Annotated in this window: 49 protein-coding genes (1 of these 49 cut by a window edge); 20 read left to right on the forward strand and 29 right to left on the reverse strand. The window is 34.6% G+C overall.

All coding sequences use genetic code 11. The features are described 5' to 3' along the window. Window positions 1-130 precede the first annotated feature (130 nt). The 10 genes from sucD to E0F89_RS13660 form a co-directional block, all read right to left on the reverse strand. Window positions 131-1,003 carry a succinate--CoA ligase subunit alpha gene (gene sucD, locus E0F89_RS13615; protein WP_035672307.1) on the reverse strand — a complete coding sequence of 291 codons (873 nt, stop codon included), beginning with the start codon at window positions 1,001-1,003 and terminating at the stop codon, window positions 131-133. Window positions 1,004-1,097: 94 nt separating this feature from the next. Beyond that, the gene (locus tag E0F89_RS13620) at window positions 1,098-1,460 is read right to left on the reverse strand and encodes a nuclear transport factor 2 family protein (protein WP_131910325.1); all 363 of its coding nucleotides are present in this window, start codon (window positions 1,458-1,460) and stop codon (window positions 1,098-1,100) included. A gap of 1 nt (window position 1,461) precedes the next feature. Beyond that, window positions 1,462-2,391 carry a UDP-3-O-(3-hydroxymyristoyl)glucosamine N-acyltransferase gene (locus E0F89_RS13625; RefSeq protein ID WP_131910326.1) on the reverse strand — a complete coding sequence of 310 codons (930 nt, stop codon included), beginning with the start codon at window positions 2,389-2,391 and terminating at the stop codon, window positions 1,462-1,464. A 69-nt stretch (window positions 2,392-2,460) separates the two neighbouring features. Next, entirely contained in the window at window positions 2,461-3,027 is a 567-nt protein-coding gene (efp, locus tag E0F89_RS13630) for an elongation factor P (RefSeq protein ID WP_131910327.1), read from the reverse strand. Between the two features lie 57 nt (window positions 3,028-3,084). Continuing rightward, window positions 3,085-3,870 (reverse strand): acyl-ACP--UDP-N-acetylglucosamine O-acyltransferase, encoded by a 786-nt coding sequence (lpxA, locus tag E0F89_RS13635; protein WP_131910328.1) that lies wholly within the window; start codon window positions 3,868-3,870, stop codon window positions 3,085-3,087. 70 nt (window positions 3,871-3,940) lie between these two features. Continuing rightward, window positions 3,941-5,329, reverse strand: coding sequence for a bifunctional UDP-3-O-[3-hydroxymyristoyl] N-acetylglucosamine deacetylase/3-hydroxyacyl-ACP dehydratase (locus tag E0F89_RS13640; RefSeq protein WP_131910384.1), 1,389 nt, complete (start codon window positions 5,327-5,329; stop codon window positions 3,941-3,943). Beyond that, complete coding sequence (gene lpxD / locus E0F89_RS13645; protein WP_131910329.1) at window positions 5,322-6,365, reverse strand: UDP-3-O-(3-hydroxymyristoyl)glucosamine N-acyltransferase; 1,044 nt, start codon at window positions 6,363-6,365, stop codon at window positions 5,322-5,324. The genes E0F89_RS13640 and lpxD overlap by 8 nt, the downstream gene beginning before the upstream one ends. A 131-nt stretch (window positions 6,366-6,496) precedes the next feature. After that, window positions 6,497-7,726, reverse strand: a complete 1,230-nt coding sequence (locus E0F89_RS13650; RefSeq protein ID WP_131910330.1) for an HD domain-containing protein — start codon at window positions 7,724-7,726, stop codon at window positions 6,497-6,499. A 107-nt stretch (window positions 7,727-7,833) separates the two neighbouring features. After that, complete coding sequence (locus E0F89_RS13655; protein ID WP_131910331.1) at window positions 7,834-8,118, reverse strand: toxin-antitoxin system YwqK family antitoxin; 285 nt, start codon at window positions 8,116-8,118, stop codon at window positions 7,834-7,836. Between the two features lie 370 nt (window positions 8,119-8,488). After that, on the reverse strand, window positions 8,489-8,890 hold the full coding sequence (locus tag E0F89_RS13660) for a hypothetical protein (protein ID WP_131910332.1): 402 nt from the start codon (window positions 8,888-8,890) through the stop codon (window positions 8,489-8,491). A 393-nt stretch (window positions 8,891-9,283) separates the two neighbouring features. On the opposite strand from E0F89_RS13660, the gene porX reads away from it, so the two are divergent. The 5 genes from porX to E0F89_RS13685 all read left to right on the forward strand — a co-directional run bounded on the left by porX (window position 9,284) and on the right by E0F89_RS13685 (window position 13,497). Then, entirely contained in the window at window positions 9,284-10,837 is a 1,554-nt protein-coding gene (gene porX / locus E0F89_RS13665; RefSeq protein ID WP_131910333.1) for a T9SS response regulator signal transducer PorX, read from the forward strand. A gap of 66 nt (window positions 10,838-10,903) precedes the next feature. Continuing rightward, window positions 10,904-11,311, forward strand: coding sequence for a tRNA (adenosine(37)-N6)-threonylcarbamoyltransferase complex ATPase subunit type 1 TsaE (tsaE, locus tag E0F89_RS13670; protein ID WP_131910334.1), 408 nt, complete (start codon window positions 10,904-10,906; stop codon window positions 11,309-11,311). A 7-nt stretch (window positions 11,312-11,318) separates the two neighbouring features. After that, window positions 11,319-11,822 carry a GNAT family N-acetyltransferase gene (locus tag E0F89_RS13675; RefSeq protein WP_131910335.1) on the forward strand — a complete coding sequence of 168 codons (504 nt, stop codon included), beginning with the start codon at window positions 11,319-11,321 and terminating at the stop codon, window positions 11,820-11,822. A gap of 64 nt (window positions 11,823-11,886) precedes the next feature. Continuing rightward, complete coding sequence (locus tag E0F89_RS13680) at window positions 11,887-13,086, forward strand: alanine dehydrogenase (RefSeq protein WP_165930034.1); 1,200 nt, start codon at window positions 11,887-11,889, stop codon at window positions 13,084-13,086. Window positions 13,087-13,122: 36 nt separating this feature from the next. Continuing rightward, window positions 13,123-13,497 carry a DUF4258 domain-containing protein gene (locus E0F89_RS13685; protein WP_131910336.1) on the forward strand — a complete coding sequence of 125 codons (375 nt, stop codon included), beginning with the start codon at window positions 13,123-13,125 and terminating at the stop codon, window positions 13,495-13,497. Window positions 13,498-13,703: 206 nt separating this feature from the next. Here the strand turns inward: E0F89_RS13685 and ung are convergent, their stop codons facing one another. Then, window positions 13,704-14,384, reverse strand: a complete 681-nt coding sequence (ung, locus tag E0F89_RS13690) for a uracil-DNA glycosylase (protein ID WP_131910337.1) — start codon at window positions 14,382-14,384, stop codon at window positions 13,704-13,706. Between the two features lie 145 nt (window positions 14,385-14,529). On the opposite strand from ung, the gene E0F89_RS13695 reads away from it, so the two are divergent. The 3 genes from E0F89_RS13695 (at window position 14,530) to E0F89_RS17475 (ending at window position 17,389) form a co-directional block, all read left to right on the forward strand. Then, complete coding sequence (locus E0F89_RS13695) at window positions 14,530-16,695, forward strand: endonuclease MutS2 (protein ID WP_131910338.1); 2,166 nt, start codon at window positions 14,530-14,532, stop codon at window positions 16,693-16,695. A 70-nt stretch (window positions 16,696-16,765) separates the two neighbouring features. Continuing rightward, complete coding sequence (locus E0F89_RS13700) at window positions 16,766-17,182, forward strand: thiol-disulfide oxidoreductase DCC family protein (protein WP_131910339.1); 417 nt, start codon at window positions 16,766-16,768, stop codon at window positions 17,180-17,182. 78 nt (window positions 17,183-17,260) lie between these two features. Continuing rightward, a complete protein-coding gene (locus E0F89_RS17475) occupies window positions 17,261-17,389 on the forward strand; it encodes a hypothetical protein (RefSeq protein ID WP_262709546.1) in 129 nt (42 codons plus the stop codon). Between the two features lie 65 nt (window positions 17,390-17,454). On the opposite strand, the gene ettA is transcribed toward E0F89_RS17475, so the two are convergent. From ettA to holA, 3 genes are all read right to left on the reverse strand, one after another. Continuing rightward, window positions 17,455-19,149, reverse strand: a complete 1,695-nt coding sequence (ettA, locus tag E0F89_RS13705; RefSeq protein ID WP_131910340.1) for an energy-dependent translational throttle protein EttA — start codon at window positions 19,147-19,149, stop codon at window positions 17,455-17,457. A gap of 65 nt (window positions 19,150-19,214) precedes the next feature. Beyond that, complete coding sequence (locus E0F89_RS13710; protein WP_131910341.1) at window positions 19,215-19,397, reverse strand: CAL67264 family membrane protein; 183 nt, start codon at window positions 19,395-19,397, stop codon at window positions 19,215-19,217. A gap of 78 nt (window positions 19,398-19,475) precedes the next feature. Next, window positions 19,476-20,480 carry a DNA polymerase III subunit delta gene (gene holA / locus E0F89_RS13715; RefSeq protein WP_131910342.1) on the reverse strand — a complete coding sequence of 335 codons (1,005 nt, stop codon included), beginning with the start codon at window positions 20,478-20,480 and terminating at the stop codon, window positions 19,476-19,478. A 91-nt stretch (window positions 20,481-20,571) separates the two neighbouring features. Between holA and E0F89_RS13720 the strand changes: the two genes are divergently transcribed. The 3 genes from E0F89_RS13720 to E0F89_RS13730 are packed head-to-tail and all read left to right on the forward strand — an operon-like array spanning window position 20,572 to window position 22,927. After that, complete coding sequence (locus E0F89_RS13720; protein ID WP_131910343.1) at window positions 20,572-21,027, forward strand: type I restriction enzyme HsdR N-terminal domain-containing protein; 456 nt, start codon at window positions 20,572-20,574, stop codon at window positions 21,025-21,027. A gap of 11 nt (window positions 21,028-21,038) precedes the next feature. Then, window positions 21,039-22,058 carry a glycosyltransferase family 2 protein gene (locus E0F89_RS13725; protein ID WP_165930036.1) on the forward strand — a complete coding sequence of 340 codons (1,020 nt, stop codon included), beginning with the start codon at window positions 21,039-21,041 and terminating at the stop codon, window positions 22,056-22,058. 35 nt (window positions 22,059-22,093) lie between these two features. Next, window positions 22,094-22,927 (forward strand): OmpA/MotB family protein, encoded by an 834-nt coding sequence (locus tag E0F89_RS13730; protein WP_131910345.1) that lies wholly within the window; start codon window positions 22,094-22,096, stop codon window positions 22,925-22,927. A 115-nt stretch (window positions 22,928-23,042) separates the two neighbouring features. Here the strand turns inward: E0F89_RS13730 and E0F89_RS13735 are convergent, their stop codons facing one another. The 3 genes from E0F89_RS13735 to E0F89_RS13745 form a co-directional block, all read right to left on the reverse strand. Continuing rightward, entirely contained in the window at window positions 23,043-23,663 is a 621-nt protein-coding gene (locus E0F89_RS13735; RefSeq protein ID WP_131910346.1) for an L-threonylcarbamoyladenylate synthase, read from the reverse strand. An 83-nt stretch (window positions 23,664-23,746) separates the two neighbouring features. After that, complete coding sequence (locus E0F89_RS13740; RefSeq protein WP_131910347.1) at window positions 23,747-26,083, reverse strand: ATP-dependent helicase; 2,337 nt, start codon at window positions 26,081-26,083, stop codon at window positions 23,747-23,749. A gap of 340 nt (window positions 26,084-26,423) precedes the next feature. Next, window positions 26,424-27,191 carry a sulfite exporter TauE/SafE family protein gene (locus tag E0F89_RS13745; protein ID WP_131910348.1) on the reverse strand — a complete coding sequence of 256 codons (768 nt, stop codon included), beginning with the start codon at window positions 27,189-27,191 and terminating at the stop codon, window positions 26,424-26,426. Between the two features lie 125 nt (window positions 27,192-27,316). Between E0F89_RS13745 and E0F89_RS13750 the strand changes: the two genes are divergently transcribed. Then, entirely contained in the window at window positions 27,317-27,838 is a 522-nt protein-coding gene (locus E0F89_RS13750) for a DUF7935 family protein (protein WP_131910349.1), read from the forward strand. Window positions 27,839-27,940: 102 nt separating this feature from the next. On the opposite strand, the gene E0F89_RS13755 is transcribed toward E0F89_RS13750, so the two are convergent. Both E0F89_RS13755 and E0F89_RS13760 read right to left on the reverse strand, forming a co-directional pair. Then, entirely contained in the window at window positions 27,941-30,004 is a 2,064-nt protein-coding gene (locus E0F89_RS13755; RefSeq protein ID WP_131910350.1) for a M1 family metallopeptidase, read from the reverse strand. After that, on the reverse strand, window positions 30,001-30,702 hold the full coding sequence (locus tag E0F89_RS13760; RefSeq protein ID WP_131910351.1) for a transposase: 702 nt from the start codon (window positions 30,700-30,702) through the stop codon (window positions 30,001-30,003). The genes E0F89_RS13755 and E0F89_RS13760 overlap by 4 nt, the downstream gene beginning before the upstream one ends. A 99-nt stretch (window positions 30,703-30,801) precedes the next feature. On the opposite strand from E0F89_RS13760, the gene E0F89_RS13765 reads away from it, so the two are divergent. Beyond that, window positions 30,802-31,539 carry a Dph6-related ATP pyrophosphatase gene (locus tag E0F89_RS13765; protein ID WP_131910386.1) on the forward strand — a complete coding sequence of 246 codons (738 nt, stop codon included), beginning with the start codon at window positions 30,802-30,804 and terminating at the stop codon, window positions 31,537-31,539. 410 nt (window positions 31,540-31,949) lie between these two features. On the opposite strand, the gene E0F89_RS13770 is transcribed toward E0F89_RS13765, so the two are convergent. Both E0F89_RS13770 and E0F89_RS13775 read right to left on the reverse strand, forming a co-directional pair. After that, entirely contained in the window at window positions 31,950-32,498 is a 549-nt protein-coding gene (locus E0F89_RS13770; RefSeq protein ID WP_131910352.1) for a DUF1697 domain-containing protein, read from the reverse strand. Window positions 32,499-32,623: 125 nt separating this feature from the next. Further along, window positions 32,624-34,537 carry an ORC-CDC6 family AAA ATPase gene (locus tag E0F89_RS13775; RefSeq protein WP_131910353.1) on the reverse strand — a complete coding sequence of 638 codons (1,914 nt, stop codon included), beginning with the start codon at window positions 34,535-34,537 and terminating at the stop codon, window positions 32,624-32,626. Between the two features lie 238 nt (window positions 34,538-34,775). Here E0F89_RS13775 and recG point away from each other — a divergent pair, with 238 nt between their 5' ends. The 6 genes from recG (at window position 34,776) to E0F89_RS13805 (ending at window position 44,834) form a co-directional block, all read left to right on the forward strand. Beyond that, window positions 34,776-36,881 (forward strand): ATP-dependent DNA helicase RecG, encoded by a 2,106-nt coding sequence (recG, locus tag E0F89_RS13780; protein WP_131910354.1) that lies wholly within the window; start codon window positions 34,776-34,778, stop codon window positions 36,879-36,881. A 437-nt stretch (window positions 36,882-37,318) separates the two neighbouring features. Further along, on the forward strand, window positions 37,319-38,377 hold the full coding sequence (locus tag E0F89_RS13785; RefSeq protein WP_131910355.1) for an efflux RND transporter periplasmic adaptor subunit: 1,059 nt from the start codon (window positions 37,319-37,321) through the stop codon (window positions 38,375-38,377). 81 nt (window positions 38,378-38,458) lie between these two features. Next, window positions 38,459-41,554, forward strand: a complete 3,096-nt coding sequence (locus tag E0F89_RS13790; protein WP_131910356.1) for an efflux RND transporter permease subunit — start codon at window positions 38,459-38,461, stop codon at window positions 41,552-41,554. A 76-nt stretch (window positions 41,555-41,630) separates the two neighbouring features. Then, window positions 41,631-42,944 (forward strand): TolC family protein, encoded by a 1,314-nt coding sequence (locus tag E0F89_RS13795; protein WP_131910357.1) that lies wholly within the window; start codon window positions 41,631-41,633, stop codon window positions 42,942-42,944. Between the two features lie 28 nt (window positions 42,945-42,972). Beyond that, on the forward strand, window positions 42,973-43,836 hold the full coding sequence (locus tag E0F89_RS13800) for a bestrophin family protein (protein ID WP_131910358.1): 864 nt from the start codon (window positions 42,973-42,975) through the stop codon (window positions 43,834-43,836). A gap of 74 nt (window positions 43,837-43,910) precedes the next feature. Further along, window positions 43,911-44,834 carry an AraC family transcriptional regulator gene (locus E0F89_RS13805; RefSeq protein WP_131910359.1) on the forward strand — a complete coding sequence of 308 codons (924 nt, stop codon included), beginning with the start codon at window positions 43,911-43,913 and terminating at the stop codon, window positions 44,832-44,834. Between the two features lie 3 nt (window positions 44,835-44,837). On the opposite strand, the gene E0F89_RS13810 is transcribed toward E0F89_RS13805, so the two are convergent. Both E0F89_RS13810 and E0F89_RS13815 read right to left on the reverse strand, forming a co-directional pair. Further along, window positions 44,838-45,212, reverse strand: a complete 375-nt coding sequence (locus E0F89_RS13810) for a DUF779 domain-containing protein (RefSeq protein ID WP_131910360.1) — start codon at window positions 45,210-45,212, stop codon at window positions 44,838-44,840. 76 nt (window positions 45,213-45,288) lie between these two features. Beyond that, the gene (locus E0F89_RS13815; RefSeq protein WP_131910361.1) at window positions 45,289-46,794 is read right to left on the reverse strand and encodes an aldehyde dehydrogenase family protein; all 1,506 of its coding nucleotides are present in this window, start codon (window positions 46,792-46,794) and stop codon (window positions 45,289-45,291) included. A gap of 295 nt (window positions 46,795-47,089) precedes the next feature. Between E0F89_RS13815 and pheT the strand changes: the two genes are divergently transcribed. Continuing rightward, on the forward strand, window positions 47,090-49,510 hold the full coding sequence (pheT, locus tag E0F89_RS13820) for a phenylalanine--tRNA ligase subunit beta (protein ID WP_131910362.1): 2,421 nt from the start codon (window positions 47,090-47,092) through the stop codon (window positions 49,508-49,510). A gap of 121 nt (window positions 49,511-49,631) precedes the next feature. Here pheT and E0F89_RS13825 read toward each other — a convergent pair whose 3' ends face one another. The 6 genes from E0F89_RS13825 to lon form a co-directional block, all read right to left on the reverse strand. Beyond that, window positions 49,632-50,186 carry a fasciclin domain-containing protein gene (locus tag E0F89_RS13825; RefSeq protein ID WP_131910363.1) on the reverse strand — a complete coding sequence of 185 codons (555 nt, stop codon included), beginning with the start codon at window positions 50,184-50,186 and terminating at the stop codon, window positions 49,632-49,634. A 352-nt stretch (window positions 50,187-50,538) separates the two neighbouring features. Beyond that, a complete protein-coding gene (rpsA, locus tag E0F89_RS13830; RefSeq protein ID WP_131910364.1) occupies window positions 50,539-52,317 on the reverse strand; it encodes a 30S ribosomal protein S1 in 1,779 nt (592 codons plus the stop codon). Between the two features lie 390 nt (window positions 52,318-52,707). Continuing rightward, window positions 52,708-54,084, reverse strand: a complete 1,377-nt coding sequence (locus E0F89_RS13835; RefSeq protein ID WP_131910365.1) for a nucleoside permease — start codon at window positions 54,082-54,084, stop codon at window positions 52,708-52,710. A gap of 73 nt (window positions 54,085-54,157) precedes the next feature. Then, window positions 54,158-54,853 (reverse strand): (d)CMP kinase, encoded by a 696-nt coding sequence (cmk, locus tag E0F89_RS13840; protein WP_131910366.1) that lies wholly within the window; start codon window positions 54,851-54,853, stop codon window positions 54,158-54,160. 37 nt (window positions 54,854-54,890) lie between these two features. Further along, complete coding sequence (gene porQ / locus E0F89_RS13845) at window positions 54,891-55,910, reverse strand: type IX secretion system protein PorQ (protein WP_131910367.1); 1,020 nt, start codon at window positions 55,908-55,910, stop codon at window positions 54,891-54,893. Between the two features lie 169 nt (window positions 55,911-56,079). Then, window positions 56,080-57,671, reverse strand: the 3' portion of a protein-coding gene (lon, locus tag E0F89_RS13850) for an endopeptidase La (RefSeq protein WP_131910368.1). It continues 859 nt past the right edge of the window; only the last 1,592 of its 2,451 coding nucleotides appear in the window; the start codon falls outside the window, past its right edge; its stop codon occupies window positions 56,080-56,082.

Raw genomic sequence — 57,671 nt, forward strand, 5'->3', positions numbered from 1 at the left:
GTTCTTATTATAATTGAATCTGCAAAAACAGAAGATTTAATAAAGTGCAAAGATATTTCTTTAATTCAATTAATAATAAAAAAGCCCCACAAATTGTGAGGCTTCCAGAAATATTTAATAAGAGTTTAGATTAACCTAAAACTTCTTTTACTTTTTTACCAATTTCAGCTGGAGAATCTACTACGTGTATTCCACATTCTCTCATGATTTGTTTTTTAGCTTCAGCAGTATCGTCAGATCCACCAACGATTGCACCTGCATGTCCCATTGTACGTCCTGGAGGAGCAGTAACTCCTGCGATGAAACCTACAACCGGTTTACGGTTACCATCAGCTTTAATCCAATGAGCAGCATCAGCTTCTAATTGTCCACCAATTTCACCTATCATTACGATACATTCTGTTTCTGGGTCATTCATCAGTAATTCAACCGCTTCTTTAGTAGTAGTTCCAATGATTGGGTCTCCACCAATACCAATTGCAGTAGTGATTCCTAATCCTTGTTTTACAACTTGATCAGCAGCTTCGTATGTTAATGTTCCAGATTTAGAAACAATACCAACAGTTCCTTTTTTGAAAACAAAGCCTGGCATAATACCAACTTTAGCTTCACCCGGAGTAATAATTCCAGGACAGTTTGGACCGATTAAACGTGCGTTTCTCTCTTTAACATAACTATTTGCTTTTATCATGTCAGCAACAGGAATTCCTTCAGTAATTGCAATAATTACTTTTATTCCGGCATCTGCAGCTTCCATAATTGCATCTGCAGCAAAAGCCGGCGGTACAAAAATGATAGTTGTATCAGCACCTGCTTGTTCTACAGCATCTTTTACAGTATTGAAAACTGGTCTGTCTAAGTGAGTTGTCCCACCTTTTCCAGGAGTTACACCACCAACAACGTTAGTACCGTACTCAATCATTTGAGAAGCATGGAAAGTTCCTTCGCTTCCTGTAAAACCTTGAACAATTATTTTGGAATCTTTATTAACTAAAACACTCATGATATATTTTTTATGTAGTTTTTAAAATCGTTATGCAAAAGTATAAAATACTAATCAGTAATCCGTATTCAGCATTCAGTTTTTTGACACTAAATTAGGATAATTGGCTCATTTGATAGCCTCGAAATAATTTATTGTCTTTTATTTCCCAAATAACTAAAAAATGCGCCAATAACATTTCTTCTCTGGGATTCTCGATCGTTTTCACAAAATGAGAATAACGAACAGAAATTAAATTATTTTCAGCAACAATATGGCTAATTCTTACTTTAGATCGCACATAAGCCGTGCTCAATTCGTTGGATAAATTTATCAGGGAATCATAATTGAGCTGTAAAAGTCCTTTACTGCTGTTCCATTCAACAATTATTTCAGGATGTAAAAAATCCTTCATAACTTCACTATCAAGTAAAGCATCTGATTTATAAAATTTCTGAACGATTTCTTTAGCAGACATATTATTTTAATTTAGTAAGGATTTCTGGAATCTTCTTGATATTAGCCAGTTGCTTCAATTTTTCTCTTGATTCTTCTACGGGAGTACCAAAATACGATTTTCCTCCTTCAACTGATTTTGTAACTCCGGTTTGACCAAGTATAACTGCCTTTGCTCCTATTGTTATCCCGCTGGTAGTTCCTACTTGTCCCCAAATAGTAACTTCGTCTTCAATGATTACACAACCCGCAATTCCGGTTTGTGAAGCTATCAAACATTTTTTTCCAATAACAGTGTCATGACCAACATGTACTTGATTGTCTATTTTTGTGCCTTCTCCTATAATGGTGTCACCGGAAACTCCTTTGTCAATAGTACAAAGAGCTCCTATGCCAACATTATTTTTGATGACCACTCTACCACCAGAAAGTAATTGATCGTATCCTTCAGGTCGTTTCTTATAATAAAATGCATCTGCACCCAGAATAGTTCCTGCATGAATGATTACATTATCTCCAATCACGGTATAATCATAAATCGAAACATTTGAATGAATCAAACAATTCTTTCCAATAACAACATGATTCCCGATAAATGCATTTGGCTGTATTACAGTTCCTTCACCTATCAATGCTGAAGTAGCTATTGATACATTCGAAAATTGAAAGGGCTTGAAATAGTTTGTCAATTTATTGAAATCTCTAAATGGATCTTCAGAAATTAACAATGCTTTTCCATCTGGACAAGCTACGTTTTTATTGATTAAAATAATAGTTGCTGCGGAATTTAATGCCTTGTCATAATATTTAGGATGATCCACAAAAACAATATCTCCAGTTTCAACAACGTGAATTTCATTCATTCCTGAAACAGGGAAATTAGCATCACCAACATATTCACAGTCGATGATACTTGCAATTTCTTCTAAAGTGTAAACTTTTTGGAATTTCATTTATTTAGTATTCAGTATTCAGTAATCAGTGTCCAGTATATTTGAATGCTAAACACTGATTACTGCAAACTATTCCTTAACTCTTTCCATGTAATTACCGGAAGTCGTATCTATTTTTATTTTGTCCCCTTCATTGATAAACAAAGGAACATTTACAGTTGCACCCGTTTCAACAGTTGCTGATTTTGTTGCATTTGTAGCAGTATTTCCTTTAATTCCTGGTTCAGCGTATGTAACTTCAAGAATTACAGATGCCGGCATATCTACTGATAGCGGTAAATCAGTTTCAGTGTTGATACTTACCATTACATTTTCTCCTTCTTTCAATAAATCCGGGGAATCAAGAATGTTTTTGTTTAAAGTAATTTGTTCGAAAGTTTCTGTATTCATGAAATGAAAATCATCGCCTTCAGGGTATAAAAACTGAAATTTATGATTTTCAACTCGAACTTCTTCGATTTTATGACCAGCTGAAAACGTATTGTCTAGGACTTTTCCGTTTGTCAAACTTCTTAATTTAGTTCTAACGAAAGCTGGACCTTTTCCTGGTTTTACGTGAAGAAATTCAATGATTTTGTAAATATCGTTGTTGTATTTGATACACAATCCGTTTTTAATATCTGATGTTGATGCCATTATATTTTTTATTTTTTTATTACTATTTTTATTATCTGCTAACTGAAATCACTTTATTCAGTAATTCCCAGAATATCCTTTCATTACTCCTCTTGATGAATTTCGAATAAAATCAATGATTTCATCTCTTTCCGGTGTCGCTTCCATTTCAGCTTCAATTATACCCAAGGCTTGCGTTGTATTGTAATTTTTTTGATACAAAATTCTATAAATATCTTGGATTTCTCTGATTTTATCAGTTGTAAACCCACGTCTTCTTAATCCAACAGAATTAATCCCAACATATGATAAAGGCTCTTTTGCTGCTTTTGTGTAAGGAGGGACATCTTTTCTGACTAATGAACCGCCAGATATCATCGCATGATCTCCAATTTGAATAAACTGATGTACTGCTGCCAACCCACCAATTACTGCAAATTTACCGACAGTAACATGTCCTGCAAGCGCAACTCCGTTAACAATAATCGCATTGTCACCGATGTGACAATCGTGTGCAATATGTGCCGTTGCCATTACCAGACAATTGTTGCCTAAAGTTGTTTGCCCGGATGCAATGGTACCTCTGTTTATGGTTACGCATTCTCTAATGGTACAATTGTCACCAATTATTGCCAAAGAATCTTCTCCTCCAAATTTCAAATCCTGAGGAACTGCCGATATTACTGCGCCAGGGAATATATTACAATTTTTTCCAATTCTCGCACCCTCCATTATCGTAACATTCGAACCAATCCAAGTTCCATCTTCAATAATTACATTATTGTGAATGGTTGTAAATGGCTCGATGACAACATTTTTGGCTATTTTGGCGCCTGGATGAACATAGGCTAGTGGTTGATTCATATTCGTATTTTAATCGTTTAAATGTTTATTCGATTAACCGAACAATCGGTTAATCAGATCAACAAAAAAATTACTGTTTTTTTGCAATTTGCGCCATTAATTCCGCTTCAGCAACGAGTTTTCCATTTGCGTAAGCATTTGCTTGCATGTGGCAAATTCCTCTTCTGATAGGCGTTATTAAATCACATTTAAAAATTAAAGTATCTCCTGGCAACACTTTATGTTTGAATTTGACATTATCAATTTTCATAAAATAAGTCAAATAATTTTCAGGATCCGGAACAGTACTCAATACCAAGATTCCTCCCGTTTGAGCCATCGCTTCCACAATTAATACACCTGGCATCACTGGAGCTTCGGGAAAATGACCTACGAAGAAATTTTCATTCATCGTAACATTTTTCATTCCCACAACATGGGTTTCAGACATTTCAATAATTCTGTCAATCAATAAAAACGGTGGTCTGTGAGGAAGAACTGCCATGATTTTATGAATATCCATCAAAGGCTCTTGGTTCAAATCATAAACAGGGACGTAATTTCTTTGTTCTATTTTTATGATTTTCGCCATTTTTTTGGCAAACTGAGTATTCACGAAATGTCCCGGTTTATTGGCAATTACTTTTCCTTGAATTCTTGTGCCAATTAAAGCTAAATCACCCACCACATCAAGCAGTTTGTGTCTTGCCGCTTCATTTGGATAATGCAACGTAAGGTTGTCTAAAATTCCATTAGGTTTAACCGTAATTTCATCTTTTCCAAAAGCAATTTTTAAATGCTCCATCGTAGAAGCTGAAATTTCTTTATCTACATAAACAATAGCATTGTTCAAATCGCCTCCTTTTATCAATCCATTTTCTAAAAGAGATTCCAATTCGTGTAAAAAGCTAAAGGTTCTGGACTCTGATATTTCAGTTTTGAAATCAGCAATACTTTTCATATTTGCATTCTGAGTTCCTAAAATTTTAGTACCAAAATCAACCATAGCAGTTACACAGTAATGATCACTTGGCATCACTAAAATTTCACTTCCGGATGCTTCATCGGTAAAAGAAATAACTTCTTTAACCACATAAACGTTCCTTTTCGCATTTTGCTCTTCGAATCCAGCGTTTTCAAGCGCTTGAACAAAATATTTAGAAGAACCATCCATAATAGGAAGCTCTGAAGCATTTAGTTCAATTATTACATTATCTAAATCACAACCAGTCAGCGCAGCCAAAACATGCTCCGGAGTTTGAATTTTAACACCAAGCTTTTCTAAATTGGTTCCTCTCTGCGTATTTACTACATAATTGGCATCTGCTTCAATAATAGGTTGTCCTTCCAGATCGACTCGAACAAAAGTAAAACCGTTATTCACTGGAGCAGGTTTAAAAGTCATTTTTACCTCTTTACCGGTGTGTAGTCCAACTCCAGTTAGCGAGATTTCTGTTTTTATAGTCTTCTGTTTAACCATTGTATCCATTTTTTTGGTTTAGTATTTGTTTTTTTAATTCTTCTATTTCTGCAACAATTTTAGGCAAGTTCTTAAAATGAACATACGATTTACTAAAATCATTGTATCCAAATGTAGGGCTTCCTTGTAAGATTTCATCATCCTTTATATTTCTGCCTACACCAGATTGCGCCTGAATTCTAACATTATTTCCAATGGTTAAATGTCCCGAAATTCCAACTTGGCCGCCAATCATTCCGTTTTGTCCAATTTTAGTCGAACCAGCAACTCCCGTTTGTGCAGCGATTACGGTATTTTCCCCTATTTCAACATTATGGGCAATCTGAATTTGATTGTCCAGCTTTACTCCTTTTCTGATGATGGTAGAACCCATCGTAGCCCTGTCAATTGTGGTACAAGAACCTATATCTACATTATCTTCGATAATTACATTTCCTATTTGTGGAATCTTGGTATACGTTCCGTCTGGATTTGGTGCAAAACCAAAACCATCAGCGCCGATAATAGCTCCAGAATGTATTGTACAATTATTCCCAATTTCCGTCTCTGAATAGATTTTTGCGCCAGCGAATAATATCACATTATCCCCAATAATCACATTGTCGCCAACGAAACAATTGGGATATATCTTTACATTTTCGCCCAGAACTACATTCTGTCCTACATAACTAAAGCTACCAAGGTATAAATTATCTCCGTATTTTACGCTTTGTGAAAGAAAAGAAGGCTGTTCGATGCCACTTTTATTCAACTTCACCTGATTGTAAAACTCTAATAATTTAGAAAATGCGGCATACGCATCCTTTACTTTTATTAATGTTGTAGTCAGTGGTGATTCTGGCTCAAAAGTTTCATTAACAATTGTTACAGAAGCTTTTGTCGAATATATAAAATTAAGATATTTAGGATTTGATAAAAAAGTAAGTGAACCCTCAGCACCTTCCTCGATTTTTGACAATCTAAAAACTTCAGCCATGGGATTCCCGACAACTTCTCCTTCTAAAATCCCTGCTATTTGTTCTGCTGTAAATTTCATCTTATCGGATTGTATTTTTAAAAGGTATAAGATGGAACTTGTTGTGTAAAGTTCTCTTTAAATTAAAAAAAAAGGGGTTGGCTCGTTTCATTGCGACAAAAATATAAAAAAATAGATTTTAAATGGTATTTTTATAACAGTTGTTTTGGGAAACAAATGTAATATTTGGTCACCAATTTAGATAATGATTTTAAATTAAGCTGATCCGAAGATTCAACTACGTCCTCAATCGTACCGTCTTTTTTCAAAATATGTATAGGTTCCGCTTCTTTACTGTATGCCTGATTTTTGATTTTGCCTTTAAAAATAAAATAATTTGTATCCGCTACCGAAATGTTGTTTTCCAATGAAAAGCGTTCTTTCAAGGGTTGTAATTCCTCAAATAACACCTTTTCACTGGTCAGTTTTATTTTTAATAAATCACGATTTACAATCATTTTACTTAAAGAAGATAAAATAAAATCATCCTGTTTTTGCCATGCTTTCAAAGCTCCGATAATATCAAAATCATCTAACTGACCAAATAAATCCAAGGTTTGAGCATCAAAACTAGCTAATGTTATTTTGTTTTGCATAAAAAACAAAAGCGGTTTACTGCAAGGTAAATCTATCCCTTTCAGCGTTAACTCTTTCGCGCGTTTTAAGATTTTCATCAAAATCAATTCCGCCACTAAACTCGTTTTGTGCAAATAAACCTGCCAGTACATCAATCGACGAGACATCAAAAATTTCTCTACTGAATAAATCCCTTTTTCTTCAATGACCAGAGAATCATCAACCACATTCATCATTTGAATCAGTCGCTCTGAATTGACATTCCCCTCAGCAACGCCCGAGTAAAAACTGTCTCTTTTCAAGTAATCCATCCGATCCATATCCAATTGACTGGAAATCAGTTGCAACATAAATTTCCTGTGGTATTCTCCCTTAAAAATTTGAATTGCGAGATTCAACTGACCGTTGAACTCCACATTGAGTTGGTTCATAAATAATAACGAAATTTCTTCATGATGGACATCCTCCACAATGCTTTTTTCCATAGCATGCGAAAAAGGCCCATGACCAATATCATGCAGTAAAATAGCAATATATAGCGCATTTTCCTCCTCTGGTGAAATTAGAACACCTTTGAATCTCAAAACATCAACTGCTTCCTGCATCAAATGCATGCAGCCTAAAGCGTGATGAAATCTGGTGTGATTCGCGCCCGGATATACTAAATAGGACAGACCCATTTGTGAAATTCGGCGCAAACGTTGAAAATAAGGATGCTGGACTAAATCGTAGATTAAGGCATTTGGAATCGTAATAAACCCATAAATGGGATCATTGAATATTTTTAGCTTATTGATTTGACTCACTTTAACATTATTTTTTGGACAACAAATATATGGAAATTAGAGTTTATAATTACCGCCGATGGTATAGCACATATTGCTAAAAATAAAATGTATAGTTCAATGAATTTTTATTTTTTGTTTTTAATGATTTTATCGTTTTCAAAAGTCTCTTGATATTCCACTTCGTCGTTTTTATTATACCTGATAAATGACCCGTTTTTGGTGCTGTTTTTGAAATTTCCGATTTGCCAAAGTTGCCCGGTTTCCCGATAAAAGATCCACTCGCCCTCCATCAAGCCATTGATAAAAGTGCCTTTTGCTTTCACTTTTCCGTTTTTGAAAAAGTAAGTCAATTGCTCTCCAATTAATTCATGGGCGATTTGGCCGTTTGCGTAGTGTTTTTTGTCTAACATTTGAATTAAGTTTTTAATTTGACAGTTGTTCCAAATTTAATTATACAAATCCTAAAGATTTATTTTACGCAGCGAAACTTATAAAATAAATACCAGATTTCACCCCAAACCTATATTTTATGCTCATTTATAATATTCTACTATTGTTTACAGGTATGAGTTATAAGCTGGAACCAGCGGGACCAATAATCTTTTGAAATTAATTAAATTCAATACGGACAGTTCTTGCTAATGAACGGAATTGGGCTTGAAATCGGACTGATCAAACGTTGTTTTAGTATTTAATAAAAATCAGTATAAAAAAAACTGTTCGAAATTTACTTTTCGGACAGCCATTTTTCATGCAAAAATTTATAAAGAATTAAATACATTATGGCATTGAGATTAAAATTGTATTTGATTTCCGTTGATTGTAATTTCCAGATGTAATATCAATTTTGATGTTTGTTTTATCTTCGTACACTTTTTCAATATTTATATTGATTAAATCCTCCAATAACTGTAATTTACAAATTGGAAGTTCTCCAAATTCGCACTTTGATATATACATATTATTTGAAACTTCACCTGATTCTTTATTTTTCGCACTTCCTGCTAGGTTCTTAATAATAACTATTTTGACGATATTATCAGTTAACGTGTATGTTTTGAAAGCGGTTATATTTCCAATTAAATTATTTATTTCAAAATTGTTTACTCTTTTTGCTTCAAATTTTTGAGATGTACAACTTAAAGTTGCCATAATAAATAATACTAAAATTAGTTTTTTCATGACTATTTTTTTGTGACTAATAAATTTGGAAAAATAAAAGAATACCAAATATATAATAAATTCATTACAAATAGTAGAATCCGATTAAGTTATCAGACAACTTTTCATCTCAAACTAAGTTATAAACCCTAATTATTCTCGTAACTGCGTGAGGGATAGAAGCGGCATCCCGCGCTTTTTAGCGTGGATACAGCGTAAAGCCCGACCCGGACGGAGTTTACGGAGGATGGGTCACACCCAAAAACAAAACTAAACCAAAACTAAGACGGATTTCAGTTTTATAAAATGTAGCGCAAATGTGTAAAAATTATCATAATATTAGCAGCTAACCGTTATAAAAAGGAGTAAATTGGCAGTTGATTTAGTACTTTTGAATACTAGTTTATACAACCTATGGATAAAATAAAAATACTTTGGGTGGATGATGAAATCGACCTTCTGAAACCACATATATTATTTCTGGAAAAGAAAAATTACGAGGTGACAACCTGCAATAACGGACGTGATGCAATTGATATTTTTGACGAAAATAATTTTGATATTGTTTTTTTGGATGAAAATATGCCCGGAATGAGCGGCTTGGAAACGCTGTCCGAAATGAAGGAGAAAAAATCCTCAGTTCCGATGATTATGATTACCAAAAGCGAGGAAGAATATATCATGGAGGAAGCTATCGGTTCAAAAATTGCCGATTATTTGATCAAACCAGTAAATCCGCATCAAATTTTGTTAAGCCTGAAGAAAAATCTGGATCATTCCCGATTGATTTCGCAAAAAACAACTTTGGATTATCAGAAGGAATTTCGAAAAATCACCCAGGAAATGGCGATGGTAAATTCTTATGAAGACTGGATTGAATTGTACAAAAAATTGATTTTTTGGGAACTTGAATTGGAAAATATCAACGATCAAAGTATGGTCGAAATTCTGGAATCCCAAAAAACAGAAGCCAATTCGCAGTTTGGAAAATTTATAGAACGCAATTATGAAGATTGGTTTAAGCCAAAAGCGGATAAGCCTATTCAATCACATACTTTGTTTCGGGAATTAGTGGTTCCCGAAATTGTAAAAAAAGACAAGCCAATTTTATTTGTAGTGATCGATAATTTGCGTTACGATCAATGGAAAACCTTTGAAAGTGTTGTAGTAAATTATTACAAATTGGAAAAGGAAGTGCCCTATTACGCCATTTTACCAACCGCAACTCAGTATGCCCGAAATGCTATTTTTTCCGGTTTGACGCCGCTTGAAATGGAAAAGCAGTTTCCGCAGTATTGGAAAAACGATCCCGAGGAAGGAGGGAAAAACTTGTACGAAGCGGAGTTTTTATCGGCACAATTAAAGCGATTAGGATTAAATATCAAAGAAGATTATTTTAAGATAACCAATTTAGCAGGAGGAAAAAAGTTAGTAGATAATTTTAAGACTTTGAAAAATAATGATTTAGTGACCGTTGTTTACAATTTTGTAGACATGCTTTCGCATGCAAAAACGGAGATGGATGTTGTGAAAGAGCTTGCCTCTGATGATAAAGCGTATCGCTCGCTTACATTGAGTTGGTTTAAAAACTCTCCTCTTTTGGAGATTATTCAACAGGCACAAAAATTAGGTTTCAAATTAATTTTGACGACGGATCACGGAACCATAAACGTAAAAAATCCTTCGAAAGTTGTTGGTGATAAAAACACTAGCTTGAATTTACGTTACAAAACCGGACGCAGTTTGACCTACGAACAAAAAGATGTTTATGCTGTGAAAGAACCAAAAAATATAGGTTTACCAACAATAAATATGAGCAGTTCTTATATTTTTGCAAAAAATGATTTGTTTTTGGCTTATGTAAACAATTTCAATCATTATGTGAGTTATTATAAAAACACGTATCAGCACGGAGGAATTTCGTTGGAAGAAATGATTATTCCGTTTTTAATTTTTAACCCCAAATAGGAAATTTTCAGTCTCAGTTTTCGGTTTTCGGACGAGAACTTTTAAATTTAAAACAAATAAAAAAGAATGAATAGCATTTTTTCTATCGACCAGCTCGAAGAAGTAGCCAAACAAATTCTAGCCCAAAATCCCAAAAAAGTGATTCTTTTTCACGGAGAAATGGGCGTTGGTAAAACAACTTTAATAAAGCAATTGTGCAAATCGCTTGGCGTAACCGGTGCAACAAGCAGTCCAACCTTTTCTTTAGTTAATGAATACGAAGCCGATGACAATCAATTAGTTTATCACTTTGATTTTTACAGATTAAATGATGAAGTGGAAGCCCTGGACATGGGTATTGATGATTATTTGTATTCCGGCAATTGGTGTTTTATTGAATGGGCGGAGAAGATTCCAAATTTGATTCCACAAACCCATTCTGTTATCACTATTACGCTGCTTGATGATGGAAAACGTTCTTTACAATTAAGTTAAACGAATCATGAATTTAGAAAAGATTGTAGAAATTGTCCCATTTTCGGCTGATTTATCAGCCCCGATAAAAACCTTGAATCTGGAATGGCTTAAACAATATTTCAGAGTAGAGCCTAAAGACGAAATTGTTTTATCAAATCCAAAAGAGGAAATTATTGACAAAGGCGGAATGATTTTTTATGCAAAATATGACAGTAAGATTGTTGGCACCGTTTCGTTAATAAAAATAGACAGTACAACATTTGAATTGAGTAAGATGGCCGTAACTGATGGTGTGCAAGGAATGGGAATTGGCCAAAAACTGTTGCTTCACTGCTTTGCAGTTGCCGAGGCAAAAGGAATTGAAAAACTTATTTTATATTCGAATACAAGGCTGCTTTCTGCCATTCATTTATATAAAAAGTTTGGTTTTTTAGAAATACCTTTGGAGGATGGTGTTTATGAAAGAGCCGATATAAAAATGGAAAAAGTCATCAGCGCTTCTCAAATAAGATCTTCGATTGTGCATTAGGCTTTTAAACACGCTTTTTTTAAAACTTTTTACGTAAATTGTCCGCTTAAACTTTACAGCACTAATGTCAATAACAATAACCCCATTTACTAAACAGCAGTTGTTACCTCAAGAAGAAAAGCTTGAAATAACAAGACAAAAAAGTGAACTTTTTATTGGTATCCCAAAAGAAACCAGTTTTCAAGAACGTCGAATTTGTCTGACTCCTGATGCCGTAAATTCATTAACCTTTCATGGTCATCGTGTAATGATTGAATCAGGAGCGGGTTTGAGTTCCAGTTATACTGATAAAGAATATTCTGATGCCGGTGCCGAAGTTACCAAGGACACCAAAAAGGTATTAAGTTGTCCAATGATCCTGAAGGTTGAGCCAGCAACATTAGCAGAAATTGCAATGATGAATCCGCAAACGATTTTGCTGTCCGCAATTCAGTTGAAAACCAGAAAAAAAGCATATTTCGAGGCTTTGACCAAAAAGAAGATTATCGCACTGGCTTTTGAATACATTAAGGATGAAGATGGTACATACCCTGCTGTTAAATCCTTGAGCGAAATTGCCGGAACCGCATCGATTTTGATTGCTGCTGAATTAATGATTACCAATGAATCTGGAAAAGGATTACTGTTTGGGAATATTACAGGCGTTCCGCCAACCGATGTAGTCATTTTGGGCGCAGGAACCGTCGGCGAATTTGCTGCTAAAACTGCTATAGGTTTAGGTGCCAGTGTCAAAGTTTTCGATAACTCCATTACCAAACTCCGCCGTTTACAGAATAATTTGAACCAACGAATTTTCACTTCCACAATACAGCCAAAATCTTTGCTAAAAGCCCTAAGGCGATGTGATGTGGCCATTGGGGCAATGCGAGGAAAAGATCGTTGTCCTGTAATTGTTACCGAGACAATGGTGGAACACATGAAGCACGGAGCCGTAATCGTTGATGTCAGTATTGATACCGGTGGTTGTTTTGAAACTTCTGAAGTAACTTCACATGAAAAACCTACCTTCGTCAAAAACAATGTGGTGCATTATTGTGTACCCAACATTCCTTCCAGATATTCTAAAACGGCTTCGCTTTCCATAAGTAACATTATATCGCCTTACCTGATGAAAATTGCCGAAGATGGCGGTATCGAAAGCGCTATCCGTTGTGATAAAGGACTGAAAAATGGCGTTTACATGTACCACGGAATCCTTACAAATAGTTCTATCGGCGAATGGTTTGATCTACCTTATAACGACATCAATTTAATTGTTTTTTAAGAAAACTTTCTTCTACCTTTGCAAAAAATTTAATTCATGAAGTTTATACATCGTTTTGCCTATTATTTGGTAGGTTTAGTAATAGGACTGTTTTTTGTAGCGTTAGTTTTTAGTGGTAAAGACACCCGCTGTAACTATTTTCCAAATGCAAGAGTTTTAAATGATTTAAGAAACAAACCATTTTATTATTCCGATAAAGCTTCTGTGATTTTAGCTGAAAAATGGATTGACACCGCCGATATTAAAAATACATTACAATATGGTGATGTAGATTTTGACCAAAGTAATATCGAACTAAAAAAAGGAAAACTGTACATCATTGAAGGTAAAACGATCAAAAACCAAGAGGTTACTCTAAAAGTAATTAATTATTCGGACAAAGCTGTCCTTGAAGATATTATAAAAAGGTAATATTTTTTAATAGTGCTATTTCTTTTCGAATAGTTATAAAATCAGTATTTTTATTTGGGCGTGACCCTTCGTAAAAACTTCGGGTCGTGCTGTACGTTCCCTCTTTTTTTTTAAAAGGCTGAAACGCCTCTCAAAAAAAGAGCTCCACTGCCATCACTCACGCAGAAAATCTGCAAATAAAGTATTTACATTTTTATACAAAATATTTAATCTTTTGAAATCCAATTGATTAATTGTAATCCATTTTGTTTTAAATACGCATTCGTTTTGCTGAAATGTTTATTGCCAAACCATTTTCCTTGATTGGCACTCATAGGCGAAGGATGCCCGGATTCTAAAACCAGATGTTTTGTTCGATCTATTTTGAGTCCTTTTTTATGGGCGAAATTCCCCCAAAGCAAGAAAACAACATGCTCTTTTTCTTCGGAAATTTTTTGGATTACAGTATCAGTGAGAATACTCCATTTCAAGTGTTTATGACTATTTGGACTGTCTTCTCTTACGGTCAACGAGGCATTCAACAATAAAACACCTTGCTTTGCCCAAGCTTCTAAATTCCCGGAAGGAGGCATAAAAATAGTCCCTAAATCATCACCCATTTCACGAAAAATATTGCGTAACGATGGCGGAATTCGCACTCCATCATTCACTGAGAAACACAAACCATTGGCTTCGCCTTTCCCATGATACGGATCCTGACCAATAACAACCACTTTTACGTCTTTGAAATTGCAATAATTAAATGCAGCAAAAACCAATTCTTTCGGAGGATAACAACTGTGATTTTTATACTCCTCATCAACAGTTTCCATTAAATCTGGAAAATAAGGTTTCTTGATTTCGTCTGATATAATGGACTGCCAAGAGGGATTGAGATTCATTTGCATACTTAAATATTAGAAAGCAAAGATACAAAGAGATTCTTTTTTAGAATTCAAAAAAGGATAATAAACATTCATTAAATCTTTGTGAAAATCAGTTAAATACTCTTAATTATTAGCTATTTTTGTCTTGAAATCCATTATACTATAAATGATATCCATCACCGAAAAAACATTACAAGATTTACAATTTCCAACTGTTCTAGAAACCATTTCGACCATCTGCAATACTGATATTGGAAAACAAAAAGCCTTTGAAATAACCCCATTTAAAGATAAGGAAACACTGATGCAAGCATTAATGCAAACATCTGAATATGTTTCGTCTTTCCAAAATAACAATGCTATTCCCAATCATGGTTTTGATGCCATTACTCATGAGATAAAATTCCTGGCTATTGAGGACAGTTTCCTGGAAGTAGGTAGTTTTCGGAAGATTGCCACTATTTCTTCAACAGTAAATTTCCTTTTGACTTTTTTAAGAAAATTTGAGGATTATTATCCAAATTTAAATGCAAGGGCCAATCAAGTTGAATTGACCAAAGAAATCATTGCGATGGTCGATGAAGTAGTCGATAAATATGGCGAAATTAAAGACAATGCATCACCAGATTTATTGAATATACGACGTAGCATGAATGCTGTTCGCGGAAAAGTTAATCAAAGTTTTGGAACCGCATTGACGCAATACAATTCGCTGGGATATTTAGACGATATCAAAGAAAGTTTTGTTCAAAACAGACGCGTTTTAGCAGTTTTAGCGATGTACCGTCGCAAAGTAAAAGGATCTATTTTAGGCAGTTCCAAAACAGGAAGCATTGCCTACATTGAACCCGAAGCTACCTTACAATATTCGCGGGAATTAAGCAATTTAGAATACGAAGAAAAAGAAGAAATCACCCGTATATTAAAACAATTATCCAATTATATTCGTCCTTTTTTACCGCTTTTAATCAAATACCAAGATTTTCTAAGTGATATTGATGTCATTGCCGCAAAGGCAAAGTATGCCAATAAAATCAATGGAATTTTACCAACCATTACTGAAAACCGCCGACTTTATTTCAGAGATGCGTATCATCCTATTTTGTTTTTAAACAACAAACTAAAAAACGAAATTACACATCCGCAAACTATTGAATTAAGTCAGGAAAGTAGAATCATTGTGATTTCAGGTCCTAACGCGGGAGGGAAAACCATTTCGTTAAAAACCGTTGGATTACTCCAATTAATGCTGCAATCCGGGATGCTGATTCCAGTACACGAACGCAGTGAAACCTTTCTTTTTGATAGGATTTTAACGGATATTGGGGACAATCAATCTATTGAAAATCATCTAAGTACATACAGTTACCGATTAAAGAACATGAACTACTTTTTAAAGAAGTGCAATAAAAAAACCATGTTCTTAATTGATGAATTTGGTACCGGTTCTGATCCAGAATTAGGAGGCGCCTTGGCTGAAATTTTCTTAGAAGAATTCTACCACCGGGAAGCTTTCGGGATTATTACAACGCATTATTCAAACCTAAAAATTCTGGCTAACGAATTGCCATTTGCCACTAATGCCAATATGCTTTTTGATGAAAAAACATTAGAGCCTTTGTATAAATTAGTTTTAGGACAAGCGGGAAGCTCATTTACGTTTGAAGTCGCATTGAAAAACGGAATTCCTTTTAGCTTAATTAATCGGGCGAAAAAGAAAATTGAAGTTGGAAAAGTACGTTTCGATAAAACGATTGCTACTCTCCAAAAAGAGCGTTCTAAAATGGAAAAAACTTCACAAACACTAAAGGAAGAGGAAACCAAAGCACGCGAGGAAGGAAAGAAAATGGAAACCATTAATGTAAAAATCAAACAAAAACTGGAAAGCTATCAGGAATTATATGACAGTAACCAGAAAACGATTTACATTGGACAAAAAATTGAAGACATCTCAGAGAAATATTTCAACAATAAGAACAAGAAGGAACTGCTTGGAGAATTTTTGAAAATCATTGAAATCGAAAATTCAAAACGCAAAAAAGCGACAACCAAAGAGTCGAAAGCACTGATAGAAAAGAAAAAAGAAGTTATTCAGGAAGTGACTGTTCAGGTGGAGGAAATCAGAAAAGAAAAGAAAGAGAAGAAATTGAAAGTCGTGGTTGAAAAACCAAAACCAGTTCTAAAATTAGGAGATCGCGTGCGAATGTTTGATGGAAAAGCTGTGGGAACGATTGATTCTATTGAAAAAAATAAAGCTACGGTAAACTACGGAGTATTCACTTCGAAAGTAAGTTTGGAAGCGCTGGAGTTTGTGGAAGCGGGGAAGAAGTAAGGAGTGTTCAGACGAAAATAAATTTCAACTCCGTTAATAATTTTAAATGTTGAATTTTAAATTTTAAATTATGCTCAATATTCCTAAAGATAAAAAAATAATCCTCTTTGATGGCGTTTGTAATCTGTGTGATTCAGCAATACAAATGATTATTAAACATGACGCAAAAGATATTTTCCGATTCGTTGCTTTGCAATCTGATTTAGGTCAAAAAATTATCCAACACTTGGGAATTGATACACAAAAAACAGATAGTATTATTTTGTATCAGCCCGGTTTTGCTTATTATTACAAATCAGAAGCTGCTTTAGAAATTGCTAAAAATTTAGGAGGAATATTTCATTTTGCCTCAATATTTTCAATATTACCCACTTCTTTTAATAACCATATTTACGATTATATCGCTAAGAACCGCTACAAATGGTATGGAAAAAAAGAAGCTTGTCTGATTCCTACTAAAGAAATTCAAGCTAAGTTTTTAGAATAAAATAATAATCATGATAATTATCATACCTTTTATTTTGCAAGAAGTATAAATTTGGACAATCTTAAAACTTAATTAATTATGAAAGACACTACACTTTTTTCTTGGGATAACGGAACTTTTATAATGGTTGTTGTATTCGGGTTAGTAATCATAGGACTGGTTGCCGCAGTTTTTATTATGATGAATTCTGATAAAAAAATCAAATAACAGCACAAAAAAAGAGGATATCCAAATGGACATCCTCTTGCTGATTTTAGTTTTAGTCAGAAAGATTAACTTCTAATCAACTTTCTGTATTTCAAACGTTTTGGAGTTAAATCACCACCCAGACGTTTTTTCTTGTTCTCTTCATAATCAGAAAAACCGCCTTCAAAATAATATACTTCAGAGTTTCCTTCGAAAGCTAAAATGTGTGTACAAATTCTGTCCAGGAACCATCTATCGTGAGAAATAACTACCGCACAACCCGCAAAACTTTCCAATCCTTCTTCTAAAGCACGAAGTGTATTAATATCTAAATCATTCGTAGGCTCATCCAGCAAAAGTACGTTTCCTTCTTCTTTTAAAGTCATCGCAAGGTGCAAACGGTTACGTTCTCCTCCGGAAAGCATAGAAACTTTCTTGTTTTGTTCTCCTCCACCAAAATTAAATCGGGATAAATAAGCTCTTGAATTTACTTGCTTTCCGCCCATCATGATCAATTCCTGACCGTCAGCGAAGTTTTCCCAAATTGATTTGTCCGGATTTATGTTGGAGTGTGCTTGATCTACATAAGCGATTTTTACAGTGTCTCCAATTAAGAACTCACCTGAATCTGGCTTTTCTTCGCCCATTATCATTTTGAAAATTGTTGATTTACCAGCACCGTTTGGTCCAATAATCCCAACAATTCCTGCTTGCGGTAACGTGAAATTTAAATTATCATACAACAATTTATCCCCAAAAGCTTTAGCAACATTTTTGGCTTCAATTACATTTGTTCCTAAACGCGGACCATTTGGAATATAAATTTCCAGATTTTCATCCAATTGTTTTTGGTCTTCATTAAGTAATTTATCGTAGTTCTGCAAACGCGCTTTTTGTTTCGTTTGACGACCTTTGGCACCTTGACGAACCCAGTCCAACTCACGTTCTAAATTCTTTCTTCGCTTAGAAGCTGTTTTCTCTTCTAATGCCATACGGCTTGATTTTTGATCCAACCAAGAAGAATAATTCCCTTTCCAAGGAATACCTTCTCCTCTATCCAATTCTAAAATCCAACCGGCAACATTATCCAAGAAATATCTATCGTGCGTTACTGCAATTACAGTTCCGGCGTATTGCGCTAAATGTTGTTCTAACCAAAGAACACTTTCAGCATCCAAGTGATTCGTAGGCTCATCCAAAAGCAATACGTCAGGTTGTTGCAACAACAAACGACATAAAGCTACACGACGACGCTCACCACCAGATAAATTCTTAATTGGTGTATCGCCTTCCGGAGTACGCAGAGCATCCATGGCAATTTCCAGTTTGGTATCAATTTCCCAAGCGCCCAACGCATCAATTTTATCTTGTAAAAGCGCTTGACGATCCATCAATTGCTCCATTTTATCAGCATTTTCATAGACTTCCGGCAAACCAAAACTGTCGTTGATTTTATTGAATTCATCCAGAACTGCCATTGTTTCAGCAACTCCCTCTCTTACAATTTCGATAACTGTTTTGCTATCATCTAAAATAGGTTCTTGTTCTAAATACCCTACTGTATAACCCGGCGCAAACACTACATCTCCTTGGTAGTTTTTGTCAACACCGGCAATAATTTTCAATAAGGAGGATTTTCCAGAACCATTTAAACCCAAAATACCAATTTTAGCTCCATAAAAGAAACTTAAATAGATGTTTTTAAGTACTGGTTTATCTGCTCCTTGATACGTTTTACTCAATTTTGACATTGAGAATATTACTTTTTTATCGTCTGCCATTTTATATAGATTTTCAGATTATTATACTTTTAGATAATTAGTTATTATCTATTTTTTTTAATTTATTACAGTCTTCCTTTAAGTGAACTAAATACCCAAGCATTCGCTAAGAATCCAACACCGACGGCGGCAAAACCCCATCCTGAAACATCACTATACCGGAAAGCGCCTAATCCTATTAAGAGTAGTCCCATCAGAATCATTATTAAAGTTGCCCATCCTAAAATAGTGTTTTTATTCATTGCCATAATTGTGGTGATTTGTTTTTTTAATAACCCGATTACAAACCCTCGGAACGGGATTGCAAATATCGGAATTTTTGTCCTTTAATTAAATATTTTATAAAGCATTTCTCGTAACAAATCAGATTGAGATAAGGCATTGGCTCCCACACCTTTGCTTTTTACGTCAATATCTCGTAAAGCTCCCACAATTTGACTTACTTTTTTCATTGGATAATTCTTCAGTGCCACATCGTATTCTTTCATGAAAAAAGGATTTACACCTAAAACCGCTGCCACATTTTTGGGGTTTTTATCTTTCAAACCATGGTATTTTAATAATTGAATAAAGAAACCAAAAACCAAACTTGTAGTCACGACCATTGGATTATCTTTTGGATTTTGCGCGAAATTATCGGCAATGGTATAGGCTTTTAATTGATTTCGTTCTCCAAGTGCTTTCCGCAATTCAAAGACATTAAAATCTTTACTAAAACCTATGTTTTCTTCAATATGTTTTGGAGTAATGGTACTGTTTGGCGGTAATATAATTTGTAGCTTTTCGAGTTCATTGTTAATTTTACTCAAATCAGTTCCCAGGAATTCCACCAGCATTGCCGTTGCTTTAGGCTCAATTGCATATTTTTTGCCTGCCAAAACACGTTTAATCCACTCTCCTACTTGGTTTTCATACAGTTTTTTACTTTCGTAAACAACACCGTTTTTGGCCAATAACTTCGTTACTTTTTTACGTTTATCCAACGTTTTGTATTTATAGCAAAAAACTAAAACGGTTGTAGGCATTGGATTATCGGCATAACTTTCGATTTTATCTATTGTTCTGATTAAATCTTGGGCTTCTTTTACAATGACCACTTGACGCTCTGCCATCATCGGATACCGTTTGGCGGTCGAAATAATATCTTCTACAGTCACATCTCTTCCGTACAAAACCGTCTGATTAAAACCTTTTTCCTCTTCAGACAAGACTTTTTCCTCAATATAATCCGATAATTTATCAATATAATACGGTTCTTCACCCATCAAAAAATAAATGGGTTTTATGTTGCCACTTTTTATATCATTTACAATTTTTATAACCTCGTCCATTCCTTTTAGTTTAAAGTTTGACGTTTAAAGTTTGTTGCTTCAAATGAAACTTTAAACTTTAAATTTTAAACTTATTTAATACTTTTGCTTTATGCAAAAACTCAATTTTCAACTTTATAACTTTCGGTTCAAAAATAGCGAAAATAAAGTCTCCATTTTTGATGCAATCAGGAAAAAATTTATCATTCTTACTCCTGAAGAATGGGTTAGACAGCATGTTGTCCAATTTTTATTGGAAGAAAAAAAATATCCACACTCCTTAATTAATGTCGAAAAAGTACTAAAAGTCAACGGCTTGCGCAAAAGATACGATGTCGTGGTTTTCAATCCGGATGGTTCTATTTTCATTTTGGTAGAATGCAAAGCACCCGAAATAAAAATTGCACAAGCAACCTTTGACCAAATTGCCCGTTATAACATGACTATGAAAGCTAATTTCTTGATGGTAACTAATGGTTTGAATCATTACTTTTGCCAAATGGATTTTGAAAATGAAAAATATCAATTTCTGAAAGAATTACCGGATTACAAACTAAATCGTCTATAAAACAAAGCTTCATAATGAGAATAGCAGTTGTCATACTTAATTGGAATGGAATATTATTACTGGAAAAATTTTTGCCGTCGGTTGTACAATTTTCTCCAGAAGCTACAATTTATGTTGCTGACAATGCTTCGACTGATGATTCTATTTCCTATATCAAAGCTTTTTTTCCATCGGTTACAATTATTAAAAATAACAGTAATCTTGGTTTTGCAAGTGGTTACAATGAAGCATTAAAACAAGTTAATGCTGATATTTATGCTTTAGTGAATTCTGATATAGAAGTAACAGAGCATTGGTTGAAACCCATTCTTGAAACTTTCGAAAATGAACCAAAAACGGCGATTATCCAACCTAAGATATTAGATTATAAACGAAAAGAATTCTTTGAATATGCTGGTGCCGCCGGGGGATTTATTGATGAATATGGTTATCCTTTTTGTCGGGGTCGTATTTTCGATACTTTAGAAAAAGATAATGGACAATACAATGACTCACGAGAGATTTTCTGGGCATCAGGAGCTTGCTTTTTTATCCGAAGTTCAGTTTACAATGAATTAAATGGTTTTGACGATGATTTTTTTGCTCATCAGGAAGAAATTGATTTATGCTGGCGTGCCTATAATAAAGGCTATAAAATAAAATACAATTCTGAATCGGTAGTTTATCATGTAGGCGGAGCCACTTTAGAACAAGGCCATCCGATGAAAACGTATTTAAATTTCAGAAATTCCTTGTTGATGCTGACTAAAAACCTTCCGAAAGAAAAATTATATTCGATACTTTTCGGCAGAATGATATTGGACGGAATTGCGGCAATACAATTTTTAACACAAGGAAAGTTCAGTCATTTTTGGGCAATATTGAAAGCTCATGGTGCTTTTTACAGACTTTTTATCACTAATTACAAGAAAAGAGGGCAATTTCAAAATAAAAAGTACTATGAAATTAGAAGCATCGTTTTTTTATATTTCATTAAAAAAATCAGATTATTTAACGCTATTTTTGACTCTAAACTAAATATTAAAAACTAAATTTGTAATTCACGTTTAATTAAAGTAAAAAATTTATGAGAAAAATCGTAATTGCCTTATCAGTAATGGCACTTTTAACTTCATGTGTTTCTAAAAAGAAATACACTCAATTAGAAGCTAGAAACAAAGAAACCCAAGATTTACTAAACACAGCAACTGTAAAATTAAATTCTTGTTTAGAAGAAAAAGCGGGACTTTCTGCTACTGTAGCTGGTTTGAAAGAGCAAAATCAAGGTTTAATCAGTACCTCTAAGGACATGACAATCTTGTCTACTAAAGGAGCTCAAAATATCGAAAAAGCTTTAGAATCCATTAAAGAGAAAGATTTAAAAATAAGCAGAATGCAAGATGCTTTAACTAAAAAAGACAGTGTAACACTGGCATTAGTGACAAGCTTGAAAAGTTCTGTAGGAATATCTGATCCGGATATCGAAATAAATGTTGAAAAAGGAGTAGTTTTCATTTCTATTGCTGATAAGTTATTATTCAAAAGCGGAAGCTACGATGTGACGGACAGAGCTAAAATGGTTTTGGCAAAAGTCGCTAAAGTAGTGAACGACAAACCGGATTTTGAATGTATGGTCGAAGGTCATACTGATAACGTTCCTTACAATGGTTCTGGTGTTTTATTAGACAACTGGGATTTAAGTGTGAAACGTTCCACTTCTATCATCCGCGTATTAACGAATCAATTGGGTGTTAAACCAGAGCAGTTAATCGCAGCGGGAAGAAGTTCTTATATTCCTTTAGTTGCAAATGATTCTGCTGAAAACAGATCTCGTAACAGAAGAACTCGTATTGTAGTTTTACCTAAAATTGATCAGTTCTATGAAATGATTGAAAAAGAAATGAAAAAACAAAGACCATAAAAAGTGATTGTTTTTTAGATTGCATAAACAAAAACGTCCCGATATTCGGGACGTTTTTTTATGTTTATTATTGAACACTAATTCCAGCTCATCGGGAATTGACGCTGCACACTTCCTATAGAATATCTATACTCCCTTTTCCTTCTCTAACTACAATTGGCTCATCACCTGATAAATCAATTATTGTAGATCCTATATTATCACCGTAACCTCCATCAATAACCAAATCAACCAAATTTTGCCATTTCTCAAAAATAAGTTCCGGATCAGTGGTGTATTCTATCACATCATCTTCATCATGAATTGACGTAGAAACAATAGGATTCCCAAGTAACTTAACAATTTCTAAAGCGATCGTGTTATCAGGAACCCTGATTCCAACAGTCGTTTTCTTTTTGAATTCCTTTGGTAAGTTATTATTTCCCGGTAAAATAAAAGTATACGGTCCCGGCAAAGCTCTTTTTAAGATTTTAAAAGTTGATGTGTCTATTTGCCTAACATAATCAGAGATATTACTCAAATCATGGCAAACAAAAGAAAAATTAGCTTTATCAAGCTTCACTCCTTTGATCTTTGCAATGCGTTCCAACGCTTTGGTATTGGTAATATCACAACCCAAACCGTATACTGTATCCGTTGGATAAATCACTAAACCACCTTCTTTTAAAACCTTAACCACTTTAGCGATTGCAGCTTCATTAGGTTTGTCTTCGTATATTTTTATAAATTGAGCCATTTTTTTTTGTTTAAAGTTTTAGGTTTAAAGTTTCAGGTTCTGCAATCTTGCGACAACGTTGAACCTGAAACTTTAAACTTTTTTTATCCAATAATATCCAATTTCGCAAAACGCAAAAGCAATTTTTTTATTCCGCCAACTTCAAATTTGATTTCGGCTTTTTTGTCTGCTCCCACTCCTTCAAGGTTTAAAACTTCACCTTTTCCAAAACGTTCGTGCATCACTATATTACCGGCAACCAGTTTGTTATCAAATAAGTTAGCACTTCCTGTAGCGACATTATTGCTAACAGGCTTCAATTTACGAATATTTATCTCTGCTTTTGGTTCATTATCTGAACTATATTTTGTCGGAGGAGTTCCATTAGCTGGTTTTGCAAGACGCAATTTGGATTTATCCACATCTCCAAAAATATCACTATCAATCATTGGCTTGTATCTGTAATTATTTTCAGGAGGTGTCATATATTCCAAATACTGACTGTCGATTTCCTCAATAAAACGGGATGGTTCGCTATCGGTCAATTTTCCCCAACGGTAGCGTGATTGTGCATACGTCAAATAGGCTTGGTGCTCAGCACGGGTTAAAGCCACATAAAACAAGCGGCGTTCTTCTTCGAGTTCACTTCTGGTGCTCATACTCATGGCGCTTGGAAACAAATCTTCTTCCATTCCTACCACAAAAACATGTGGAAACTCCAATCCTTTTGCCAAGTGAATGGTCATCAATGCCACACGATCTTCATCACTGGTATCTTTGTCTAAATCGGTTGCCAGAGCCACATCCTCCATAAATTCAGATAAGGCGCCACGGGCTCCATCTACTTCTTTTTGGCCGTCCGTGAAATCCTTAATACCGTTTAATAACTCCTCAATATTCTGAATTTTAGCCATTCCTTCCGGAGTAGCATCTTTCTTTAATTCCTGAATTAATCCTGTTTTTTTGGCAACATGATCAGCAAGATAAAACGCATCCTGATTTTCATTTATAGCCTGAAAACTCTGAATCATCGTAACAAAATCGAGTAGTTTTTGCTTAGTTCCCGAATTCAGTTTTAAATCAATTCGTTCTATGTTTTGCATTACTTCAAAAATCGAACGCTTGTAGTGATTGGCGGCAATAGTCAGTTTTTCGATCGTTGTATTCCCGATTCCACGTGCCGGATAATTAATCACCCGTACCAACGCTTCTTCATCTTTTGGATTAATAACCAATCGCAAATAACACAAAACATCTTTCACTTCTTTTCTTTGGTAAAAAGACAGTCCACCATAAATTCGGTACGGAATATCTCTTTTTCTCAGCGCATCTTCCATCGCACGGGATTGCGCATTGGTACGATACAAAATAGCAAAAGCACCATTAGGCAACTGATTCTGCATTTTTTGTTCCCAAATGGTACTTGCCACAAATCGGCCTTCTTCATTATCTGTTAAACTGCGGTGGACTTTTATCTTTGGACCAAAATCATTCGCAGTCCAAACTATTTTGTCCAGTTTTACTTTATTTTTATCAATAATCGTGTTTGCCGCTTCAACAATATTCTTTGTAGAACGATAATTTTGTTCCAGTCTAAAGGTTTTCACTCCTTCATAATCTTTCTGGAAATTTAGGATATTATTGATATTAGCACCACGAAAGGCATAGATACTTTGCGCATCATCACCAACCACACAAATATTCTGAAATTTATCAGATAAAGCCCGCACGATTAAATACTGAGAGTGATTAGTATCTTGGTACTCATCTACCAATATATAGCGAAAACGGTTTTGATATTTGGCCAGAACTTCCGGAAAACGTGTCAATAATTCATTGGTTTTTAATAATAAATCATCAAAATCCATTGCCCCTGATTTGAAACAGCGGTCGACATAATTTTGATAAATTTCACCCATTCGAGGCTTTTTAGACATCGCGTCCGCTTCTTGTATCTCCGGATTATTGAAATAGGCTTTTACGGTAATTAAACTGTTTTTGAAATTTGAAATACGGCTTAAAACCTGTTTTGGTTTGTACACATCGCGGTCCAACTGCATTTCTTTGATAATTCCGGAAATGGCTCGCAACGAATCCTGAGAATCATATATAGTAAAGTTGGAAGGATACCCAAGATGTTCGGCTTCCGAGCGTAAAATTCGGGCAAAAACCGAGTGAAATGTTCCCATCCAAAGATTTTTTGCCTCACCGGCACCTACGATATCCGAGATTCGTTTTTTCATTTCTCGGGCAGCCTTGTTGGTAAATGTAAGAGATAAGATACTGAACGCATCGATACCCTGACTCATCAAATAAGCAATTCTAATGGTCAACACCCTCGTTTTACCGGAACCAGCACCCGCAATAATTATCATGGGTCCGTCTTTTTGGAGAACGGGTTCGCGTTGGGCTTCATTAAGTTGATCGATATATTTGTGCATGGAAATTTTTGAATTATTGTATGCAAAAATAAGCATTAAAGATGTAAAATTATACTTTTATATGAAGCTAAAAAACCATTCTTTATTTGTTGAACCAAATGAGAAATATCAGTTCGTTTATGCACTTTTTTTAGCACTATATTCTATTATAAACAGTCCTTAATTTTAAACCTATAAGTCATTTAAATTAAAGAAACTGATTTTTCAAAAAATTGATATTAGTGCGAATATATGTTAAATCGCTCTTTGTAAAGTTGTGTTTTGTCAAAATGAAGTATTGGTTTTTCTTGTCTTAATTCAAATTAAAAACTGATATGACTTATATGTTTAACACCTGTATTCATTTAAAAAACACATCGTACGCAAAACGGATTAAAGTCCCTACAACCACAACCAAAAAGAAAATCCGAATAAAACTATTTCCTTTATTAATGGCCAGTTTTGCACCAATCCAACCGCCCAAAGCATTGCTGGCAGCCATTGGCAAGGCAATTGCCCAAATGATTTTTCCTTTTAAAATAAACAAACAAATAGAACCGAAATTTGTCGCCAGATTCACCATTTTAGCATTTGCGGAAGCGTGCAAAAAATCGAAACCCATAATGGCAATAAATGCCACGACCAAAAAACTTCCTGTTCCCGGTCCGATAAATCCATCGTATAAACCAACTACAAAACTGATTCCAATCGCATTCCATATTTGGGTTCTCGGAGAATGATTTTTTTCAATGTGTTGTCCAAAATTTTTCTTAGCATAGGTATAAATCACTAAAAACGAAAGAACGACCAACAATAACGGTTTCATGAAATCATTGCTCACATAAGTCAATAAAGTGGAACCCAAAAATGCCGAAGGAAATGCCAAAAGCATCATAATCGACAATAGTTTCCAATTCATATCCACTTTTTTCAGATACTGGTATGCTGCAAAGGAAGTGCCGCTAAAAGCAGGAACTTTCAAGGTTCCAATTACGGTTGCAACTGGTAAAGTAGGTAATAAAATCAGTCCCATAGGTGTTTGTATTAATCCGCCACCGCCCACAATTGCATCAATAAATCCTGCAGCAAAGGCCGCTAAACAAAGTAAAACTAAAACGTACGTTTCCATTATATTAATTTAAATATTCCTGTTACGGTAGACAAAAATACTATTCGGATCGGTTTATTGCTATTAAATAGATATAGATTTGTACTCGAAAAAGTATATTTTTGCTTTTAAAATTTTACATCAAAATGGAATCAATAAAAATCATAGAAATTCTGGCGTACACGATACCTTCATTAATCACCGGTGGAGTTGCCTATTACTTATTTAACGCTTATTTCAATGACCAACAAAATACAAGACGCTGGTTGTTACAAAAAGACGCCCAAAAAGACGCTTTACCTATACGCTTGCAAGCTTATGAGCGCATGGCATTGTATCTGGAACGAATTAATCCCACCAAATTATTAATTCGTATTGCACCAATTTCTAATGATAAAAACGATTATGAAAATCTTATTATTTCACAAATCGAGCAGGAATTTGAACACAATTTAGCCCAACAAATATACATGTCAGACGAATGTTGGACGATTATTGTCACGGCAAAAAACAGTACCATTCAAATGATTCGTAAAGCAAATATTAGCGATCGTGTAAACAGTGCTGATAAACTACGGGAAGTAATTTTGAATGATTTAATGGAAAAACAATCTCCAAGTAATGCTGCTTTGGCTTACATCAAAAACGAAGTGAGTCAAATGTGGTAAACTTATGACGTTAAAAAAAAACTAAAATTCACTAATTTCATCAGGGATAATCTTTTAAAATTAGTGAATTAGCGGTTATTAAATCCTCGCTAAAATCAATTCTTACTCTTTCAATAGTCGATTCAATTGAAATTGCTCGGCTTCATTTAATTCCAAAACTATTCTTTCCAAAGAAACTCTCATTTCTGGATTTTTTAATAATTTTCGAATATTATCTCTCCCAAATTTCGAGAATTGCCACATATGATGTGTAGTTGCATTAACCAAATTTCCCAAAACAACATCATTTATTATTTTGAAAGCAAGCAATTTCTCCAAAGCATTTTGACGTGTATTCGCTTCGTAATCGATTGATGAATACTGTATTAATTCGGTTTCCAAAGCTCGTTTATCGATAGCATAAGCTGGCGTTGACAAGGCCAATGTGAGCCACAATGTTCGTAAATTATAATCATTAAAACCCATCCAGGTTTTTGATTTATCCAAATATTGAATGCGTTGTTCCGGAAAATTACTCCATAAATTATACAGCGCAATTTCTTGTGTTTGATACGATTTATCCCCTAATAAAGTTTCATATTGCGTTCTGAAACTCTCTGGAATTTCATTCAATGATGCAGCAACCGTTTGGCGCAATTGCACATTTTTAGTTTCTAAAGCTAAAATAAAAAGACTCTTTTTATCCTCCCATTTTTCATTTTTCACTTGATTCAGAATCGTTTCTTTTACCGAAAAATAAACATCAGATTGCATTGTTTTTTCCAAAAAATCTCTTTTCTCTAACAACGGTTTGTTTTTTAATTTATCAACTTCAAATAGGATCTGAATCGATTTATTATTAAGTAATAAACTATTGGCTTGTTGCGTATTGAAAACGGTAGTCTCAAGCCATACTTTACTAAAATTAGCCAAATCATATCTTGATATTTTCCTGATTTCAGCAAAGAAATCCTCAGTATTCACATTCTGAAATGCATGTTTTTTCAAATACTTTTTCACCGCTTTTTTAAATGCCTTATCTCCTATTTCTTCATGTAAAACAAAAAGTGCCCAAGCTCCTTTTTGGTAAAAAGTCAACGAACTGGCTTTAGCATTCAAAACAGGAATGGTATCCGTTCGGGAAGCAAATTTTAATTGTGATGCCGACTCATTTAATTTGGAATAAAAATAATCTTCTCCATAGATTTCCTTTTCGGCCAGCAACGCATAATAGGTAGCAAAACCTTCCTGCAACCAATGGTGTTTTCCGCTTTCGGCAGTGACTAAATTTCCAAACCACTGATGCGCTAATTCATGTGCATTTACATTTGTGTAACTTCTGTCCTCAAAACCTGTGGAATCGACCACATAACGCGTGTTGAAAAGCGTTGCTGATGTATTTTCCATTCCGGCGTACAAGAAATCCCGAACGGGCACTTGTTTATAAATACCCCAAGGATACTTTACTCCTATTTCTTTTTCTAAAAAATCAAACATCGTTTTAGAACCGCGATACGTTGGGTCAAATTTGGTAACGTCTTTTGGTTCCAAATACATTTCTAATGGAATTCCCGACTTTGATTTATGGATGTTTTTTTCAAATTTTCCGATGGCAAGCATCAATAAATAGGAACTCATTGGTTTTTGCATTTGATATTGCCAAAGCGAAAGTCCATCAAGTCCTGATTTAAATTTCAAAATTCCATTTGAAATTACCTGATACTCGTTATTGCATACAATATTCAAATTAAAAACCACTTTTTCATTCACATCATCAAAGCTCGGAAACCAATGGCTGGTGTATTTTCCTTGTCCTTGTGTCCAAATTTGTACATTATCATTTGCTTCTGAACCAACGAAATAAATAGTTTGTTTTGGCTTTGCCAAATACTGAAAAGTCAGATTATTTTTTCCTTTTTTAAACGGAAAAATAATTTGCAATTGTTTTTGTGTATTGTTATAATTAACCGATTTTCCGTTCAATTTCAAATTAGAAAATTCCATATTTTGAGCATCAATTTTAATGGTATCAATGGATTTCAAAACGTCAAAATCATAATCAACATCTCCAGAAACTGATTTTTCAATTGGATTTACGGTAATTTTTCCGAGAACCGATTTAAAATTAACAAATTGGGTTTGTTGGGCAAACGTGAACGTGGAAATAAAAAAGAATAGATATTTCATTCTGAACTTGAATTTATGGAATCTGTATTCCAATTTTTTGGATTATTTTTTATGTAGTGATATATGGTATCGAATGAATTATAATTTCGGACGATATGATCGTGATAATTTGATTGCCAAATGGTATTTATCATTGGTTGTTCCGTTTCTTTGGTAGAGACGCACTGCAGTGCGTCTCTACGTCGTGCGTCTTTACGTCGTGCGTCATTACTATTAATTAATGTATTAATTTGTTTGGTGGTAACCGATTTAAAAATTGCAACAAACGATGATATGGAATTCGGTTTCCGGGAGAATTTTTGTGGTTTTGATTCCGAATGGGAATCAGATTCCAATTGTAGAGACGCACTGGGTAAAGACGCACTGGGTAGAGACGCACTGGGTAGAGACGCACTGCAGTGCGTCTCTACAGACGGGATAGAATTATCATTTTTTATTTCAACCAACAAATGAATATGATTGGGCATAACAACCCAATTATGGAAAAACCAACGTTCCCTAATTACAATTGATTTCAATAATTCCGTTTCAATGATTTTCCCATTATCGTTTAGTGTCATTTTATCATCAGCAATAGTTCCAAAAATACACTCTCTATTTTGAGCCACTAACGTAATGAAATAGATAGCTTCACTGGAATAATCCCAATTTTTTAATCTATTCGATTCGGTTTGATATCTATTTTTAAATAAGGGCATTTAAAATGATTATGCATGATTTTCAAAGTTACAAAGGTTTCCCAAACTAATCCATCTAATTTTGTAAGTTTACCTCCAATAATTCAGAAGATAATTACTTTGAAAAAGAAAGCCTTATTTAACTGGAGCAGCGGCAAAGATTCTGCGCTAGCCTTATATAAAACCCTCCAAAATCCTGAAATTGAAATTGCCTGCTTGTTAACCAGCGTAAACAAGCAATATCAGCGTGTTTCTATGCATGGTGTTAGAGTGGAATTATTGCAGCAGCAAGCAGAATGCATCAGATTACCACTTGAAATCATGCAAATTCCCGAAATGCCAACCATGGAAGTATATGAAAACGTTGTGCGTGAAACATTGGCCAAACTAAAAAGCCAAGGCATAACACATTCTATTTTTGGCGATATTTTTCTCGAAGATTTACGTAAATACCGTGAAGATAAATTGACCGAAATAGGTTTCGAAGGCGTTTTCCCGCTCTGGAAAATTCCAACTCACGAACTTATTCAGGAATTTATCAGTTTAGGTTTTAAAACGATTGTGGTTTGCGTCAATGAGCGTTTCTTGGATAAAAGCTTTGTGGGTCGTTTGATTGACCAGGATTTCATCAATGACTTACCTGAAAATGTTGATGTTTGCGGCGAAAATGGTGAATTTCATACCTTCACTTTTGATGGACCCATTTTTTCAAAACCAATTGATTTTCAAATTGGTGAAATTGTGTACCGAAAATATGAAAAACCAGAAAAACGAGGCTTCTCCGATACCGCTTGCGATACAAGTGTTTCTGATGCTTTTGATTTTGGGTTTTGGTATTGTGATTTGGTTGAAAAATAATGGATTTAAAGGTTAGAAAATACGCCGTTTTAAGATCGAGTTAATTAATATGTTTAAAATAGAAAAAGAGCATCAAAAGTTTTTTCAACTTATGAGTACTCCTTATCAAAAGTGCTTTATAACCCTAAAATTAACCAAAACTAAACCTTATTAAAATGTTTTTATAAGTACTTATAATTAACTTTTTAACTAAAATCGTAAAATAGTATGTTCCCTTATTTACACAAAGATATTTTAGATTATTCTTCTTGCAAAAGGTTGCGTCAAGTCATAAATGTTTTTTTCTATGTGAAAATAGATTCTGAAACATCCTTATTTCGACTCTAAAAAAATACCGCTAATTCGCAAATTTCAAATGGATGATAACATTTAAAAATTAGCGAATTAGCGGTTGAACTAGACTTAAAGTCTTATTCTCTTTCCTCGTACATTTTTAGCAATTGCGTCACTGTATTCCAATTTCGGATTGTTGCGATAACATTCAGTTTCTTCTCAATATATTTTTGGTCGAATCTGGTCTTTCCGGCGCCAACAGCATATTTTATAAAAATTCTGTTGCCATCAATACTGGCTTCATCCGGTTTGAATTGGCTAATTTTCAAATCGTTCATACTGGTACTTTGCAACGTGGTCGAAATAAAAGCCACATATAGCTTCTTAGTATCAATATCTTTTTCCTTCAAGAAAGGATTGTTCTTGAAACACGCTTCTAAATCAGCGGAACCAATCACCACAACAGGCACTTCATGACCAAAAGCCTTGAAAATTTCCTGCTTTATTTTGAAACCAACAGCCGCAGGATTTTCCTCCTCAGTATCCACAAAAACATTCCCTGATTGAATATACGTTTGCACATTTTGAAAACCAATGGCTTCCAAAGTCGTTTTTAGCGCCTCCATTTTTATCATACTGTGACCGGAAACATTGATACCGCGGAGTAATGCTAGATGAGTTGTCATTTTTTAAGCTTTTTATTTTTGCGAAGATATTGTGTTTTGTTCTAATTTAGGAAGTTTATTGAAATGCAATTTTATATCTGAGTAATAATTTTGAAATTATACTATTTACAGTTTATTATTTTTTACTAATCTATAGAATAATAATAGTTTTTTTCTCTTTGATCGATATTTAGTAATCCTTTTTTAAATAACACTTTAGAACTCCACAGTGAAACTTTTTGTATTGTACAACCCACAGCATCAGCAATTTCTCTTGCATTCATTGCTTCATCAATAGATAATGAAGATATTTGACCCAGTATTTTAATTTCAACTTCTGCATAATTTCCTTCTGTTTTTGGAATTTCAAGATGAATTATTTCAATCAATAATTCATCATCATCAAAACATCTTTTTACTTTAAATTTAACAACTTCATTTTCATCATAAATTTTATTGCATTTTGGACATCTATAACTTTTTGATTTTTCTTTAGTAAAATATGGATCAAAGGCATTTAATACATTGTCATAGATAAATCTAATTGCTGTATATTCATCTTTTTCTTCTGCATACTTTATATTGTATTCATTACAAATATCATAATCAATGCTATATAAATTATAACTTCCTCCATATTTTGACGCTATGTTTTCTGCTAAAAAATGAAGATGGAAATTTTCACATAAGATATTTAAATAATCTTTCCTTAAAGGGTCAATTAATAAATGACTAGATGGTCTATCAGGATGTTTATTTTTCTCGCTGACTGCTTTTGCAATAATTGCATTCCACATATCCATATAAAATCCTGATAATAATTTTCGTTTTATACTCCCTTGAAATTGACGTTGGTAAGTTTTTCTAGCTGAAGAAATACCATAATTTAATTCAGATAATCCAATTCTATTATCATTTGTTTGAGCTTGAATAAAAGAATGCTGAAGAATCATACCAATAGTGCGAGGTACTCCAATTGCTTCTTTTGTAATTCTTGAAAATGCTTGATCTTTATTACCTTTAAAAAGTTCTGTAATTGATATTTCTGGACAAAAAATACTAATTCTTTTAGCAATTAATAATTCTACGAATTCTTGCATTTTCTTAACTGCCGCCATAGCACCACCGTATCTTTCAACATATTCATTAAAATCTAACGGTATTGGAAAAATATCTCTGCCAACAATTATTTTATCTCCAAAATCGTATCTATCAGTAATAACACCTACTTTAAAAAACATCCCCATTCTGGAACCCAATAATGTCTTTAATAAACCGGAAAATTTTTGTTGAGAAATTTCGGATAAGTCAGAATACTCATCAATAAAAATATAGATATTATCAATTTTAGCCTTTTTCTTAATGTCATTTATTTTATTTAAAAAATCTAGAACATTAATTCCTCTTAATTGTGAATAAGATTTTCCCTCTTCTATATCTAAACTAGAGGATAATTTGCCATTAACTTCTATATCAGTTAACGATAATTTAGAAGATACTCCAGATTGTTCAGAAGTTTTACTTGAACTTGATATTGAAGTTTTTGATTCATTTCTTAAAGCAATTCCTTCTACAAGAACTTTTTCGATATAATCTAGATCATCTAATGCTGGATTTTCTTTTTTGAAAATTAATAGATAATTATCGTCGAACATAAGTTCTAATTGTTTTTTTAAAGATTCTATTATTTGTCTAACAAAATGAACTTCTATTAAATGTAGATTATCAGCGGAATCAAATAGTTCATTACAAGTACTTAAATCAATATATATTGGTAAGATTTTTTCATCATTAAAAATACTTTTTTTATTTTTTAATTTTGGTGATATTGTCTTTAAGCATTCATAATATCCACGTAATAAATTTGTCGTTTTTCCTGTTCCTCTTCGTCCAGAAATAAAATTATCTTGTTTTTGAAGTATACTTTGTAAGATACCAAAGTAATCAACAAAATATCCTTCTAGATTTTCTAATTCGTTAATTTTATCAAGTGTTATATAGTCGGCTCTTAAAATTGAGTTGAATGCATTTCCAAGATTTTGTATTTGTTTTGTCGTCATTTTCTCTTTTAATATTACCTGTTTAAAAAAAATAATTTGCTAAATAATAAATAGCATGATTAGTTCCTCAAATATACATATTTTCCTACTCCATTTCCAAACAATCGCATTTCCAGATTTCCAAACAAAAAACTATCTTCGCTCCATCAAATTAAAAATCCGTTTTAATCCGCGTTTTGTTATCTCGAGCGAAGTCGAGAAAAGCAAATCCGTGTTATCCGTGTCCAATAAAATCTAAATGCAAAACCTCCTACTTACTCCAATTGAATACCTCAAAGGCGTTGGTCCCAATCGGGGCGAATTGCTCCGTAAGGAATTGGGGATTTATAAGTATGTGGATTTGGTTAATTTTTTTCCAAACAGATACATTGACAGGACAAGGTATTACAAGATTAACGAACTGCAAAACAACATTGCCGAGGTTCAGATTATCGGTAAAATAATTAACATCAAAACCGTTGAGTTTGGCAGAAACCAAAAACGTTTGGTGGCGACTTTTGTCGATGATACAGGCCAAATGGAACTCGTTTGGTTTCAGGGTCACAAATGGATTCGGGAGAGTTTAAAACTCAATGAAATCTGTGTGATTTTTGGCAAATGCACCTCTTTTGGAAGTACTTTTAACATGGCGCATCCTGAAATTGAGTTGTTGAGCGAGCATGAAAAAAGCTTGCGCTCAGCCATGCAACCCGTATATCCTTCGACAGAAACCTTGACCAATCGAGGAATTTCAAACCGGGTGATTAATAAACTGATGCAACAATTGTTTCTGGAAACACAAGCGTTGTTTACAGAAACTCTGCCAGATTATTTAATCAACGAATTGAAACTGATTCCTAAAAAAGCGGCTTTATTCAACATTCATTTTCCAAAAAGCACCGAAGTTTTGGCAAAAGCCAAATTCCGATTAATATTCGAAGAATTGTTCTTTATTCAATTGCAATTAATCACGAAGAATCTCATTCGGAAACATAAAATAAAAGGACATCCGTTTGCAACCGTAGGCGAAAATTTCAATGATTTTTACCAACATCATTTGCCTTTTCAACTGACCAATGCACAAAAAAGAGTTATTAAAGAAATCCGAACCGATATGGGAAGCAACGCCCAAATGAACCGTTTGCTGCAAGGTGATGTAGGTTCCGGAAAAACAATTGTGGCCTTTATGAGCATGCTTTTGGCGCTTGATAATGGGTTCCAAGCCTGCTTGATGGCTCCCACGGAAATCTTGGCAAACCAGCATTTTATCGGTTTATCCGAATTGGCAGAAACTTTAAATATAAATATCAGAATCCTAACGGGTTCGACTAAAATAGCGCAGCGTAGAATTATCCATGAGGAACTGGAAAACGGAACGTTACATATTCTTATCGGAACGCATGCTTTATTGGAAGACAAAGTAAAATTCAAGAATTTAGGACTGGCTGTAATTGATGAGCAACATCGTTTTGGCGTAGAACAACGCTCTAAATTGTGGAAGAAAAATGTGATTCCGCCACACGTTTTAGTGATGACCGCTACGCCTATTCCACGAACTTTGGCGATGAGTTTATATGGCGATTTAGACATTTCAGTGATTGACGAATTGCCTCCGGGACGAAAACCAATTCAGACCGTACACCGATTTGACAGCAACCGTTTGAAGGTTTGGAAATTCCTTCGGGACGAAATCGCTTTGGGTCGCCAAATCTATATTGTGTACCCGTTAATTCAGGAATCCGAAAAAATGGATTTCAAGGATTTAATGGACGGGTATGAAAGTGTTTCCAGAGATTTTCCGTTGCCTCAATATTATATTTCCATACTTCATGGAAAGATGAAACCCGCCGAAAAAGATGCCGAAATGAAACGTTTTTCGGAAGGAAAAACCAATATTATGGTCGCCACAACCGTAATTGAGGTCGGCGTGAATGTCCCAAACGCCAGTGTAATGATTATCGAAAGTGCGGAACGATTTGGATTATCGCAGCTGCATCAGCTTCGCGGTCGCGTGGGCCGTGGCGCCGAACAAAGTTATTGTATCCTGATGACGAGCCATAAATTGAGTTCCGACAGCAAGACCCGAATGGAAACTATGGTACAAACAAACGATGGTTTCGAAATTGCCGAAGTCGATCTGAAGCTACGTGGTCCCGGTGATTTAATGGGAACCCAACAAAGCGGTGTTTTAAATCTTCAAATTGCCGACTTGGTTCGAGACCGAGATACTTTGGCTTTAGCCAGAAATTATGCATTAAAACTTCTGAAAGATGATTCGGGCATGCAAAAACCGGAACATGCCGCTTTGAGAGCTGTTTTTATCGAAATGACCAAAAAGAAAAATATTTGGAATTATATTAGTTAGATTAATGTGTGGCACAAAAAAAAATTACCTTGTCGGACATGTAAGTTCATCCAAGATACTGGTGATTGTAACTTCTATTGTTAATTTAAAATACTATAAATCAGTTATTTATTTGTTTTAAAAATTTTTAATTCAATAATAATTAAATTTATAAAAACTTATCTGTCTTATATGTTTCAACATGATGCTGTTTATTTTATTGCCTTAAAACCTCATTTTTTCAATTCTTGATTAAACCATTTGCGTTTTAAGAAGTCCTAATCTTTAGATTTATATCGGGCTGTATGAATTTTTAAAAAGCTTCTTTGATCAATTGTTAATATTTGTATGTACAAACGTTAAATTAAAATTAACAAATTCATAATTCCCGTTTCTAAAACCTAAATTTGTCATTTAACGAAAAATACTGAAACCTAATCCTACTTTAAACCATAAAAATGAAAATTAAATACCTAGTTTATGCCCTATTGACCATTGGAATCATAGGATTTATTGGATACCGAATCACAGAAAATAAAAGCAAAAGCGGAGATTCAAAAGATCCAAAAGGAAAAAGTAAATCGATGAATGTAAACGGAATTGTTGCAACACCACAAACTTTTGATAACAACTTATCCCTTTCCGGCTCTATTGAAGCTAATGAACAAGTCGAAATTCGAAGTGAAGTTTCAGGAATTGTAGAAGGTATTTATTTTCAAGAAGGCAGCAACGTAAGTAAAGGTCAAGTACTTTTTAAAGTAAATGATTTAGAATTAAGAGCTCAATTGAGACAAACGTCCACCAGAGAAGGATTGGCTTCAGAAAACGAAAGACGAGCCAAATTATTACTGCAAAAAGAGGCCATCAGCCAGGAAGAATATGATTTAGCTCGCGCTGATTTAAAATCGGCACAAGCCCAAAGTCAATTGATAAAAGCGCAAATAGCCAAAACATCCGTCAGAGCGCCATTCTCAGGGAAAATTGGATTGCGTTCTATTTCGCCGGGAACTTACATTACACCAGCGATTTTGGTAGCGAAATTAGTCAATACAGGAAAATTAAAAATCACTTTCTCTATTCCTGAAAAATACGCTAATCAAGTAAAAACAAACACCTATTTAACCTTTAAGGTTGCAGGTTCTGATGATAAATTTACCGCTAAGGTATACGCCATCGAGCCAGAAGTGGCAGTAGCGACCAGAACGTTACAAGTTCGTGCGATTGCCGAAAATAGCAGCGGAAAATTATTACCGGGAACATTTGCGGATGTCGAATTGCCTTTGGATATTATAAAAGACGCGATTGTAGTCCCTACTGAAGCTGTCATTCCGGTTCAAAACGGTAAAAAAGTTTTCATCTCCAGTAATGGTCAGGCCAAAGAAGTGATGATAGAAACCGCTACACGAACGGATGCTTCTATCTTGGTACTTTCTGGTTTGAAAGCTGGCGATACCGTGATTACAAGTGGTGTAATGTCACTAAAGAACGAAACTCCTGTAAAAGTTCTAATAAAATAATTTTAAAAGTTATTAATTATGAATTATGAGTTTCATTGTCTAACTCATACTTCATAACTAATAACTCATAATTCTAAAAAAATGAGTTTATCCACAACAAGTATTAGAAGACCTGTATTCACCATAGTAATTAATTTAGCGATTGTATTATTTGGAATAATTGGTTACACGTTCCTAGGGGTCCGCGAATTTCCTTCTATTGATCCGGCACAAGTTTCTATCCGAACGAATTATGCCGGTGCAAATGCTGACATCATTGAATCTCAGATTACAGAACCACTTGAAAAAGCAATTAATTCCATTGACGGAATTAGAAATGTAACATCTTCCAGTGCGCAAGGAAGCAGCAATATCACCATCGAGTTTAATTTGGATAAAAACTTAGAAGATGCCGCTAATGATGTTCGTGATAAAGTATCACAAGCCGTTAGAAATCTTCCTCAAGACATTGACTCTCCTCCGGTAGTTTCGAAAGCCGACGCAAATGGTGATGCCATCATTTCGATGACCGTGCAAAGTGATACCCGTAATGCGTTAGAACTTAGTGATTATGCTGAAAATGTAATTTCACAACGTCTGGAGACTATTCCCGGCGTAAGTGGAGTTCAAATTTGGGGACAAAAAAGATATGCGATGCGTTTGTGGATTGATCCTATTAAACTGGCTTCTTACGGCTGTACCGTATCGGAAGTGAGAGATGCATTGAATAAACAAAACGTTGAATTGCCTTCTGGAAAACTAACGGGAGACAATACGGAATTGACGGTAAAAACAGTGGGAAACCTTTCTACTGCTGAGGAATTCAATAATATCATTATCCGTACAGAAGGCGAAAAAGTGGTGCGTTTCAGCGATGTTGGATTAGCAAGCCTTGGACCTGAAAATGTAGAAACCAAAATGACACAATCCGGAACACCATTAGTTGGTGTTGCAATTGTGCCACTTCCGGGAGCGAATTACTTAGATATCTCTACTGCTTTTTATAAGGAATTCGAAAAATTAAAAAAGGATTTACCAAAAGATATTAAATTGAATATCGCCATTGACAATACAATTTTTGTAAAAAAATCAGTTATTGAAGTAGCGGAAACATTAGGGATTTCTATTGTTTTGGTAATTTTGATTATCTATCTATTCTTCCGGGATTGGGCAATTGCTTTCAGGCCATTGATTGATATTCCTGTTTCGCTGATCGCTACGTTCTTTATCATGTGGCTTTTTGGCTTTTCTATAAATGTATTGACATTATTGGCGATCGTTCTGGCAACTGGACTTGTTGTAGATGATGGAATTGTGGTCACCGAGAATATTTTCAAAAAAGTAGAAGAAGGCATGACGCCTATCGAAGCTGCGATCAAAGGATCTAACGAAATATTCTTTGCTGTAATTTCAATTTCAGTCACCTTAGCAGCGGTATTTCTTCCGGTAATTTTCCTCGAAGGATTTGTCGGGAGACTGTTTAGGGAATTTGGCGTCGTTATTGGCGCAGCGGTACTGATTTCGGCTTTTGTATCTTTGACATTAACTCCGATGTTAAATGCTTATTTGATGAAAGGCGGCGAGCAAAAAAAATCAAAATTCTATATCCGTACCGAACCTTATTTTCAACAATTAAACAGTGGTTACGCAAATTCATTAAGCCGTTTTATGAAGAAAAAATGGTTGAGCTTTCCTATATTGATTGCCTGTTTTGGATTAATTTATTTGTTTTTTAACCTTTTGCAAAAAGAAACCGCACCGTATGACGATCGTAGTGGTTTTGTCATGCGAATGTCCACACCCGAAGGTTCTTCTTACGAATACATGGATCGCTTCATGCAGGAAGTATCGCAGTTGGTCGATGACTCGATTCCGGGCAAAAAAGTAGCCTTGGTTATTACATCTCCAGGTTTTGGATCTTCATCGGTAAACAGTGGTTTTATTCGGGTATCATTGGTGCAACCAAATGAAAGAACCGATTCGCAAAAAGAAATTGCAGAGAAACTAACCAAATGGACCAAGCAATATCCTGATGCAAAAACATCCGTAATCGAGCAACCAACAATTGCCGTAAACCGACGTGGTGGATTGCCAATCCAATACATTATTCAAGCAACAAACTTTAAAAAACTGGAAGAAAAAATTCCTGTTTTCATGGATGAAGTTGCTAAAAACCCAACTTTTGCAGTTAGTGATGTGAATTTAAAATTCAACAAACCAGAAGTTAATGTCACCATTGACAGAGAGAAAGCGGAAAGTTTAGGAATTTCAGTGATTGATATTGCACAAACGTTACAGCTTTCCTTGAGCGGACAGCGTTTTGGTTATTTCATGAGAAATGGAAAACAATATCAGGTTATTGGACAATTTGACCAAAAAGACCGTTCGAAACCACTGGATTTAACGTCTATGTTTGTGAAAAATAACATGGGACAATTAATTCAAATGGACAATGTGGTATCTATTGAAGAAAAAAGTAATCCGCCACAATTATACCACAACAATCGTTACATGGCAGCCACTGTTTCTGCAGGTCTTGCTCCGGGCAAAAGTATCAGCGATGGAATTGATGCGATGAATGAAATTAAAGCGAAAGTTCTTGACGATACTTTTACAACTGATTTAGGTGGAGAATCCAGGGATTTTGTTGAAAGTAGTTCGAACACTGCTTTTGCATTTGGACTGGCTTTGCTTTTGATATTTTTAATTTTGGCGGCACAATTTGAAAGTTTTATTGATCCTTTCATTATTATTCTGACCGTGCCCATGGCCGTTGCGGGAGCTTTATTCTCCTTGTGGTTATTTGACCAGACCTGGAATATTTTCAGCCAAATTGGAACCGTAATGCTTATTGGTTTGGTAACCAAAAACGGAATCCTGATTGTCGAGTTTGCGAACCAGCTCCGGGAACAAGGCAAACCAAAATTAGAAGCCATATTAGAAGCTTCGGAAGCGAGATTACGACCAATTTTAATGACAAGTTTGGCCATTTCATTAGGCGCATTACCAATTGCGATGTCACTTGGAGCAGCTTCTACCAGCAGAATTGGAATGGGAGTCGTTATTGTAGGTGGAACTATTTTCTCTTTAGTGTTAACGTTATTCGTTATTCCAGCGATGTATTTAATGTGGTCAAGAGCCAGAAAACACTATCCAGAATTTGATCATATTGAAGAATATGAAAAAGATTTTAACTAATTTCAATGCAACGCTGATGCCTCAGAATATAAAGATTTAAAGAAAATCTTTAATTGCGAAGCAAAAAAATATAATTATGACACACCCTAAAATACTATTTCAAAGTTTAATACTACTGCTGTTTTTCGTAACAAAAATTAATGCACAGGAAGTTTTGACATTAGAAAGCGCGGTTAAAATAGCCTTGGAAAACAATTACGAAATAAAAATTGCTACCAATAATTTGACTATTCAAAAAACAAATGTAGCCATTGGAAATGCGGGAATGTTACCTACTGTTACTGCTAATGTATTTGATAACAATAGTATTCAGAATAGTTCTCAAACACGTCAGGACGGGACAGAAAATGAATTGGATAACGCTAAAAACAATAGTTTGACGTATGGCGTCGGATTAGATTGGACCATTTTTGATGGTCTGCGTATGTTTGCCCGAATGGATCAGTTGAAGGAGTTGCAAAAATTGGGCGAAGCACAATTAAAATTAACCGTAATCACAAGAATCAGTGATGTGAATGCCGCGTATTATGATTTGGTACAGCAACAACAACAATTAGCTGCCTTGGACACAACAATCGTTATTTCAAACCAGCGATTGACCTTAGCACAAAACAGATTCACTATAGGAAAAGCGTCTAAGTTAGAACTTTTGAACGCTCAAGTAGATATGAATACGGATCAGGTTGCGTTGTTACGACAAAAAGAATTGTATGCAAACAGTAAGATTTTGTTAAACCAATTGCTGGCAAGAGATGTTGCTACAGATTTTAAAGTAATTGATGTTCTAAAAGTAGATTCCTTATTATTACTGCCCGAACTAAAAGCCTTAGCAGAAAAACAAAATCCACAATTAGAAGCACAAATCATAAATAAGAGAGTCGCTGAATTAGAATTAAAACAAATAAAAGCGGCACGTTATCCTACCGTTCGAGTGAATACTGCCTATAATTTCTCAGAAAGTCAATCCAGTCTGGGATTTGTGGCACAATCACAATCTAGAGGTTTGAACTATGGTTTCAGCGCTTCATTGAATTTATTTGATGGTTTTGCACAAAACCGAAATGAAAAAATCTCCAAAATTCAAATTGAAAATTCTAAATTAAATATTGATCAGCAAAACTTAGCTCTAAATTCACAATTGGCTACTTCCTATCAAACGTATTTGACAAATTTAGAATTGATTGCTTTGGAAGAAAAAAATGAATCGATTGCTAAACAAAATTTGAACATAACATTAGACAAATTCCGCATTGGAACTATCACTACTTTAGAATTCAGAACCGCACAATTGAATTATGTGAATGCCAAAGTGCGCTACAGCAACGCTCAATTTCAAGGAAAATTATCTGAAATTGCGCTTCGAGAATTGGCAGGAAATCTTATTTTTTGATTTACTTTTGTTAAAAAAAGCATCTTAAATGATTTCATACAATACAAAAGACTGGATTACTTTTATTTTTAAATTGCAAAAGGCAGATACCTTTAGAACATTGCTGCCGATAATGTTTGCCATCGGAATTTATTCTGGGATTATAGGCTATTTAGAAGTAGAATACTGGAAATTAACTGATAAAAGTTATGTAAAAAACATTACTCTTATGCACGGGATGCTTGGTTTCGTGATCTCATTGTTGTTGGTTTTCAGAACTAATACAGCTTATGACCGTTGGTGGGAAGGACGCAAAATGTGGGGTGCTTTGGTGAATAACAGCCGCAATTTTGCCATTAAACTTTCGGTAATTTTAACAGATGAAAAAGATTTAGCTTTCTTCAGAAAATTAATTCCCAGTTACGCTTCTATTTTAAACAAACATTTAAAAGATGAGGAAACCGGCAAACAGCTATTTGATGATGTCGATTTAGAAATTGACCACCACAAACACAAACCCAATCAAGTCGCTAAAATGTTGTTTCAGAAGATTAATGATTTATACGATTCCAAAAAAATTACGGGCGATCAACTGATCATTTTAAACGATGAAGTAAAATCGTTTACTGATATATGCGGCGCTTGTGAACGAATTAAAAACACGCCTATTCCCTATTCCTACAGTGCTTTTCTTAAGAAATTTATTTTCTTTTATGTACTAACTCTTCCTTTTGGATACGCTATCAGTTTAGGTTATTACGTTATACCGGTAGTTGTCTTCATTTTTTATGTTTTGGCTAGTTTGGAGTTAATTGCGGAGGAAATTGAAGATCCTTTTGGAACCGATGAGAACGATTTACCAACTCAAAAAATTGCTGAGAATATCAAAAAACATATCGAAGAATTAATTTAAATTTTGTTAAACTGCACTTTGATTAAAATTATTTTCATTAAATTTAAACTCTACCTTCCTTTAAGTTTAAAACTATGAACAGTAACCGTGCTTTTATAAATCCACCTCTTTTATCTAACGAGAAATCGTTGAAAACATTAGTTGAAAACAGAACCGTTTATTCGTTGAACCATTGTGAGCTGAACCTTTTTGAGACTTATGAATCTTCAGCGTTGGTTCCTTTGAAGTTTAATGATTTTGTGGTGACCAGCATGTTACGAGGCAAAAAAGTAATGCATCTTTTTGACGATCCGGGATTTGTATATTTACCAGGCGAAACCGTTGTTATTCCGTCGAATGTAGAAATGAAAATTGATTTTCCGGAGGCTTCAAAAAATAATCCTACGCAATGCCTTGCTTTGGCGATAGAACAAACAAAAATTACGGATACATTACAGTTTCTGAATGAGCGTTATCCAAAAGAAGGAAACGACCAATTCTGGCAATTGAACTACCAAAATTATTTTTTTTATAATAATATCGAATTAGCCACGACGATTAATAAGTTAATTAAAGAATGCATGAGCACGTCGATTACTAAAGATGCTTTAGCTGATTTAACTTTGCAGGAGTTATTAATTCGTATTATTCAGACACAAACTGCCAAAGCAATTGAGGACGGTTTGTTTACGGATCCAAAAAATCCTATTACACAAGTAGTGGAATTCATTCGGTCTAATTTAAAGGAAAATTTCAGCATGAAACATTTGAGCGAAAAAGCATGCATGAGCACTACATCGTTCTATCGTTTTTTCAAAAGAGAATTGGGAATGAGTCCTATTGAATTTGTTATTGGCGAAAAAATGAGATGTGCAAAACAATTGCTCAAAAATCCTTCCATACAAATTAATGAAGTTTGTTATTTATCCGGATTTGAAGATTGTAATTATTTTATTCGTTTGTTTAAGAAACATGAAGGAATAACACCTAAACAATATCAATTATTGTTTGTCAACTAACTTTCATTCAATGTAGGTTACTGGCTCCAGCGAAAGTTCTTCTTCCGGTGTAAAAATCCGATATTCTATTCGGAAAGTTTTTTTAAGCGGAGTTTCCAAAGAAAATCCTCCAACGCCAAATGCATCAATTACATCCAAAGTAAAATGGGCATGTTTCCAATATTCGAACAAATCCTTGTCCACCCAAAACTCTGTATTTTCTATTGTACCAATACAAACATCACCCAATCTTTGGTAGAAACCTCCTTTTTCAAAACATTGTGGCTGCGATCCTTCGCAACATCCTCCGGCTTGGTAAAACATCAAATCTCCGTGCTTTTCCTGTAAAATTTTGATTAATTCTATTGCTTTCCCTGTGGCATCTATTCTTTTTATCATTTTTTTTTTAATTTAAAATAAAACCTGACAAATTATAAAATCTGCCAGGTTTAAGATTAACCAAAATCTGTAACTATTAAAAGAAACCTAACTTCTTTTTATCATAAGAAATCAGCATGTTTTTTGTCTGGCGGTAATGACCTAACATCATTTTATGATTTTCACGACCAATTCCGGATTGTTTGTACCCTCCAAAAGGTGCTCCTGCAGGATAAGAATGGTATTGATTAATCCACACACGTCCTGCTTGAATAGCTCTTGGTACCTGATAAATCTCGTGTGCATCGCGAGTCCAAAGCCCGGCTCCCAAACCATACATCGAATCGTTAGCGATTGCAATTGCTTCTTCTGTAGTTTTAAAGGTAGTCACTGCCAAAACAGGTCCAAAAATTTCTTCTTGAAAAATTCGCATTTTGTTATGTCCCTTGAAAAGAGTTGGTTTTATATAATATCCTTCAGACAAATTGCCTTCTAAATTATGTTCTTCACCGCCGGTCAAAACTTCGGCGCCTTCTTCTTTTCCTAATTTAATGTAAGAAAGAATTTTTTCTTTTTGTACCAATGAAGTTTGAGCTCCCATCATCGTAGTTTTGTCCAATGGATTTCCCATTTTAATCGCTTCTGTTCTTTCAATTACACGGGCGATAAATTTATCATAAATATCTTCATGAACTAATAATCGTGACGGACAAGTGCAAATTTCACCTTGATTTAAAGCAAACATTACCGCTCCTTCAATCGCTTTATCGAAGAAATCATCATCAGCATCACCGACTGATTTCATAAAAATATTTGGAGATTTTCCACCCAATTCTAATGTTACAGGAATAATATTTTCAGTTGCATATTGCATCACTAAGCGACCTGTTGGCGTTGAACCTGTAAAAGCTGCTTTCGAAACTTTTTTGTTGGTTACCAAAGCTCTTCCAAGTTCAGCACCAAACCCATTTACAATATTTATAACTCCGGGAGGAAGAATATCGCCTATTAATTCCATCAATATCAAAATAGAAATTGGGGTACTTTCAGCTGGTTTTAAAACTACGGTATTTCCTGCGGCTAACGCCGGAGCAAGTTTCCAAACTGCCATTAAAATGGGAAAATTCCAAGGAATAATTTGAGCAATTACTCCTAAAGGTTCGCTTAAAGCGATGGAAACAGTTTGCGAATCTAATTCGGCTATTGAACTTTCTTCTGCACGAATCACTCCTGCAAAATATCTAAAGTGATCAATTGCCAACGGCATATCGGCAGCTAAAGTTTCGCGAATTGCTTTTCCATTGTCAATCGTTTCAACAGTTGCAAGATATTCCAGATTATCTTCCATAACCTGCGCAATTTTATTTAACAAATTACTACGTTCAGTTACAGATGTTTTTCCCCATGTCTGAAAAGCTTCATGTGCAGTATCAACTGCTAAATCGACATCAGCTTTAGTCGAATGAGCAGCTTTTGTATACACTTTCCCATCCACTGGAGTAACTACATCAAAGTACTGACCTCCTATTGGTGCAACAAATTTGCCTCCTATATAATTATCATATTGTGCCTTAAATTCAGGTCTTTGCACTACGTTATCCATATCGTTATATTTTTATATTTTATCAAATATACCTTTATACCGCTTATTAGAATAGCACTATTCTTCCAACTAATAGCATTAAATTTTCATTTGTGTTTTTTTAACCTAATTTTATTATTTAATTCATAATGATCTATGCTTTACATTGTTAATTTAATATTTCTCATAAGCACATAATATCCCCAATCAGTTGTAAAAAACCAAAAAAATTGTTTCTTACTCCAATCTGCAATCCTTATATTTGCACGCGAGACCTAAGGTCGAACTGACGAAGCAATCTCATTAAAATTTACAGATGAAAATATCTTACAACTGGTTAAAACAATTCATTAAAATAGACTGGAAATCTGAGGAAACTGCAGCTTTACTAACTGACTTAGGTCTGGAAGTAGAAATTGTTGAAAAATACCAATCGGTAAAAGGCGGATTAGAAGGCATTGTTGTGGGACATGTTCTTACTTGTATTCAACATCCGGATGCCGATAGATTAAAAATAACTACCGTTGATTTAGGGAATGGCGCTCCTGTACAAATTGTATGTGGTGCCAGTAATGTTGCCGCAGGACAAAAAGTACCTGTAGCCACCATTGGAACAACATTATATGACAACGAAGGCATTGCTTTTTCAATAAAAAAAGGTAAAATACGCGGACAGGAAAGCCACGGAATGATTTGTGCCGAAGATGAATTAGGTCTTGGTGAAAGCCATGACGGAATTATGATTTTAGATGATTCTTTAGTACCAGGAACTCCTGCTGCAACAGTTTTCAAAATAGAGAATGACGAAGTATTTGAAATTGGTTTGACACCAAATCGTGCTGATGCAATGAGTCATTTGGGAACAGCACGAGATTTGAGAGCGGGAATGTTACAAAGTGGTGTCAGTGTGGAACTAATTACGCCATCTGTGAGCAATTTTAGAGTAGACAAAAGAACGTTGAAAATTGATATCGATGTAAAGGAACCTAAACTTGCTCCCCGATATTGCGGTGTTACCATTTCTGGAATTGAGGTAAAACCATCTCCGGCATGGTTACAAAACAGATTGAAAGCTATTGGATTAAATCCAAAAAACAATATTGTCGATGTCACCAATTATGTTTTACATGAATTAGGCCAGCCGCTTCACGCTTTTGATGCGTCAAAAATTAACGGTAAAATAGTTGTGCAAACGCTTCCCGCGGGAACAAAATTTACTACACTTGATGACGTAGAAAGAACTTTACACGAAGAAGACTTAATGATTTGTGATGAAAAAGGACCATTATGCATTGCTGGGGTTTTTGGCGGAAAAAAATCAGGTGTTTCTGAAAGCACTAATTCTATATTTATAGAAAGTGCATATTTTAATCCTGTGAGCATTCGAAAAACTGCTAAAAGACATCAATTAAATACCGATGCTTCTTTCCGTTTTGAAAGAGGGATTGACCCAACTATTACGGAATACGCCTTGAAACGCGCCGCTTTATTGATCCAGGAAGTAGCTGGCGGAGAAATAACATCTGATGTTGTAAATGTGTACCCAAAGAAAATCGAAGACTTTTCTGTATTTTTAAACTTCAGCAAAGTAGCTAAAATTATTGGTCAGGAATTGCCTAAAGACACGATTAAAAAAATATTGGTTTCATTGGACCTTAAAGTCAACAGTGTTTCAGATGCAGGATTGGGCTTGACTATTCCTGCTTACCGCGTAGATGTTCAGAGAGAAATAGATGTAATCGAAGAAATATTAAGAGTGTATGGATACAACAACATTAATTTTTCTAAAAAATTAAATGCCACAGTTTCAAATTCACCAAGAAACGAAGATTATAAAGTACAAAATACGGTTGCTACACAATTGAATTCTCAAGGTTTTCACGAAATGATGGCAAATTCTCTAACAACAGCTTCCTACATAGATCTTTCAGAGGAATTGAATGCAACTCACAATGTGACAATGCTTAATCCGTTGAGTGCTGATTTATCGACAATGAGACAATCTTTACTGTTTTCAGGATTGGAAGCAGTTTCGTATAATATCAATCGTAAAAATGCAGATTTGAAACTATTCGAATTTGGAAAAACATATCATAATTATCTTGCGGGTTACGAAGAGAAGAAACATTTAAGCTTGTTCCTAACTGGTAACAGAAATAATGAAAACTGGACCTCTTCTCAAAAGCCATCCGATTTCTTTTTGTTCAAAGGGTATGTTTCAGGAATTCTTTCAAGATTGGGTATTCAAAAAACACAGAATATGCCTGTTGCGTCTGATATTTTTTCTGAAGGGATTGCCATTGGATGTGGTCAAGACATTTTAGTAGAATTTGGCGTGGTTAAAAAATCAATAGGAAAACATTTTGGAATCAAACAAGAAGTATTTTTTGCTGATTTTAACTGGGCTTTGATTTTGAAATTAGTTTCAACTAAAATAAAATATACCGAAATTCATAAATATCCGGAAGTTCGTAGGGATTTAGCACTGCTAATTGATCAAAACGTGACCTACGACAGCATTTACAATATTGCACGTCAGACCGAAAAAACACTTTTAACAGATATTAATTTATTTGATGTTTATGAAGGCCAAAATCTGCCGGAAGGTAAAAAATCGTACGCGATAAGTTTTACAATTCAAGACAATTCAAAAACGTTGACTGATACTCAAATCGATAAAATTATGAGCAAACTGCAAAAGAATTTTGAAACGGAACTTGGAGCCAGTTTAAGATAAGTTTTTTATTTACAAAAGATAAAATCCCGATTCAAAAATTTGAATCGGGATTTTTTTATACAAAAAAGCCCCGCGAATTGCAGGACTCTTCCAATCAACAAATAACAACCTCTCATCAAAATTATTTTTTTGGCATTACAACAGCGTTAATAACATGAATGACACCATTGGATTGGTTTACATCAGCAATTTTTACTTTAGCTTTATTCATATTTTCATCAGAGATATATAATTTTTTTCCTTTCATCCAAGCAGTTAAAGTTCCGCCGCTAACTGTTTTTAGAGTTGCTTTTCCGTTGCCCATTTTGATAGCTTTGGCAATATCCGAAGCATTCATTTTTCCTGCCACAACATGATAAGTAAGAATTGTTTGTAACATTTTCATATTTTCTGGCATCAATAAAGTTTCTACTGTTCCTTTTGGCAATTTATTGAAAGCTGCATTTGTTGGTGCAAAAACTGTGAATGGACCTTTACTTTGTAATGTTTCAACTAAACCGGCTGCTGTTACTGCTGCAACTAAAGTGGTATGATCTTTTGAATTTACTGCGTTCTCAACAATATTTTTAGAAGGATACATCGCAGCTCCACCAACCATTACTGTTTTTTGAGCGAAAGAAGTTGCTCCCAATACTACTGTAAATAATGCAATAGATAAAAATTTTCTAGTTTTCATAAAATCTGTTTTTTTTTAAGTTATATAAAGCATTTACGCACAATAAGAACTTTTGGTTTTAAAAAAAATGTAAATATTTTTTAAATTATTGAATTGCATATAGTTAAAATCGATTTTTTTTAGTGTTATGAAAATGATACGAAGTAAATTAGCCCCGATGGCAGCAAGTATCCTTTTTAGGGTGTTACGCAAAAGTGGAATTTTAAAAATAGATTTTCTGCAAAATAAAAAGATACTGCGAACAGCGGGAGGATTGTGAATAGGTAATTGAAATGTTGTGCTTCCAAAAAATAAATAACAAAAAAAAGCTCCGCAAATGCGGAGCTTTCTATATTCAAAAAATTTCAAGAAATTATTTTTTCTCTGATTTTTCCATTTTAGCTTTCAATGCAGCTAACATATCATTGTTGTCCCCTAAAGTTGCAGCTGGTGCATTTGTAGATGAGTTAGATGAAGTGTTTTCAGTAGCTGTTTTCACATTTTTCTCTTCTTCTTCACGGAAGATAGCAGTGTGAGATGCAACTACTCTTTTGAATTCTTTATTGAATTCGATTACTTTGAAATCAGCAGATTCTCCTTTTTTCAATTTCTTTCCGTCTTCTTTTTCAAGGTGACGAGTAGGAATGAAAGCAACGATATCATCTCCGAATTCTACAGTAGCTCCTTTGTCAACGATTTCAGAAATCTCGCCGTTATGGATAGTTCCAACTGCGAAAGAATCTTCATACTGATCCCAAGGATTAGCAGTAGTTTGTTTGTGACCTAAAGATAATTTACGTCCGTCAACATCTAATTCTAATACTACTACGTCAAGTTTTTCACCAACGTTTACAAATTCAGATGGGTGTTTGATTTTCTTAGTCCAAGATAAGTCAGAGATGTAAATTAATCCATCAATTCCTTCTTCTAATTCTACGAAAATTCCAAAGTTTGTAAAGTTTCTAACGATACCTGTATGTTTAGAACCCACTGGATATTTAGCAGTGATATCAGTCCAAGGATCTTGAGACAATTGTTTGATACCTAATGACATTTTACGGTCATCTCTGTCTAAAGTTAAAATTTGAGCTTCAACAATATCCCCTACTTTTACGAAATCTTGAGCAGAACGTAAGTGAGTAGACCAAGACATTTCAGAAACGTGGATCAAACCTTCAACACCTTCAGCAACTTCGATAAATGCACCATAATCAGCGATTACAACTACTTTACCTTTTACTTTGTCTCCAATTGCTAATTTAGCATCAAGAGCATCCCAAGGGTGAGCGTTTAATTGTTTCAATCCTAATTGTATTCTTGTTTTTTCGTCATCGAAATCAAGGATTACAACGTTTAATTTTTGGTCTAATTCAAGAACTTCACTTGGGTGGTTAATACGACTCCAAGAAAGGTCAGTGATGTGAATTAATCCATCAACTCCACCTAAGTCAATAAAGACACCATAAGAAGTAATGTTTTTAACAACACCTTCTAATACTTGTCCTTTTTGCAATTGACCGATGATTTCTTTTTTCTGGATTTCAATATCCGCTTCAATAAGCGCTTTATGAGAAACAACAACGTTTTTGAATTCGTGGTTAATTTTCACAACTTTGAATTCCATCATTTTGTTTACATATACATCGTAATCTCTAATTGGCTTAACATCAATTTGAGATCCTGGTAAAAACGCTTCAATTCCGAAAACGTCAACGATCATACCACCTTTAGTTCTGCATTTTACAAAACCATTAACGATTTCTCCTGTTTCGTTAGCCGAAATAACTCTATCCCATGATTTGATAGTACGTGCTTTTCTGTGAGATAATACTAATTGACCAGTTTTGTCCTCACGGATGTCAATTAATACTTCAACAGTATCACCTACTTTTAATGCTGGGTTGTAACGGAATTCGTTCAATGAAATAACACCTTCCGATTTTGCGTTGATATCAACGATAACGTCTCTATCTGTAATTCTTACAACTGTACCATCTACCACTTCTTCTTGATCTGTAGCGATAAATGTTTTTGAAACTAGTTCTTCGAATTCTTGTAAGTTTTTTTGATCAACTGCATCAATACCTTCTTCAAAGTTGTGCCAGTTAAAATTTGCTAAAAACTCTTCTTGTGATTTTACTTGTTCAGACATGCTGATTAAAAATTTGTATTCTGTATTCTCTCGAGTTTCTTAATGTGCCAGAAAACAGCAGAAGTTGTTTGTATAATTAATTGAACCCTAAAGGAAACTCTTATTCACCAAAAGGACTGCAAAAGTAACACTTTTATCTTAAATAGCAAAATATTTATGTTTCGATAATCGATTGAGAATCAGGAGCGAAATAATTGGCTTTTTTTGCAGGTAAAGTTCCCGCTTTCCGCTATATCTTTTATATAGCTTCCAGCCTTAAAAAGGCTGGAAGCTATATAAAAGGATACCGCTTCACTCGGGGCTAATTGGCTTAAATTGGTGTTTTTTCAACGCAAAAAAACCCGATATTTCATAAAAAATATCGGGTAATATTTATTTTAGTTCCACTTTTTAATGACTTATATTTTCAACATCCAAAGGATTGTGTTTGTGTTTGAATAAAATAGCAAATGCAATTGCAATTATCAATGCGTAAATAGCAAAAGCCAGCCAAATCGTATGCCAGTCTTTCATAAAAATGACTTTACTAAACAATCCGTCAGCCGAAATTGTGTTTCCTTGACCAGAAACAAATTCTAACATTTTTGAATTCGTCGTTTCTGTTTCCAGAAAACCAGCCAAATCAGTAGTGTTATTAAATGATTTAGTAAAGTATTTATCAATAGCCCATCCGGAAGTAAAGCTTCCTAAAACCGCACCAAAACCATTGGTCATCATCATAAACAATCCTTGCGCTGAAGAACGATTTTTAGCATCTGTATTCGTTTCTACAAATAATGAACCTGAGATATTAAAGAAGTCAAATGCCATTCCGTAAACCACACAGGACATAATTATCATCCATAACCCATCTGTTGGATTTCCGTAAGCAAATAATCCAAAACGCAATACCCAAGCCAACATACTAATCAACATAACCTGTTTGATTCCAAAACGTCTTAGAAAAAAAGGAATCGCAAGAATAAACAAAGTCTCCGATATTTGAGAAATTGACATGATAATCGTTGAATATTCCACTACGAAAGAATCCGCATATTTTGGAAAATGTTTAAATTCATCCAGGAAAACATCTCCATACGCATTTGTCAACTGCAACGCCCCTCCCAAAAACATGGAAAAAATAAAGAAGAGAGCCATTTTATAATCGGCAAATAATTTAAAAGATTCTAAACCTAATGTTTCCATAACAGAAGCATTCTCTTTCGACAATCGTTGCGGTTTACATTTTGGTAAAGTAAAAGAATAAATTCCCAGAACAATTGCGGCTAAACCGGCAATATAAAATTGGTATTCAGTTGCTTTATTCCCCGTCAAATTGGTAATCCACATCGCAACAATAAATCCGATTGTTCCCCAAACCCGTATTGGCGGAAAATCTTTAATAACATCTTTATCGTTTAGTTTAAGTGCCGTGTAGGAAATAGAATTACTCAAGGCAATCGTTGGCATGTAAAAACACATTGCCAAAAGCATAATGTAAATAAAGGTTTCCGGAGTGGAAACTTGTGGAATATAGAATAGAACCGCAGCATATAAAATGTGAAGAATTCCGTATAATTTTTCAGCATTTACCCATCTGTCAGCGATAATTCCGGTCAGTGTTGGCATAAATAATGAAGCAATTCCCATTGTTCCAAAAACCAACCCAAACTGAGTTCCTTCCCAGTTTTTTGTTCCAAACCAGTAATTTGCAATGGTAATCAACCAAGCTCCCCAAACAAAAAACTGAAGAAAGCTCATTATTACCAATCTATTCTTAATTCCCATGAGATGAATTGTTTTTTATTTTAAAAAATTTACAAGGCGTAAATCTACTATTAAAAATGAAATCTGCAACTAATTATATTGTTTTAGTAATTACATTTACCAATTCTAAAACAAGCTCGAATTGTTCCTCACGATTCAAATGTGAATTATCAATTTCTACCGCATCTTCAGCCATGACTAAAGGAGAATCTTCGCGGTGCGTATCAATGTAATCGCGCTCCTCCACATTTTTGAGAACTTCTTCAAATGTGACTGTATCACCTTTTGCAACCAATTCATCGTAACGTCTTTGCGCTCTTGTAGTTGCACTGGCGGTCATGAAGATTTTTAACTCTGCATCTGGAAAAACGACCGTGCCAATATCCCTTCCATCCATTACAATTCCTTTGTCTGTTCCCATTTCTTTTTGCTGCTCCACTAATTTGGCACGAACCTCAGAAACTTCAGCTACTTTACTTACAAAACTGGAAACTTCAATCGTTCTGATTTCGGTTTCAACATTCACATCATTTAAATACATTTCGCCAAAACCCAAATCAGCATTAAATTTGAATTGCAATTTTATATTTGGTAAGCTATTTATCAATGTTTGTTTATCAAAAAATTCCGCATTTATGTAACCGTTTTGCATAGCAAAAAACGTCACGGCGCGATACATCGCTCCCGTATCTACATAAACATATCCCAACTGATTGGCGAGTTGTTTTGCTAAAGTACTTTTTCCTGTAGAAGAGAAACCGTCAATGGCGATAGTAATTTTTTTATTCAAAATGTAAAATTTAAAGTTCTTTATTATATCAAAATTATTATTGGAAATTAACTGTCAGTCCAAATAAACTTGTATTTCCGGCTAATGTATATCTGGAATACGAATAATTGAATTTCAATTTATTTAATTTGAGTCCAAATCCCAATGAAACTCCGGAGAAATTCCTTTGTTCCTCAAGTCGTAATTCCTCTGCTCTTCTAAAATTGTATCCCACCCGCAGATTAAATGCTTTTTTCGGAAAAAGTTCTACACCCACAATTACGTGTCGCAAAGCATTATTCACAAAGGAAACTTTTTCTTCGGTGGATTCTCCATCAAAAGAGGATTCTGCTCTGGCTGGATTCGAAAAAGCAATATTCCATTGCTGTAAATTTTCTAATGTAAGATGCCACCGAATAGGAACATTTTCCAATTCCTGTGAAACTCCAGCGATGATTTCAAGCGGCAGTTTCTCATTCGTACCATTATAAGTTGAAAATTGCGTTCCAATGTTTCTGATCGCTAAACCCCAATTTACGTCGTTTCTTTCATCGATAAATAAAGCGCCAATATCAAGCGCTCCGCCAAAAGAATGGTAGGTTTCCAAACTGGAAGAAATCAGTTTTGCACTGGCTCCAATGTGAATAGTGGTATACGGAATATTGTAAGCATACCCAAAAGAAAGGGCTATTTCACTTCCTGTAAACTCTGATGTAGGCTGACCGTTTTCATCAAAGCCTTCAAAATTACCATAGTTTACATAATTTACACCAGCCTGAAAAGTTTGCAAATGCCGATCATAAGTATAGGCGTAGGAAGCAGTTCCATAAGTCACCTCCCCAAAATAACTTCCATAATTTAAAGCCAGGTGATTGTCCATTTCCGCATTTATGGTTGCCGGATTAAAATGAACCTGATTGACATCTTCATCGTAAATCGTGATTACTTTTCCGCCCAAGGCTGCCTGTCTTGGCGAAGTAACCAAATTCAAAAACTGATACGTATACTTCCCTCCTATCTGACTGTATGAAACAGCGCAAATAATAAGGAAACAATATACTATAAGTTTTTTTAACATGCTTTAAAATGCAGTTGGTGTAAAATAAAAACGCAACTGCGAAGATAAAATTATTAATAGAATAAATGGCAACTTTAAAATTCGTTATTGCAAATAAAAAATCCAAATTCCATCTCTTGAAAATCAAGTTTTGAAATTTGGATTTTTGGTATTTCTGAGTTGTATTTTATTACAAATCCTTGGCGTTTTTGACTTTCTGATCGGTCAAAGCAAATTTTAATACTTCGCTCATTTCTTTTACATAATGAAATGTCAAACCTTCAAGGTATTCTGGTTTTATCTCATCAATATCACTTTTATTCTCCTGACACAGAATGATTTCTTTGATATTCGCTCTTTTTGCTGCCAAGATTTTTTCTTTGATTCCTCCTACTGGCAAGACTTTTCCGCGTAACGTGATTTCCCCTGTCATCGCTAAGTTTTTCTTCACACGTTTTTGTGTAAACAATGAAACTAATGACGTCAACATCGCAATTCCGGCACTTGGTCCGTCTTTTGGCGTGGCTCCTTCCGGAACGTGCAAGTGAATATTATATTTAGAAAGTATTTCTGAATCCAATCCTAAAAGGTTTGCATTAGCTTTAATGTATTCTAAAGCAATTGTCGCAGATTCTTTCATTACCGTACCTAAGTTTCCGGTAATTGTCATGGTTCCTTTTCCTGGAGAAAGCAACGATTCTATAAACAGAATGTCACCGCCAACAGAGGTCCAAGCCAAACCAGTTACTACACCGGCAACATCATTGTTCTCGTATTTGTCTCTTTCTAATCTGGGAACACCAAGCGTTTTTATGATATCTTCGTCCGTTACTTTTTTGTTATACTCCTCTTCCATCGCAACTGATTTGGCTGCATTACGGATTACTTGAGCAATTTTAGCTTCCAAACCACGAACTCCAGATTCACGTGTGTATCCTTCGACAATTTTCTCCAATTGTTTTTTTCCAATGGTTAAATCTTTGGTAGTCAAACCGTGTTCTTTCAATTGTCTTGGAAATAAATGCTGACGCGCAATTTCTACCTTTTCTTCAATTGTGTAACCTGACATTTTGATGATTTCCATTCTGTCTTTCAACGCAGGTTGAATCGCAGCCATATTATTGGAAGTCGCAATGAACATCACTTTAGACAGATCATATCCCATTTCAAGGAAATTATCGTAGAATGAATTATTCTGTTCTGGATCTAAAACTTCCAGTAATGCAGATGAGGGATCACCTTGATTACTGTTTGATAATTTATCGATTTCATCCAAAACAAAAACTGGATTTGAGGTTCCCGCTTTTTTCAAACTTTGGATAATTCTTCCTGGCATCGCACCAATATAGGTTTTTCTATGTCCGCGAATTTCTGCTTCATCACGCAAGCCACCAAGAGAAATTCTAACGTATTTTCTACCCAAAGCTTCTGCAATAGAGCGTCCAATCGAAGTTTTTCCCACTCCCGGAGGTCCTGTCAAACATATAATCGGGGATTTCATATCATTTCGCAATTTTAAAACTGCCAAATGTTCTATCATCCTTTTCTTAACATCTTCAAGACCAAAATGATCTCTGTCCAATATTTTTTGTGCTCTTTTTAAATCGAAATTATCTTTAGAATATTCGTTCCAAGGCAATTCCAAGAACAACTCTAAATAGTTTCTTTGAATTCCAAAATCAGGCGCTTGCGGATTCATGCGACGCATTTTTGACAATTCTTTGTCGAAATGTTTTTTGGTTTTCTCATCCCATTTTTTGGTCAAAGATTTTTGCATCATTT

It is taken from the genome of Flavobacterium caseinilyticum, from assembly GCF_004349085.1.
Taxonomy (GTDB): domain Bacteria; phylum Bacteroidota; class Bacteroidia; order Flavobacteriales; family Flavobacteriaceae; genus Flavobacterium; species Flavobacterium caseinilyticum.

Excerpts from the sequence above, each read along its gene's own strand:
- efp (WP_131910327.1), bottom strand. The coding sequence starts at position 3,027 with ATGGCATCAACATCAGATATTAAAAACGGATTGTGTATCAAATACAAC.
- E0F89_RS13770 (WP_131910352.1), bottom strand. The coding sequence starts at position 32,498 with ATGACAACTCATCTAGCATTACTCCGCGGTATCAATGTTTCCGGTCAC.
- E0F89_RS13710 (WP_131910341.1), bottom strand. The coding sequence starts at position 19,397 with ATGGCAATGAATAAAAACACTATTTTAGGATGGGCAACTTTAATAATG.
- E0F89_RS13655 (WP_131910331.1), bottom strand. The coding sequence starts at position 8,118 with ATGTTAGACAAAAAACACTACGCAAACGGCCAAATCGCCCATGAATTA.
- E0F89_RS13720 (WP_131910343.1), top strand. The coding sequence starts at position 20,572 with ATGCAAAAACTCAATTTTCAACTTTATAACTTTCGGTTCAAAAATAGC.
- E0F89_RS13695 (WP_131910338.1), top strand. The coding sequence starts at position 14,530 with ATGATATCCATCACCGAAAAAACATTACAAGATTTACAATTTCCAACT.
- E0F89_RS13825 (WP_131910363.1), bottom strand. The coding sequence starts at position 50,186 with ATGAAAACTAGAAAATTTTTATCTATTGCATTATTTACAGTAGTATTG.
- E0F89_RS13755 (WP_131910350.1), bottom strand. The coding sequence starts at position 30,004 with ATGAAATATCTATTCTTTTTTATTTCCACGTTCACGTTTGCCCAACAA.
- E0F89_RS13815 (WP_131910361.1), bottom strand. The coding sequence starts at position 46,794 with ATGGATAACGTAGTGCAAAGACCTGAATTTAAGGCACAATATGATAAT.
- rpsA (WP_131910364.1), bottom strand. The coding sequence starts at position 52,317 with ATGTCTGAACAAGTAAAATCACAAGAAGAGTTTTTAGCAAATTTTAAC.
- ung (WP_131910337.1), bottom strand. The coding sequence starts at position 14,384 with ATGCAAATGAATCTCAATCCCTCTTGGCAGTCCATTATATCAGACGAA.
- E0F89_RS13660 (WP_131910332.1), bottom strand. The coding sequence starts at position 8,890 with ATGAAAAAACTAATTTTAGTATTATTTATTATGGCAACTTTAAGTTGT.
- E0F89_RS13810 (WP_131910360.1), bottom strand. The coding sequence starts at position 45,212 with ATGATAAAAAGAATAGATGCCACAGGGAAAGCAATAGAATTAATCAAA.
- E0F89_RS13745 (WP_131910348.1), bottom strand. The coding sequence starts at position 27,191 with ATGGAAACGTACGTTTTAGTTTTACTTTGTTTAGCGGCCTTTGCTGCA.
- E0F89_RS13620 (WP_131910325.1), bottom strand. The coding sequence starts at position 1,460 with ATGTCTGCTAAAGAAATCGTTCAGAAATTTTATAAATCAGATGCTTTA.
- E0F89_RS13760 (WP_131910351.1), bottom strand. The coding sequence starts at position 30,702 with ATGCCCTTATTTAAAAATAGATATCAAACCGAATCGAATAGATTAAAA.
- E0F89_RS13775 (WP_131910353.1), bottom strand. The coding sequence starts at position 34,537 with ATGACGACAAAACAAATACAAAATCTTGGAAATGCATTCAACTCAATT.
- E0F89_RS13790 (WP_131910356.1), top strand. The coding sequence starts at position 38,459 with ATGAGTTTATCCACAACAAGTATTAGAAGACCTGTATTCACCATAGTA.
- E0F89_RS13795 (WP_131910357.1), top strand. The coding sequence starts at position 41,631 with ATGACACACCCTAAAATACTATTTCAAAGTTTAATACTACTGCTGTTT.
- porQ (WP_131910367.1), bottom strand. The coding sequence starts at position 55,910 with ATGTTAAAAAAACTTATAGTATATTGTTTCCTTATTATTTGCGCTGTT.
- pheT (WP_131910362.1), top strand. The coding sequence starts at position 47,090 with ATGAAAATATCTTACAACTGGTTAAAACAATTCATTAAAATAGACTGG.
- E0F89_RS13805 (WP_131910359.1), top strand. The coding sequence starts at position 43,911 with ATGAACAGTAACCGTGCTTTTATAAATCCACCTCTTTTATCTAACGAG.
- E0F89_RS13835 (WP_131910365.1), bottom strand. The coding sequence starts at position 54,084 with ATGGGAATTAAGAATAGATTGGTAATAATGAGCTTTCTTCAGTTTTTT.
- E0F89_RS13680 (WP_165930034.1), top strand. The coding sequence starts at position 11,887 with ATGTCAATAACAATAACCCCATTTACTAAACAGCAGTTGTTACCTCAA.
- E0F89_RS13730 (WP_131910345.1), top strand. The coding sequence starts at position 22,094 with ATGAGAAAAATCGTAATTGCCTTATCAGTAATGGCACTTTTAACTTCA.
- E0F89_RS13750 (WP_131910349.1), top strand. The coding sequence starts at position 27,317 with ATGGAATCAATAAAAATCATAGAAATTCTGGCGTACACGATACCTTCA.
- sucD (WP_035672307.1), bottom strand. The coding sequence starts at position 1,003 with ATGAGTGTTTTAGTTAATAAAGATTCCAAAATAATTGTTCAAGGTTTT.
- recG (WP_131910354.1), top strand. The coding sequence starts at position 34,776 with ATGCAAAACCTCCTACTTACTCCAATTGAATACCTCAAAGGCGTTGGT.
- holA (WP_131910342.1), bottom strand. The coding sequence starts at position 20,480 with ATGGACGAGGTTATAAAAATTGTAAATGATATAAAAAGTGGCAACATA.
- E0F89_RS13735 (WP_131910346.1), bottom strand. The coding sequence starts at position 23,663 with ATGGCTCAATTTATAAAAATATACGAAGACAAACCTAATGAAGCTGCA.
- E0F89_RS13675 (WP_131910335.1), top strand. The coding sequence starts at position 11,319 with ATGAATTTAGAAAAGATTGTAGAAATTGTCCCATTTTCGGCTGATTTA.
- tsaE (WP_131910334.1), top strand. The coding sequence starts at position 10,904 with ATGAATAGCATTTTTTCTATCGACCAGCTCGAAGAAGTAGCCAAACAA.
- E0F89_RS13625 (WP_131910326.1), bottom strand. The coding sequence starts at position 2,391 with ATGAAATTCCAAAAAGTTTACACTTTAGAAGAAATTGCAAGTATCATC.
- E0F89_RS13640 (WP_131910384.1), bottom strand. The coding sequence starts at position 5,329 with ATGGTTAAACAGAAGACTATAAAAACAGAAATCTCGCTAACTGGAGTT.
- E0F89_RS13740 (WP_131910347.1), bottom strand. The coding sequence starts at position 26,083 with ATGCACAAATATATCGATCAACTTAATGAAGCCCAACGCGAACCCGTT.
- lpxD (WP_131910329.1), bottom strand. The coding sequence starts at position 6,365 with ATGAAATTTACAGCAGAACAAATAGCAGGGATTTTAGAAGGAGAAGTT.
- porX (WP_131910333.1), top strand. The coding sequence starts at position 9,284 with ATGGATAAAATAAAAATACTTTGGGTGGATGATGAAATCGACCTTCTG.
- E0F89_RS17475 (WP_262709546.1), top strand. The coding sequence starts at position 17,261 with ATGAAAGACACTACACTTTTTTCTTGGGATAACGGAACTTTTATAATG.
- E0F89_RS13700 (WP_131910339.1), top strand. The coding sequence starts at position 16,766 with ATGCTCAATATTCCTAAAGATAAAAAAATAATCCTCTTTGATGGCGTT.
- E0F89_RS13685 (WP_131910336.1), top strand. The coding sequence starts at position 13,123 with ATGAAGTTTATACATCGTTTTGCCTATTATTTGGTAGGTTTAGTAATA.
- ettA (WP_131910340.1), bottom strand. The coding sequence starts at position 19,149 with ATGGCAGACGATAAAAAAGTAATATTCTCAATGTCAAAATTGAGTAAA.
- E0F89_RS13785 (WP_131910355.1), top strand. The coding sequence starts at position 37,319 with ATGAAAATTAAATACCTAGTTTATGCCCTATTGACCATTGGAATCATA.
- lpxA (WP_131910328.1), bottom strand. The coding sequence starts at position 3,870 with ATGAATCAACCACTAGCCTATGTTCATCCAGGCGCCAAAATAGCCAAA.
- E0F89_RS13800 (WP_131910358.1), top strand. The coding sequence starts at position 42,973 with ATGATTTCATACAATACAAAAGACTGGATTACTTTTATTTTTAAATTG.